This window comes from Acinetobacter sp. HZNU-JH01 (genome assembly GCF_037996845.1).
In the GTDB taxonomy this organism is placed as follows: Bacteria; Pseudomonadota; Gammaproteobacteria; order Pseudomonadales; family Moraxellaceae; genus Acinetobacter; species Acinetobacter haemolyticus.
Window position 1 is genome coordinate 2,133,845 of record NZ_JBBMZX010000001.1, and the last position, 57,671, is coordinate 2,191,515.

Below are 57,671 nucleotides of genomic sequence, written 5' to 3' on the forward strand. Positions count from 1 at the left end.
AACTTCGACTAACCATCCACCCAAAGTCGGCCCCATCAAAGGACCTATGAGACCAGCCAGACTCATTAAACTCATCGCTGAAAGAAATTGGCTACGTGGAATAATTTTAAGTAAAGCCAAGCGTCCAACGGGCATCAATAATGCGCCGCCCATCCCTTGAATAACACGACAAATCAAGAGTTGATCTAAGGTCTGAGACAGGCCACAACCGAGTGATGCCAGACTAAAAATCACCATAGCAGCAAGATAAGTATTACGGATACCAAAGCGGTCTGCCAACCAACCACTTAATGGGATAAAAGCAGCAACTGATAGGACGTAGGCAACAATTACCCCATGCATTTGTAATGGATTTTCATTGAGCTGAATTGCCATCACAGGAATCGCCGTGTTGACAATCGTGGTATCCAAGGCCTGCATAAAAAAGCCGATAGAAACCAATAGCACCAGTAAACGAAATTCAGGCTGTACGGCTTGATGAGTGGTTGTTGTCATGAGTGGTGACGTGTGAAATATCTGCTTTAGTTTAATGGAATTGTATTTGAAATAAAGCCCAAAATTGTCAAAGACTCGTCATCGAACTGACATGAAAATGTCATCGTATTTGCACCTCGAATGACTAGATTAGCTCTACAAAATAAAATCTATGGAATTTGATCATGAAATTTAAGATTTCAGTGTTATTCACTGCAATGCTGTCAGTGGGGTTGGTGGCGTGTAATGATGATGACAAAACAGAAAAATCATCAAATCCTGATCCTAAACCTGAAGTAGTAGAGCCTACACCAGAGCGAATTCAGTTGAGCTTTTTAAGCCGATATGAATCAGGTGTTTTTGGAAAGAGTGCAGCTGAAATTCCTGCCTATGACCCTGCGACAAAACGTGTTTTTGTGGTCAATGCTGAGCTGGGGGCATTAGATGTACTTGATCTTGCTGATCCAGCTAAGCCAACTTATTTACAATCACTAACTGTTGATGACATTGCGGAAGGTGCAAAGGTGAATAGTGTCAGCATCCAAAATGGCATTATTGCTTTGGCTGTTGAAGCTGCGAATAAAACAGATCTTGGTTTTGTTGCCTTTTATCAAGCGAGTGATCTTAAACGTCTAAGCCATGTGCAAGTGGGTGCTTTACCCGATATGTTGACGTTCACACCAGATGGGAAAACGGTATTGGTGGCCAATGAAGGTGAACCCTCTGATGATTATAAAACCGATCCAGAAGGCTCTGTCAGTGTGATCAATGTGACTGATATCAGCAAGCCAAAAGTCAAAACTGCTGATTTTAAAGCGTTTAATAGTCAAAAAGATGCGTTACTTGCCAAAGGAGTTCGTATTTTTGGACCGAATGCGACAGTCGCTCAAGATCTAGAGCCAGAATATATTGCAGTTTCGGATGATGGTAAAACCGCTTGGGTTGCACTACAAGAAAATAATGCGATCGCGGTTTTAGATATTGCGACGGCAACGGTGACTTCGATTGAAGCAATGGGATTCAAAGATCACGGGCTTAGCGACAGTGGTTTTAAGTCGATGCTGGATCCAAATAAAAACTCAAGTAATGCTTTGGATGTGAGTGATTTTGACGGTAAAAAAACAGTTCAAGATATTATGATCAAGGCATGGAATGGACTTAAAGGGATTTATCATCCTGATGCCATTGCTGCTTATACTGCCGCGGATAAAAAAACCTATTTAATTTCTGCAAATGAAGGTGATGCGCGTGCATGGGGTGAAAATACAGCCGAATATTTTGGGCTAACTAAGCTGAAAGACTTTGAAAAGAATAAATTGCAGCGCTGTGACAATGACAATAGCAAAGGATTCGTTGAAGAGTGGCGCGTAAAACATCTCGTGCACAAGGATGGTTTTGATCGCCGTTGTGCCGATGATCTTCCTGCACAATTACGTGATTTAGCTGCTGGTGCGCACCTGAATCCGACCACTTTTGCCTACTGTGGTGCGAGCAAAGGTGATGCTGGTAACTGCCGAGATGACAAGCAATTGGGCCGTTTAAAAATTACCTGGACACAAGGTTACCAAACTGAAAATGGTAAACCTGTGTATTACTCAAAAGCTGGCGATAAAATTGGTATCAATGGTAATCCACTTACCGATTATTTGATGTACGACGACTTGTACCTGTTGGGTGGACGCTCATTCTCAATTTGGGATACACAAAATCAAGTTAAAATCGCTTATGACTCGGGTGATTTCATTGAACAATATTTGAATAGTGATCAATGTAAACTTGGTAAAGCACGGAATATTCCATGCCAAGATTGGTTCAATAGCAATCATGAAAAAGGTAACACATTAGGCGGACGTAGCAGCAATAAAGGACCTGAACCTGAAGGCTTGACGATTGGCAAAATTGGCAACAAACAATTCTTGTTCTTAGGACTTGAGCGTATGGGTGGGGTCATGGTATTTGATGTCAGTAATCCTAAACAGCCAATTTTCCAAGATTATTTAAATACACGAGAAGTATGGGATCAGGCTGATCCGTCGACGGCATTGTCTGCACATGGTGATCTTGGACCAGAAGGTCTAATCTTTATCTCTGCCAAAGACTCGCCAAATGGCAAGCCCCTATTGGTTGTAGGTAATGAGGTGAGTGGTACCACTAGCATTTATCAAGTAAATCTACATTAAATTTAGACATAAAAATGCGGATCTAGATTGATCCGCATTTTTTATAGGTGATGTTTAAACTTCAATGTGTGATGGTGCATTGAGGTTCTTGATGACATTAGAGATTTGTTCTGGGTTTTCACAAATAATAATTTTGGCGCGATGCTGTGGTGGTAGGAAGCCTTCTTCAACAGCATGATCGAGCTGGGCGATTAAAGCATCATAAAAACGATTTACATTGTAGATAATCATTGGTTTCTGATGTTGATTCAATTGTCCCCACGTGGCAATTTCTAAAATTTCCTCGAAGGTACCCAATCCGCCCGGTAAAGCGATAAAAGCGCTGGCACGTTCAGCCATTAAAGCTTTACGTTCATGCATGCTTTGAACAATGTGCAATTCGGTCAGTTGGTTATGTGCAATTTCATAATCCAACATAAATTCAGGAATAACACCAACGACTTCACCACCATGCTCTAGGACGGTATCTGCAACTTGGCCCATAAGTCCGATACTTGCTCCGCCATAGACGATACCAAAGGATTGATTGGCAATATGTTGAGCCAATTCAATGGCAGTGTCACGATAAATAGGCTTGTTACCTGTGCGGGAGCCACAGTACAACGCGATGAGAGGTTGGGTTGTCTTTATAGGAGTAGATATAATCGTTTTCTTTTCAGTCATTATTAAAACACTATTCATTTGGTTTATTTTTACCTTATCATTTTCATTGTGCTTGTCTAGTTTAAATCACAGATATGACAGTTTTATGCACATTTCGCATACAAAGTATGGAAGCGTATGGCGTAATGAATTGCAAAAAACATCCCTATAAAAAATGATGAATTTTATTTTGTTCTTGCCTATACTGAAAATCCGTTAAGTAAAAAATGTACTTCTATGAGTAGTGGTTGTTGTCACTCCGCTTTGATATTTTATATTTCTAAAAAAAATGTTTTGGCTGCCAATGCCGATCTTTTCAATCAGCAAATCCATGCCGATCTTTATGATTCTGTAGGGGAGTCACATCTATGATTTTTGAATGGATGTCTGATCCCGCAGCGTGGGTCGGTTTGGCGACTTTGGTGGTGCTTGAAATTGTACTGGGTATTGACAACCTTGTTTTTATTGCAATTTTAGCTGAGAAGCTGCCCCCTGAACAACGTAATGCCGCACGTAGAATTGGCTTGATTCTCGCATTATTGATGCGCTTAGTCTTGCTGGCCTCCATTGCTTGGGTGGTCACCTTAACAGCGCCATTATTCCATGTTTTTGATCATGCCTTTTCAGGACGAGACTTGATCTTATTGTTTGGTGGGGCGTTCCTTTTATTTAAAGGGACTATGGAATTACATGAGCGTATTGAAGGTAAGCAGGCTTTAAGACAGGAAAATCCTGTACATGCTGTGTTCTGGGTCGTAGTGGTTCAGATCGTCGTACTTGATGCGGTTTTCTCGTTGGATAGCGTGATTACAGCTGTTGGTATGGTGAAAGATCTCTCGGTGATGATGATCGCAGTCACGATTGCGATTGGTATTATGCTGATTGCTTCTCGACCATTAATGGATTTTGTAAATAAACATCCAACCGTTGTGATTCTGTGTCTTGGCTTTTTGATGATGATTGGTTTCTCATTGATTGTCGAAGGCTTTGGATTCCATATTCCAAAAGGTTACTTATATGCCGCAATTGGCTTCTCGGTTTTGGTCGAGGCGGTCAATCAAACCATGCGACGCAATCAAGAGAAATTGGTAACGACCACGGATTTGCGTTATCGCACTGCTTCTGCGGTGTTGCGAATGCTCGGCAATAAAGGCATTAACAGCGATAATCAACACAAAGAAACAGAAGATGTATTGGCAACACAGGCCTATGCCAAAGAAGTGTTTGATGAAGATACAGGCGTTTATCACAGTGTCTTAGTACAAGGTGTATTAGGTTTGTCTGAGCGCCCAGTGAAATCGGTGATGACGCCACGACCAGAATTGGAGTGGTTGGATCTCGATGCAGATCCAGCTGAATTAAAAGAACGTTTAATGGCAATGACCCATTCACGTTTAATTATTGCTCGCGGTGAATTGGACAATATTGAAGGTGTTGTTCTTACTCACAAAGTGTTAAATGAATATATTGAAACAGGAGCAATTGATTTCGATAAACATTTACGTGAACCTGTGATTGTGCATGAAAATGCACAAGTTCTCATGGTCATGGAGCAACTGCGTCAAGCACCATTGCAAATGGCGATCGTACTCAACGAATACGGTTCGATAGAGGGGATTGCAACACCAATTGATATTCTTGAAGCGATTGCTGGTGAGTTCCCAGATGAAGATGAATTAGAGGCAGCGGCTGAAAGTCTAGAAGATGGCTCACTTTTATTGGAAGGCTCAACGGATATTCGACACGTTTCACTTTTGTTGGCGAAAGATTTGGTTGATGAGAGTGAAGAATACTCAACATTATCCGGGTATATTTTATTCCATCTAGGGCGCTTACCTGAAAATGGTGAAGCGGTGGAAGCCGATGGATATTTATTTGAAGTGGTTACAATGGATGGGCACAAAATTGAAAAAGTGCGTATTGTTGCTAAAGAAAAGCCTGAGCGAGGTTGAGCAAACATTTAAGTATGGCTTAGACGTATAACGTTAGAAAGCAAGGCTTTGTTCTATTGTATTGATAAGTGACGAAAGCTTTTTAATAAGATGAATCGCTTAGCTGTAATTAGAATAGTAAATAAGTTAAATAGCCCTAGGGTTTGGCCATCGTGACATGATGATGGTTTTTACTCGGGCTATTTTTATTTGAGAAAGAAACATGACACTGTTAAAGAACTGTCCATGTGGACGCGGCTTATATGTAGAATGCTGTCAACCGCTTCATTTAAAACAGCAAGTTGCTGAAAGTGCTGAGCAATTGATGCGCTCGCGCTATAGCGCCTTTGCCCTACAGCAAATTGACTATATTTTGGAAACAACGGCTCTGGGACAACAAGCATTGTTAGATCGAGAGGCGATTGCTGACTGGAGTCAGTCTAATCAATGGTTAAAATTAGAGGTGCTTCGACATCAACCCAAGCTCGATAAAACACATGCCTTGGTTGAGTTTAAAGCGCATTACTGTGATAAAAATCAGGATGGAAAACAGCCACATATTCATCATGAAGTTTCGCATTTTGTCTTGTATCAACAGCGTTGGTATTTTCTTGATCCTACTTTAGATATGCAAATCACCATGAAGCAAGCATGTATTTGTGGATCAGGGAAAAAATTTAAGCAATGTTGTGCACAATTCATCTAAGTTTGTCTTAAAATAGCGCACACTTTTCCGCCTTGTTTAAGGATTCAGGCAAATGTTACTCACCGTGATTTATATTATTGCCATTACTGCAGAAGCAATGACAGGTGCACTGTCAGCAGGCCGCCGTAGTATGGATTGGTTCGGTGTGACATTGATTGCTTGTGTGACTGCTTTGGGCGGTGGTTCTGTACGTGATGTTTTATTGGGGCACTATCCTTTAACTTGGGTGAAGCATCCAGAATATTTGGTTTTGACGTGTTGTGCTGCCTTTGTCACGATCCTTATTGCCAAATGGATGAAGCATTTACGAAATATCTTCTTGGTACTTGATGCACTTGGTTTAATCGGATTTACGATTATTGGCTGTCAGATTGCTTTAGAAATGGGACATGGCTTTGTCGTCTCGGCAGTTGCTGGCGTATTAACGGGGGTCTCAGGTGGGATCTTGCGCGATATTTTGTGTAATGATGTACCTTTGGTATTCCGCCGTGAGTTATATGCCAGTATTTCTTTTGTTGCGGTGATTTGCTATTGGGTGTGTTTACAGTTAGGGCTTGGTCTCGAGCTGACTGTGATTGCAACTTTAGTTTTTGGTTTCTCACTACGTTTGATCGCGATTTATTTTGGTCTGGAAATGCCAAAATTTATTTATAAAGATGATGATGCGGAGTCGGCTTCGTCAACTGATGAGCATTGATCAGACACCATTTGACGTTTAAACAACAACAAGGGCTTGTCACAACGCTTTCATCCACATAGCATACAAAATATTGACGATAACAAATAATTTTGGATGAATCGCTGAAATGACCAGCCTTGCACATCATGCAACCGAAAACCGTTCCGTAGCTGAATTCACAGAACAAGCTTACCTTAACTATGCCATGTACGTGATTATGGATCGTGCATTGCCGCATATCAGTGATGGTCTAAAACCTGTACAGCGTCGTATCGTTTATGCGATGAGTGAGCTCGGTTTAAAATCGACAGGTAAACCGAAGAAATCGGCACGTACCGTTGGTGATGTACTCGGTAAATATCACCCACACGGTGACTCTGCTTGTTATGAAGCAATGGTGTTGATGGCACAGCCATTCAGCTATCGCTATCCATTGGTTGAAGGTCAGGGTAACTGGGGTTCACCTGATGATCCAAAATCATTTGCAGCAATGCGTTATACCGAAGCTAAACTCTCAGCGTATAGTGAACTATTACTGAGTGAGCTTGGGCAGGGTACCAGTGAATGGCAAGATAACTTTGATGGTTCAATGAAAGAACCAATCACGCTGCCTGCTCGTATTCCGAATATTTTACTTAACGGCACAACGGGTATTGCGGTCGGGATGGCAACCGATATTCCACCCCATAATCTACGTGAAGTGGTGAAAGGAACGATTGCGCTGATTCGTAATCCTGAAACTACAGATGAGAAATTGGCTGAATATATTCCCGCACCAGATCTGCCAACCAAAGCAGAAATTATTACCCCACCTGAAGAATTGTTAAAAATTCAAACCACAGGTCGTGGTAGTTACCGTATGCGTTCGATTTATACGGTAGAGAAAAATGAGATTGTGATTACTGAACTGCCTTATCAAGTTTCAGGGTCAAAAGTGATTACTCAGATCGCAGATCAAATGATTGCGAAAAAGTTACCTTTGGTCGCAGATATTCGTGATGAGTCAGATCATAAAAATCCAACGCGCTTGGTGATCGTACTCCGTTCTAATCGGGTTGATGCAGAAACGGTGATGAGCCATTTATTTGCAACCACTGATCTAGAGTCAAGCTATCGCGTTAATCTGAATATGATTGGGGCGGATGGCCGTCCACAAGTCAAATCGATTCGTCGTATCTTATTAGAATGGATTGAGATTCGTAAGCAAACGGTGACACGCCGTTTGCAATATCATTTAAATAAAATTGAAAAACGTTTGCATATCTTGGCCGGTCTTTTAATTGCCTATCTTGATATTGATACGGTGATTCGAATTATTCGTGAAGAAGATCAACCGAAACCTGTGTTGATGCAGCATTTTGGGATTGATGAAATTCAGGCCGAAGCGATTTTAGAACTCAAACTACGCCATTTGGCTAAACTTGAGGAAATGGAAATTCGCCGTGAACAAGAAGAGTTAGAAGCAAAAGCGGCAGTAATTCGTGAGCAATTGGCAAATCCTGAATCATTGAAAAATTTAATTATTACTGAACTGAAAGAAGACGCGAAAAAGTTTGGTGATGATCGACGTTCGCCGATCGTTGCCCGTGCTGAAGCGGTACAAATTCGAGAACAAGATTTGATGCCAGCTGAAACGGTCACGGTTGTATTGTCAGAAGCAGGTTGGGTCCGCGCTGCGAAAGGTGCGGATGTCGATGCTGCCAATTTAAACTATCGTGCAGGTGATCAATATCTCAGTCATGCTGTGGGTAAAACCAATCAGCGAGTCTACTTTTTAGATCAAAAGGGTCGAAGCTATGCTTTGCCGATTAGTAGCTTACCTTCGGCGCGAGGTTTAGGAGAACCGTTGAGTTCAAAACTTTCGCCTGCAAGTGGTGTGTCGTTTATTCAAGTCTTGGTCGAAGATGATGCGAATGAATTACTGGTGGCGAGTTCGAATGGCTATGGTTTCAAAACTCAAGCAACACAGTTAGATACCAATGCCAAAGCAGGTAAAGCTTTCCTAACTGTGATGGAGAAGGCAAAGGCATTACCATTGTTGCCAATTCAGCAAGCAACGCATGTTGCAATCTTGAGTTCATCGGGTCGTTTACTGATTATTGATTTAGCAGAACTTCCAGTTCTGAATAAAGGTAAAGGTAACAAGTTGATACAACTTGATGAAAAAGAGCAAATTTTATCCATGACAACGCTGGCATTAGATGAAATAATCCAAGTCGCTGCAGGACAACAGCACTTAAAACTGAAGGGAGATGATCTCCAAAAATATCTAGGAAAAAGAGCAACAAAGGGCCAACTTTTACCACGGGGATATCAAAAAGCAAATAGACTCTTCATTCAGAGATAGGGCTAGTATTCTGTGATATAAATACGTTATATATGACGATGTATTCATATTGTTTGGATAGATGAACAGGGCAATTCAAAAAGTTAAAAAAAATGTTTTGCCATGGAAAGTAACGTTGTTACATTTTTAAGGATTACCACTCGGAGATAATGGCATTATGGAAAAGATTTGGTTTGCAGAATACCAAAAGACAGGAATTCCAGAAACAGTTGAACTGCCTGCTGAAAACACCTCACTTGTTGATATTTTTGAACGCAATTTCCAAAAATTTGGGTCACGTGATGCCTTTATCTTTATGGATAAAGTTTTAACGTTTAATGAGTTAGAGGTTGCCAGCCGAAAATTTGCAGCTTATTTACAAAGCTTGGGATTGGCAAAAGGAACGCGTGTTGCGGTGATGATGCCGAACGTTTTCCAATATCCAGTGGTTGCATTGGGGGTATTTCGTGCGGGTTTGGTTCTTGTGAACGTCAACCCACTCTATACAGCACGTGAGTTAGAGCATCAATTGAATGACTCTGGTTCAGAAGTATTAGTGATTATTGAAAACTTTGCCAGTGTGTACCAGAGTATTATTGGTAAAACACCAGTGAAGCATGTGGTGGTTGCGACTGTTGGTGACATGCTCGGTACGTTAAAAGGTACGATTGTTAACTTTGTTTTACGTAAAGTACGTAAGCAAATTCCTGCATGGAACATTCCAGGTCATACCAAGTTTAATACTGCGCTGAACAAAGAAAGCCCAAGTAACTATAAGCGCCCAAGCTTAACTTTGAGTGATACGGCTGTACTCCAATACACAGGTGGTACAACAGGTGTTTCTAAAGGTGCTGAGCTTACACATCGCAACTTAGTGGGCAACCTTTTACAGTGCGAAGCAATTTTCTCAAGCAAATTTGGTGCATCTGATAGTGAAAAAGGTGATCGTATTGTTTGTGCATTACCGCTTTATCACATCTTTGCATTCATGGTTTGTGCAATGTACGGTATGTACAAAGGTCAAGCAAACATTTTGATCCCGAACCCACGTGATTTACCTGCGGTTATTAATGAGCTACGTAAATATCGCCCTTCTTTCTTCCCAGCGGTAAACACTTTGTTTAATGCATTGGTAAATAACGAAGAATTTAAGCAACTTGACCATAGTAACCTTAAGATGGCGATGGGTGGTGGTATGGCAGTATTGCCATCAACTGCTGAAGCTTGGAAAAAAGTGACAGGTACAATCATTATCGAAGGTTATGGTTTATCTGAAACTTCTCCTGTTGCAACTGCAAATCCACCAGCAACAACTGAATTCAGCGGCACAATTGGTATTCCATTGCCATTGACTGATGTTGCGATCTTAGATGATGACGGAAATGAGCTTCCTCAGGGTGAACAAGGTGAGATCTCAATTCGTGGTCCTCAGGTCATGAAAGGTTACTGGAATCGTCCTGATGAAACTGCAAAAGTGATGACTGCTGACGGTTTCTTCCGCACAGGTGATATCGGTATCATGGATACACGTGGTTACTTCAAAATCGTGGATCGTAAAAAAGACATGATCTTGGTTTCTGGCTTTAACGTATATCCAAGTGAAATTGAAGAAGTCATTGCGCAACACGAAAAAGTATTGGAAGTTGCTGCGATTGGCGTTCCTGATGAAAAATCAGGTGAAGTTCCAAAATTATTTGTTGTGAAAAAAGATGATTCTTTAACAACAGAAGAAATTCTTGCTTTTGCGAAAAAGAACTTAACAGGCTATAAATGCCCACGTTATGTTGAATTTATTGACGAGTTACCAAAGTCAAATGTAGGTAAAATTTTGCGTAAAGATTTACGTAAACCTGCTTAATACTTTAATGGTCAACACCATCTAAAAAAATGCCGCAATTCAGATTGCGGCATTTTTTTTTAGATCTTCTAGTTTGATTTTTTCATAAGCCAGCGATCAATATAAGGGCGACCAATGCCGACGATACCCACAAAAATAAACATCGTAATTAACTGAAAGCGCAATCTAGTTATATCAAAGCCATTGAAACTAAAGTAGTTATCCGCAAAAACATAGAGCACAATAATAGTTAACCAGTGCCAAAGCGTGAGGCGTTTAATTCCAACGGCATAAAAAGCGATGGTTAAAATCAAAAATGTACCTAATGTTGATTGCCAGTTAAGATTTGCACAGATCACACTCAATAAAAATGCAACGATAGGCAACACAATTTTTAGAATACGATCAACTTTGAGTTGGTGTTGACGTTGTTGTGCGAGAACATCCAACATTTCTTTTTGATCTTGGTTTTGCATAAACGGATCCTAAAAATAAAACAACGAGACTTTATTCAGCTTAGACTGCAGTCCATACAGAACCGCAAAAATGCTTATCGAACAAGTACAAATGAAAGTTTAAGTTATGATAGCATGATGAGACGAACTTCAAAGATGGATGTCAACGCATGCAAGGTATTAACGGTATTATATTGATTATTATCATCGCATGTTTATTACCTTATGTTTTTACCTTGATTGCAAAATCAACGGGTGGTTTCCAAGCCAAAGACAATCAGAATCCTCGTGAATTTTTAGCAAAAACCACAGGTCTTTCCGCTCGGGCAAATGCAGTTCAGCAAAATAGCTTTGAAAGCTTACCTTTGTTTATTGCTGCCATTTTGATGGCGGAATATATGGTGATTCCTGAACGCTTTATTTTGGCGTTGGGGTGGGCTTATATTGTTTTCCGAGTCATTTATGGAATTTGTTATCTCGCAAATTGGGCAACTTTACGTTCAATCATTTGGCTCTTTTCTATACTTTGCCCAATTTTATTATTTGTGATTACCATAAAAATCACTTAAATCAAATGGAATGTAAAAATTCATTCGCTCTAATACCAATATACAGCATCATTTTGCTGGTATTCACGTTATAATCTGACCGATTTTTTATATTCAATTCAAATACACGAGTGTTGATATGAGTTATAGCAATATTCCTGCGGGTAAAGACGCACCAAATGATATTTATGTCATTATTGAAATTCCTGCGAATGCAGCACCAATCAAATATGAAATCGATAAAGATTCAGATGCATTATTTGTAGACCGTTTCATGGGTACAGCAATGTTCTACCCAGCAAACTACGGTTATGTACCAAATACATTGTCTGAAGATGGTGATCCATTAGACGTACTTGTTGTAACTCCACACCCTGTTGCTGCGGGTTCTGTGATTCGTTGCCGTCCAGTCGGTAAATTGAACATGGAAGATGACGGTGGTATCGATGCGAAATTGATCGCTGTTCCACATGAAAAATTATCTCCATTGTATAAAGACGTTCAAGAATACACTGATCTACCACAACTATTGATCAGCCAAGTTGAGCATTTCTTTGCTCACTACAAAGATTTAGAGCCTGGTAAATGGGTTAAAATCAGTGGTTGGGAAAATGCTGATGTTGCAAAAGCTGAAGTGTTGAAAGCAATCGAAGCTGCTAAAAAATAATTTTAAAAGATAAAGTCTGATTTTATCACCCTAAAATCAGGCTCATAAAAAAACCGCCATTCAATTGAATGGCGGTTTTTTTATGAGTTGATCTAAATTGAATTAGAATAGTTTCACAGGAATATCAAGGAACAAACGCCATTCATTGGTTGAGCCAATGACATTGCTGACATATTGACCAGAAACATTATTATAGGTATCACTTGAACGTAAGTAAGAATAGCGAACACGTAGGCTTGCATCTTTCAATGCACCTGTTTGAACTGTATATTTGACTTGGTTAAACAACTCATGTTCTTCGGCTTGGTCAATGATTTTTGAGCGATCTGTTATTTTAGCGATATCAATATCCCAGCCATAAACAAATGCAGTTGTCCAGTTTAGACCAGGTAAACCGTGATTTTTAAAGTTATAGTTATATTGTAGCCCGACAGATTTTTCATCATTACCATTAAAGTCACCTAAATAGGAATTAGGCACATAGATACTTTGTAAACCATCAGCATTATAGCCATAGTCATACCCAGTATTACCTGTGTTATCTTGATAAGAAAGCATGATGTTATGTACATCTTTGCCATAGCCCACTGAAACAGCCCAAATCGAGTTTTTACGGTTTGCTAGATCATCTGTGGTATGTGAATCAGTGAGCGCATCTTTATCCCATTTTGTATGATAACCCATGGCATCAAGTGTTAAGGTACTCTTGTCTTTTAAGCTTTGGGTAAAGTTTACATTGGCATAATGACGTTCTAGCTTATCTTGAACATCTAAGCCATAATACGATGAATTGAGTTGATCATTAAATTTATATTTAGCACCCCAAACTACTGCACGATCAAGCCCTTGACCTGTCACATCTTTATCGGTACTAATTTGGTTTGACATTTGGTTTTTTGTGAACTTACCTGCAACCACATTTAGATTTGGAATTTCATTACTTTCAACGAAAACACCTGTGTAATACTCAGGTACTAAACGGGCTTGATTACTTGCCATGACAGGAAGTGTTGATACCTGTGTACCATAAGTCACGGTTGTGTTGGAAATACGTGCTTTCACATTGGCACCACCACGAGCCCAATGATCATAAGCAAATCCACGATCATCTACAGGAATCATTTGATTACCCGTATTATTATTCGCACCAAGCTTAAAAGATGTATCACCTACTACGCCAACACCAAAGCCAATAATACCCTTTGTAAAACCTGATTGAAGATCAAAAATGGCAGTTTGCGCTGTTGAGCTTGTATCATTTGTTAAACCGTCTTTTTTATCACGATTTAAAAAGCCTGTGCGGAACAATACTGAACCATTTGCATCCTCAACAAATCCTTTTGCTTCGCTTTGTTCGCTTGCATATGTTGAAGTGATTAACGCAGCATTAATTAATACCGCTAAAGTAAGTTTCTGTGCCTTTGGCATAGTTAGCCTCATAAAATAAATTAATTTGGGAAGAAACCGAAATTTTGACCAATTGTATAAGTTATACATAAAAAATATAGATTTTTATTAAAATATTTTAACTAATTTTAAATAGAATACTTATAAAATATTATGATTTATTTCTTGTTTAAAAAGTAGCCTAAATAAAATTAAGTATATGAATATATTGTATAAAAAACTATATATTGGTCATAATATTGTGTGGTATTTTTTGATTTTATTCAGCATATAATGTGTGATTAAGGTATGTATTTTCTCTTTAAATTTAATGATTTATTTATTTTTTGGTTAAAAAGTTATCGATTTGATTTGCAAAAAATTACATCCCGACGAATGGTATCTTTTCATTAATAAGAGGGCACTATCCCTGCAAATCCAACTAATACCTAGATATGCACTTTTATTGCGCATTTTTGATATGTGGAATATATAACTTGGATTTCAAGCATTTTAGTGGTGTGTATTTTTTAATGGTGCATCTTTATTGTGCAACAAATGACCTGAAATTGTTTATTGCTTCTAAATTGATCATAAAAAATTGGAAAATCATGTGTTTTAGGGCGGTTGTGGCACATTGTTGTACTTGTAACAGCACTTTTATGGGACAGACACTATATTTTATAAGAAAAATTTGAAGTTGGCACAGCATTTGCTAATTACATTCTGATGCAATTTAAAACATAAATCAGTCGAATATCCATCATGGGGGAGATCAATATGATGAAATTTGCATGTAAGGCACTTGTACTTAGTATGGTTGCTGGACTATCAACAGTAAGTTTCGCTTCAGAAGATAACGCACTTGCTAAAAGTGGTTTAAGCTTCTCTGGAAGTGCTGCGTTAACAACCGATTATCGTTTTCGTGGTATCACCCAAACGGAAAATGATCCAGCGATTCAAGGTGGTTTTCAATTAGATCATGAATCAGGTCTCTATGCTGGTGTGTGGGCTTCCAATGTCCATTTTGGTTCAGATGATCCAACACATTTAGAGCTTGATCCCTATATTGGCTATGCAACAGAGTTACCATTAGCTGGTAAACCAACTTTAGATGTGGGTTTATGGTATTACGGCTATCCAAGTTCGTCTGACTTAAATTGGTTAGAAATCTACGCGAAACTTGGCTTTGATAATGCAATTGTGACTGGCGATAACCTATTAGCGGCAGTGAACTATAGCAATGATGTGGCAGGTTCAGACGAAGATGGTTGGTATCTAAATCTTGCTTATAGTGTTCCTTTTGCTGATACTGGTTTTGGCGGTGTAGCAAGTGTAGGTTATACCAAAGTAGATATTGATGATGCTTTTAATGGAAAAGACAACTATGTTGACTGGAAAGTTGGTGTAAGTTATGACTTTAAATCAGTTGAAGGTTTTAGCGCAGAATTAGCAGCGATTGGTACTAATATTGATACTGATGAGTTAGCAAAGTTCGAGAAGCGTGGTGTAAAAACTGGTGCAGTCTTTACATTAACTAAGAGCTTCTAAGCTTTTTGAGTTTTAAAAGCAGAGCAACGGCTCTGCTTTTTTATGTCAGAATTTTTGTTGAAAAAATATACTTTATGTGTTTTCAGATTTTGCTCAACTAAATGATCAGCCAAGTAGAGCTTTAAATCAGATTTGTTATTGAAAAATAAGAATATTTTAGATTTAAGGCATGCATGTATGTTCCATTATTTTGCTATTTAAGTGTGAAACGCCCCATTAAGTTCTAAACTGCTTCAGTTTGGAGATCTCCTTCAAATCAAAATAAGATTTTTTAGATTAAAAAACTTTAAATTCGGTATTTTTTTATTTAAGTTGTTGTTTTTAATTTAATTAATTTGTTTGGCATAGCACTTGCAAATTACACCATGATGCACTTTTAAACTTAAATCATTTGAATGTCTAAATCATGGGGGAAATCAATATGATGAAATTTGCATGCTCAGCTGTTGTTTCAGGGGTTGTTGCAACAGCATCAACTTTTACATTTGCGGAAGAATCGAAGCTTCCATTTCCTGGCTCGATTTCAGGAAATATTAGTGTTGTATCAAGTTATAACTTACGTGGGATGACCAATTCACCTGAAAGTGATACACCTGCGATTCAAGGTGGGTTGGATTATACGCACGACAGTGGATTTTATTTGGGTTATTGGTTTTCGACTTTGACAGCGGCTTATGCTGATTTTAATACTTCTCCAACCTATGTACCTCAAGAAAAGAAATCTTTCGAAAATGATTTTTATGCAGGCTATAAAGGCAAAATTACTGAAGATCTCGGTTATCAAATTGGAGCAACTGTTTATTACTATTATCCAGGTTGGGAGTCTACAGGTTACGAAACAATTGTAGGATTGAACTATAAAGATTTTAGTATTACTGCTCAAACCCTATTAAATAATGTGACCTTTGGTAATAAAGGTGATACGTATTTCTTAGCGAGTTATACACCACGGTTGCCAGGTGGGTTTACTGGTAAAGCGCAGGTTGCAGCGTATTACTATGGAGATGATGATGAATATTTAACCTATCAAGCGAAGGCAGGCGACGTCACCAAAACGGATTTTGCTTTCCGTCATGCGACATTAGGTCTGTCTCATCCCTTAGGTGCAACGGGTGCAACTTGGAGTCTGGATTATATTTTTGGTGGTTATACTCGGGATGAAGTCAAACATAAGAACAAAGTTGTTTTAGGTCTGGGTTACGCTTTTTAATGATAAGAAGAATTGAAGCGACCTGAGGGTCGCTTTTTTAGGTGTATTTAATTTGAATTGCCTCGATAAGATAAGGCTTCTGTTAAGTGACTGCTTGAGATAATTTCACTTTCTGCTAGATCTGCAATGGTTCGAGCAACGCGCAGTACCCGATGGTAGGCACGTGCAGAAAGATTCAAACGTTGTTGTGCCATTTCAATAATTTTGGCAGAGCTTTCATCTAAACGAGCGTATTGTTCTAATCGTTTTGGTGAAAGTGCTTGGTTTAAGCATTGCTGTCTATCGATTTGTTGGTGATAGGCTTTGATGACGCGTTTGCGAACGGTTGCAGAGTCCTCACTTGCTGTTTGATCTTGTAATTCTTGTGCTTGTAATGGAGGGACATCAATATGAAGATCAATACGATCTAATAATGGACCTGAAATGCGATTTTGATAGCGTTGAATGCTTTCTGGAGAACACTGACAGCGACTATCCTGATTGAACGCATAGCCACAAGGACATGGATTCATAGCTGCAATAAACTGGAAATTTGCTGGAAAAGTCATTTGTCGTGCAGCACGAGAAATCACAATTTCCTTAGATTCAAGAGGTTGGCGTAGAACCTCAAGCACTTTACGGTCAAACTCAGGGAGCTCATCTAAAAATAATACACCTAAGTGAGCTAGAGTAATTTCTCCAGGTTTAGGTTGTGAGCCGCCTCCGACCAATGCAATTGCAGATGCAGTGTGGTGTGGAGCACGAAAAGGGCGTTGCCCAAAATGGTGCGGGGCATTTGCCACAGAGTAAATACTCGCAACTTCTAAATTTTCTTGAGCATTGAGGGGTGGCAAAATAGAAGCTAAACGCGAGGCGAGCAAGGTTTTACCCGTACCTGGTGGACCTTTGAACAGTAATGAATGACCACCTGCGGCCGCAATTTCGAGTGCACGGCGAGGGCGAAGTTGCCCCTTCACATCTGCAAGATCAAATTGATATTGTGAGCTGTTGATATTTTCTCGTTGTGGTGCAGCACTGAGCTTGGTGTTGCCCAAAAAATGTGCACAAACTTCTTGAAGATGTTGAGCCGCATATACTTCGAAGTTTGGGAGTTGACTCGCTTCATCTAAGTTTGCAGTCGGGAGTAACATACGATGCTTGGCTTGCTGACAGGCCATTGCTATGGTCAATGCACCAGAAATTGGGCGTAAATGACCATCAAGTGCTAATTCACCAATAAATTCAAACCCATCCGTACATTGTTCTGGTAATTGCCCTGATGCAATCAAAATACCCAGTGCAATGGGCAAATCTAGGCGAGACCCATCTTTGGGTAAATCTGCTGGCGCCAAATTAATAGTTAAACGTTTGGTTGGAAACAAGAATCCACTATTGATAATTGCTGAACGAACACGATCTTTACTTTCTCGGACAGCAGCTTCGGGTAAACCAACGATGGTCAAAGAGGGTAGCCCTGAACTGATATGAACTTCGACCTCGATTTGAGGCGCATGTAGCCCCAATAATCCCCTCGTATAAATTTTTGCAAAAGACATTTTATTGTTGTTCCATTGTGGTGCTTTATTTTTAATCATTTTGAGGTGCTTTTTGCACCGAGTTGGTGCTTATTTTTTGTTCTGCACCATTTCCTCTAAAGTTTTCATTTGTTGCTGTAATTCGGTTAGGCGCTGATTTGCTAAATTCAAAGCTGTTCTTTGGCGATCAAGCTCTTGCTTGGAAACCAGATCTAATTTTTCGATACTTTCATTTAACAATGCTCGCAAGTTTTTTTCCAAGTCTTTTTTAGGTTGATCAACTTGCTGCAAAATCGCTTGTAAAAGAGTTTCAATCATAAAGTGCTCAATAAGTTATGTATATTTGCTGCTCAGTGTACCACTGCTTGTTGGAATCCTCTAGCACTGCTGAGCAGCTTGGGATGTGACTGAGAAATCTAGTTAAATCTTGGCAAATGATACTTATTTTCTATTGATGATCTACTTCTATTCGCTTAAATAGGTTATAAAGAAGCCATATGTCCAATATTTAAAAACCCCCAACCTTTGAATATTGGCATGAAAATTGAACATAAAACCTTACTGGTGAAAATAAGCCGAAGGAAAACACACATGAAGCTTGTAACTGCAATTGTTAAACCATTCAAGTTAGATGATGTGCGTGAAGCACTCTCTGATATTGGTGTTCAAGGGATTACCGTAACTGAAGTCAAAGGTTTCGGGCGTCAAAAAGGTCATACTGAATTGTACCGTGGTGCTGAGTATGTGGTTGATTTCTTACCGAAAGTAAAAATCGAAATCGCGATTAGCGATGAGATGGTTGATGCGGTTATTGAGTCAATCACTCGTGTCGCAAGCACTGGAAAAATTGGTGACGGGAAAATCTTTGTCACGAATTTAGAACAAGTTATCCGTATCCGTACGGGTGAGACTGGACCAGATGCTGTCTAAATTGGCACAAACTTTGCTGAGTTAGAAATTAAGAGAAATAGCTCACAAAATGAGGTTGGGGGACACGAATGAAAAAAATGCTTATGGCGCTCAGTCTATCTGGCGCACTCTTAGGTGGTTCGACTGTCGTTTGGGCAGAACCAAATCCTGAACAGAATGCTGTTACCACCGAAGCAGTTGTCTTATCTACGACAACTGACGTTGCGGATGCACCTGAGGCTGTTGAAACAGAAGTTGTTGCAGTTACAGAAGAGGCAGTGGAAGCTGTAGATAAAGCTGACACAATGTTGATCTTTGTATCGACAGCTTTAGTCTTGTTTATGACTTTGCCTGGTTTAGCACTGTTCTATGCAGGTATGGTACGTCGTAAAAACGTTCTATCTACCATGATGTATAGCTTTGGTGCAGCAGCGATCGTCAGCGTAGTCTGGGTCATTATTGGTTACTCTATCGCTTATGGCGAAGGTAATGCCTTTATGGGTGACTTCAGTAAAGTCATGCTCACGGGTATTACGGCAGAAACAGGTGGCGCACTCCCTGAAATTATCGATGTCATTTTCCAAATGACTTTCGCGATTATTACTGTTGCCATTATCAGTGGTTCTGTTGCAGAACGTATGAAGTTCTCAGCATTTATGGTCTTTGCCGCACTTTGGGTGGTACTGGTTTACGCTCCAATCTGTCACTGGGTTTGGGGTGGTGGTTGGTTAACTGGTAAAGCACTTGATTTTGCTGGTGGTACAGTTGTCCATATTAACTCTGGTGTTGCTGGTTTAGTTGCGGCATATATGATTGGTAAGCGCGTTGGCTTAGGTCGAGAGTCTATGGCACCGCATAACTTAACCTTAACTTTGGTTGGTGCAAGCATCCTTTGGGTAGGTTGGTTTGGTTTCAATGGTGGATCTGCGTATGCAGCAGATGGTACCGCAGGTATGGCATTGGTTGTTACTCAAGTAGCAGCAGCAGCAGCGGCACTATCTTGGTTGGCGGTTGAGAAAATTGTACGCGGTAAAGGTTCTGCTTTAGGTGCAGCGTCTGGTGCAGTTGCTGGTTTAGTGGTTATTACTCCTGCTGCTGGTTTCGTAACAGTCAGTGGTGCTTTAATTATGGGCTTGATCGGTGGTGCTGCATGTTTCTGGTCAGTGACTGTTCTTAAACGTATGCTTAAAGCGGACGATTCTTTAGATGCATTCGGTCTACATGGTATCGGTGGTATTATTGGTGCGATCTTGACGGGTGTTTTTGCAAGCTCGTTCATTATGGGCGATGATGCGCCAACCAATATGTTGGCACAATTATGGATTCAGGTTGAAGGCGTGCTTGCAACTATCGCTTATAGTGCTGTGATGACCTTCATTATCCTGAAAGTGATTGATCTTGCGATTGGTATTCGTGCTAGCGCTGATGATGAGCGTACAGGTCTTGACCTTAGCCAACATGGCGAACGTATTGAATAATCAGAATAATTGATCTAAAAAAACAGCTCCAGTCAGGAGCTGTTTTTTTATGCATTGTGGCAGGTTGAATGTCCTCTAGTTCAGCAATTGCAGAAACTTTGCTACACTTAAGCAAAGTGAGGAAATAACGCACCATTATGCATTGTCCATTTTGTAACGCCGCTGATAGTAAAGTCATTGACTCCCGTTTGGCTGCCGAAGGGTGCCAAATTCGGCGTCGTCGTGAATGTGTGGTTTGTGGTGAGCGTTTTACAACATTTGAAAGTTATGATGTTGTGATGCCACGTGTGTTAAAGTCAGATGGTAAAAGTGAGCCGTTTGATGAAGCAAAATTACGCCGTTCATTAATGCATGCACTACAAAAACGTCCTGTGACCCAAGAACAGATTGAAACGGTTCTCAGTGATATTCAATCGCAAATCCGTCGTCTCGGTGAACGTGATGTGAAATCGAGAATGATTGGTGAAATTGTAATGCAAGCATTGTTTGCATTGGATCATGTTGCTTATGTTCGGTTTGCCTCTGTTTATCAAGATTTCCAAGATGTTGAAGCTTTTCGCCATCAGATTGAGCAGATGCAACAACGTGAAAATGAAGTCTAAGTTAGAGAGATTATGTCTGAGTTAACCCCAAATCATTTATCTCAAGCGCAGTATTGGATGCAACGGGCAATTGATTTGGCTCGACTTGGGCAATATTCAACTAAACCCAATCCCAATGTAGGTTGTGTCATTGTCAAAGATGGGAAAATCTTAGGTGAAGGCTTTCATCCAAAAGCAGGTCAGCCTCATGCAGAGGTTTTTGCATTGTGCCAAGCGGGTGAAGATGCAAAAGATGCAACGGCTTATGTGACCTTAGAACCTTGCGCACATTATGGTCGCACACCACCTTGCGCTGAGGCTTTAGTAAAGGCACAAGTGAAGAAGGTTGTGATTGCTTGTTCGGATCCGAATCCATTGGTTGCAGGCAAAGGTGTAAAGATCTTGCTAGATGCAGGGATAGAGGTTGAAACGGGTGTTTGCACCGAGATTGCAAAAGGTTTAAATCTAGGATTTTTAAAAGCAATGTCTATAGGTTTACCTTATGTCCGTTTAAAAATTGCATCAAGTCTAGATGGGCGTACTGCGATGGCTTCTGGGGAGTCAAAATGGATTACAGGAACCTTGGCTCGACAAGATGTGCAACACTGGCGGGCGATCTCTGGTGCGGTGATTACAGGCATTCAAACGGTTTTAGCCGATGATTGTGAGCTGAATGTCCGAGTACTAGAGGGTGTTGATCTTTCTACAGTGGTGCAGCCAAAGCGAATTATTTTAGATCGTCAGGGGCAATTGCCGCTTACAGCCAAGATTTTGAAAAATCCTGAAACCGTGATGGTGATGACACCATTTCGCCAAGAACTTGCTGATTTAGGCGTGATACAATTGTCACCGCAACCTTTAAATCAATTATTACAGACCCTTTCTCAACAATACCAAATATATGATGTATTGGTTGAGGCGGGTGCAACTTTATCGACTGCCTTTTTACAACAGGGTTTGGTTGATGAAATGATTAGTTATGTTGCTCCAACTTTACTGGGTCAATCTGCTCGGGCGATGTTCAATGCTGAATTTAGCCAAATGGCCGAACAACGACGATTTGAGTTGGTCGATGTAACCCAACTTGGGCAAGATATTCGCCTGAGATTGCTCCCTATCCAAGAGATGATATGAATCCAGAACCATCGGTTTATCACAAACGCCGTCATGCTGCCCGTACGACTGATGAATATCTTTTTCATCAGCTTGTTCCATATCTTGGGAATAAACGTCGTCTTTTGCATCTTATTTTAGAAGCGCTTGAGATTACTGGGACGTTGAATAGCAAGAAAAAGAATCCACCGATTTTTGCTGATTTTTTTGCAGGGAGTGGGGTGGTTTCTCGTTTAGCCCGTCAAAATGGCTACCGTGTGATTGCCAATGACTGGGAACCGTATAGCCATGCGCTGAATCATGCGATTTTAGCTTGTGTTGATGCGCCAGCATTTAAAGAATTGGGTGGCTATCAAAAAGCGATTGATTATTTAAACCGTTTGCCTGAAGTCAAAGGTTGGGTTACCCATAATTTGTGTCCACGTAATGACGATGTCTATGATCCTGCTCGTGATCGTTTGTTCTTTAAGCGTCGTAATGGGATGCGAATTGATGCGATTCGTCAGCAGATTGCAACTTGGCAAGCACAAGGTGCGATTAATGATGTTGAAATGAGTGCTTTACTCGCACCGTTACTTTACTCAGCAAGTTTTGTGAGCAACACCAGTGGGGTGTTTAAAAGCTTCCACCAAGGTTGGGGTGGACGTACTCAAACTGCTTTGGAACGAATCGAATCATTACTTTGGTTAACACCAAGCCGTTTCTGTGAGATTGGAGATGCAAAACGTCCTGCCGCAGAAGTGTGGTGTGTTGATTCACAACATTTGGCTAATCAAATGAGTGGCTTTGAAGTTGATGTTGCTTATCTCGATCCGCCTTATAATCAACATGCTTATAGCAGTAACTATCATGTCCTGAATGCGCTGACTTTATGGGATCAGGTTGATTTGCCTTCACCTGATACTAAAGGTTTCAAGAGCGGGATTGATCGTGCGTGGCGCAAAGAACGTCCAAGTCCTTATAATTCTTCCAAGCATGCCAAAGATGCCTATGAGAAGTTATTGGAAACGATTAATGCGCGCTATATCTTGACCAGTTATTCGACTGATGGGAATATTGAGCCAAAAGATTTACTGACCGCAAATTTAAAACGTGGCAAGGTCACGTTGTTAACGCAAGATGTTCCTCGTTATCGCGTTAGTAAGCAGCGTCAGTCAGAGCGCGCACGCGTACTTGAATTTATTGTGATTACAGATACTCACGCAAAGTCTGGTCCGCCATTGCGGCAGTTACTTGGTCAGTTGTATCACTTTGCCGAATTGGGCGGTGTTGATACCACAGGAAATAGTACCCAACTTGCACTTTGGTAAGATAACAAAAACACCACTTTGCCATACAAAGTGGTGTTTTTTTATTTCATTCTCTTATTTAATCGGTTAATACAATAAATAGAATCGTTTTGTTAAATAACTCACTGTTTTTATGATAAATATCTTGTAATTTTTATTGTATTTCTAGATGGTGAAGCTTAATCTTTTTGAATTTATTTACTATGGTGTTTTATATTAATTTATAGATAAAACAAATAATTATGCATACTCTTTATGTGGTGGTTATTCGTTCTTTAAGTTTGATTTGGGTAGGGAGTAGTTTTATCAATCGTTCAAAAAACTATCAAAGATGATTGACCGATTTTAAAAATAAATATAGTTTTCCGAGCTGAATTTAGGGTCTTGCCTATGAGTAGCGATGACCAAGAGAGGTTGTTATGAGTCGCTCGGAACCCACATTATTGGGGCAATGTGTAGCTGAATTTTTTGCTACCGCAATTTTTTTATCATTTGGTATCGGTGTGGTGGCTGCACTTAAACTTGCTGGAGCAGATTTAGGTCTGTGGGAAATCAGTATTGTTTGGGGCTTAGCAGTTGCCTTAGCAGTTTATTTATCGGCAGGTATTTCAGGTGCACATCTTAATCCAGCGGTGACCATCGCTTTGGCTTTATTTGCAGGCTTTGATAAACGCAAAGTTCCTTTTTATATCATTGCTCAAGTGGCGGGCGCTGCAACCGGTGCGTTGATGGTATATGGACTGTATAGCAGTTTGTTTGTAGATTTCGAACAGACGCATCATATGGTACGAGGTAGTATTGAAAGCCTTGAGTTAGCTGGAATTTTTTCGACATATCCGCATCATTTATTGTCGCTTGGTCAGGCGTTTATGGTGGAAATGTTTATCACCATGCTATTACTTTGGTTAATCATGGCGATTGGTGATGACAGCAATGGTTTACCGCGTGGGCCATTAGCACCAATTTTAGTTGGTCTATTGGTTGCCGTAATTGGAGCATCTTTTGGACCGCTGACAGGCTTTGCCATGAATCCTGCACGTGATTTTGGTCCGAAAATCGTTGCCTATTTTTCAGGATGGGGACCCGTTGCGTTTACGGGTGGACGAGATATTCCATATTTCATTGTTCCTATTCTTGCGCCAATTGTTGGGGCTTGCTTAGGAGTATTGGGCTATAAACTGTTTTTTAGCCATTTCTTGTTGAGCAATAAAGTTGAAGAAACGCATCCTGTCGAAAAACAAGTATCAGAAATGCAATAGTTGATCACTTCATCTATATCTATAGCAACATGGGCGGTCAGAGGATCGCCCTTTTTATTCATCTGAATTTGAACTAAGCGTGCCTTGTTATCTGGGTTTCTTTGCTTTAAGGTATTTGCTTTACTGCGATGCGTACTGCAATAAAGGTAGGTTAAAAGTCCCATGTTTACAGGCATTATTGAAAGTTTAGGTAAGGTAGAAAGCTTACAAAGTGTAGGTGGTGATGTTCGTCTGCGTATTCAGACTGATTTAGACATGTCTGATGTGCATTTGGGCGATTCAATTGCCACCAATGGGATTTGTCTCACTGTGATTGAGTGGGGAGATCACTGGTATGCAGCCGATGTTTCACGTGAGAGCTTGAACCGTACCACACTAGGCCAATGGAAAGTTGGTCAAGCTGTCAATGTGGAAAAAGCCATGTTGCCAACGACACGTTTTGGTGGGCATATTGTGAGTGGTCACGTTGACGGTTTAGGTGAGATTACGCTGGTTCGTGAAGATGCGCGTTCCCTCTATTTTGAAGTTACAGCACCTGTTGAACTTGCAAAATATTTAGCAGAAAAGGGATCTGTGACGGTAGATGGAATTAGCCTGACCATTAATCACCTACGTGGCAATATTTTAAGTTTAAACTTGATTCCGCATACTGCAGAACGGACTAACATTGGAACATGGCAAGTGGGCACTAAAGTGAATTTGGAAGTTGATGTACTTGCGCGTTACATTGAGCGTTTGTTGCTAGGCGATAAGGCGGCCGAGCAAAAAGCTGAATCGAATATTAGTATGGCTTTTTTAGCTGAAAATGGATTTTTAAAATAAAAATCTAGCTCATTAAAAAGCCCAGTTTCGCTGGGCTTTTTAATATTTACTGGTCGTTAGAAAATTCACTATTTTTCAAGATGTATTCGATTTCGTCTTGCGCCACTGCATGTAGTTTAGCTCTGAATACAGTCACGGCTTGTTCAATTAAACTTTCGGCTTCTAATTCGAGTCGAACACGAACACTTTCTAATTCTGAAAGAATTTGCTGGTCATCAATTGTGAGGCGTTGTCCTTGAGCATAATCAATACTTGGTTGTTCAGGATTGCTTTGATAACGTTCGGTTTGTGCATTGATTTCCTGATCAATGTGCTCACGTAATGCCAAGAGATTTTCAGTTTGTTGTTGAAATTGTCGTACTTCATCGGCTTGAAGTTGGGCGGCGTAGGCTGCTTCAGCAGCACGTTTCTCAGCTAAGGCTTTTTCTAAGGTAAGTTGTTTGCGAATACGAGCTTGTTCAATCAACTCTGCTTTAAGATCAGCATAGGCTTGATCAATGCGTTGCTGTGAACGCAGTTCAGCTTGTTCTTCTTGCTGACGCCAAGTTTGAATGGCGGTTTGTGGTAATAGCAGATCACAAATGCGTGCTAAATCATCCTGATAGGTTTGACGTACAGCCTCAGGGGTATTTAACCAGCGTTTTTTAAAATCTTGACCTACATTTAATGCCACACCACACTCCTCAAATGATACGCTTGCTTGTCGATTTATAATTTAAAAGTTCGAGGCTCGATACCTAAACGACGATACGTTTTAAATTTTTCTCGTCCAAGTTGCTTCGCAGTTTCATTATTCTCGATAATTTCGATAATGTGGCGAAAATCTTGAATTTGTTCAAGTGCATGATTGTTAAAATTAAACACGATCCAATCATTGGATGGCGGTAATTGTTCTGAAATACAGACGGGACTATGACTTTCGTCGATGCCATGTGGAATAAAGCTGTTGGGATCAAAACTCCATAATTTGTCATCAAGCTCATTTTGAATCTCTGAATCAGTACAATACCACCAAATTTGTGGATGCTGATTCAGAATCTTTCGGCATAAACGGCAAGCACTTTCGACTTGCCGTTCGGTACTCTTTTCAAAGAGATAAAAGCTGACTTGTGTCATGTGTTAGTTTTTCGCTTCAACACGATTTGCTAAAAACTGCATCAGTAAAGGGACTGGACGTCCTGTCGCACCTTTGGCTGCACCTGATAACCATGCAGTACCAGCCACGTCCAAATGTGCCCAGCGATAGTCACGGGTAAAACGCTCAAGGAAACATGCGGCTGTGATTGCACCACCATGAGGGCCACCAATGTTGGCAATATCGGCAAATGGAGAGTCTAGTAATTCTTGATAGTCTTCCATGACTGGCATACGCCATACACGATCGTGTGACTGTTCACCAGCTTGTTGTAATGCTTGGGCAAGCTCATCATCTGGTGTAAATAAGCCACTCACGACCTTACCTAATGCAACAACACATGCACCTGTGAGTGTCGCAATATCAATCACCAACGCAGGATTAAAACGTTTTACATAAGTTAAGGTGTCACATAGAACTAAACGACCTTCTGCATCGGTATTGAGGATTTCAACCGTTTGACCACTCATCGTCGTGACAATGTCTCCGGGACGAGTGGCGCCACCTGAAGGCATATTCTCTGCTGCTGCAATTGCCCCCACCACATGAATTGGCAACTGCGCTTCACAAAGTGCTTGCATGGTGCCAAGTACGGATGCTGCACCGCACATATCGAATTTCATTTCGTCCATGCCTAAGCCAGGTTTCAGTGAAATACCGCCAGTGTCAAACGTTACACCTTTACCAACAAGAACGACAGGTGCTTGTTCAATTTTGGCATTATATTCTAGCGTGATGATACGCCCTGGACGGTCTGAACCTTTGCTAACGGCAAGAAATGCATGCATGCCCAAGTCAGCCATCTGTTGTTCATCCAGTACCGTTACTTTTAAATGGTCTGGATATTGTGCTGCAAGAGAAAGTGCTTGATCTGCTAGATATTCAGGAAAACAAATATTCCCAGGACGATTGCCTAAGTCTCGAGCATAGCTTTGGCCAGATTGAACTGCATGAATCAGATTGAGTTGGGCATCATCTAAAGTTGTCTGGCTCGCAATCAGGTGGATAGTTTCGAGTACAAACGCATTCTTTTTTGATTTGAACTCGTCATAGCCATAAGCAGCCTGAGTCAAACTTAAAGCAAATAGTGAATGAAGCTCTGCTGGTAGTGCAGATAAATCAACACTAATTTGTTTAAATTTATTTTGTGATGATTTGATAATCGTTTGTGCAAGTTTTGCTAATTTGGTTGCTTTGAGCTCAGTGGCATTTCCAAGTCCGAGTAGTTGGGTGTTACTGTGCTCCGCAACTTTTGCAATTAAAGCTAAGCTTTCATTAAAACTTGCTTTAAAGTGAGTTGCGGTTAAGACTTCTTCTAATTGACTGATTTGGTAGGAGTTTAGATTGGTTTGTAGTTGTTCTGAATCCACCAAAATCCATAAAGATTCACTTGCTGTTTGTGTTGGAAAGGCATGATCAAGAGTAAATTTCATTGTTTGTTTAGAACCTAATCGGTAAAAAATAAAGATAATCTCATTAAACACTTTCAGATATGAGGTTGCAATCCGCAACATGCGATAGGTTTTATATTTTTAACATTCGGGTAAACTAGCGATACCCCTCGATTGGTTTTTTTGGAAGCATTACTTTGATTATTCGACGTTACCTCGTCAAACAAGTGGTGTCCACCTCTTTGGTTGTGACGGCCTTGCTCACTTTGATTATTATGGGTGGGCAGCTCATCAAAATTTTTGGGCGCGCTGCACAAGGTCGTCTCGATGGTGGCGTGCTACTCAGTATTATTGCTTATCGTCTACCTGAGTTTTTAACGCTGATTTTACCTTTGGGCTTTTTCATTGGTTTAATGTTGGTGTTTGGTCGTTTGTATGTCGATCATGAAATGGCGGTATTAAATGGCAGTGGGGTGAGCCGTAATCAGTTAACACGTTTGTTATTACCGATGACTGCTGTATTTTTGATTGTACAGGCGGTACTCATGTGCTGGGGGGCTTCAGCGGGCATAAGAGGTTATCAGAGCTTGATGCAAACTCAAGCTGTACGAGCTGGCTTTGATTTGGTGCGACCCAAAGAGTTTATTTCTTCTGGTTCCTATACTATTTATGCTGGCTCTCTTTCAGAAGACCGAAAAAACTTAAAAGATATCTTTTACTATTATAAATCAGATCGTGAAGACAAGCCTGATCAAATGATTCTGGCGAAAGAGGCTACACGAGTTGAAATTGAAAATGATACTGCGAGTGTTGTCGACTTAGTGCAAGGTCGCCGTTACGAGATTTATCCCAATCAGCCAAGATATACGCAAGCCGAGTTTCAGTCTTATCGTTTACGTTTAGAAAATGACAAAGATGTCAACTTTGAAAGTGAAGATGTTGAAGCTTTATCGATGTCGAAGTTGTGGCAAAAGCGTGATGATTTCGTGGTAAGAGGAGAGTTAGGATGGCGTATCTTTGGTCCTTTCGTGATGGTTGTGGCGTTATTCCTTGCGGTCGCGCTCTCTGAAGTGAGTCCACGTCAAGGGCGATATTATCGTCTGATTCCCGCTATCTTTATTTTTGCCAGTTTAATCGTACTAATGATTGCGATTAAAACGCGTATTAGTAAAGAAGAGCTAGATATTTGGGCTTATCCTGCAGTGTTGTTGATTTATGGTATTGCGGCTGCCCTGTTTACGCGTAAACAAAAATTAGCACCTAAAATTAAGAAAAGTATGCAACGAGTGGGGTTGTGATGTTAGCACGTCGAATAGTCGCCAAACATGTAACAAAAACCACGGTACTGGCAATGCTCGGTACGACGTTGGTGCTGTCTTTTTTACAAGTCCTATTTACCTATCTGGGTGAGTTGGGCTCATTAAAGCCAAACTATAATGCGTGGCAAGCATTTCTGTATGTGTTATGGGGTGCACCGCGTTATTTATATGAAATTTTACCTGTCGCTGCTTTGATTGGCTCTGTTTTGGGGTTGGGTGCACTGGCTTCTAATAGCGAACTGATCGTCATGCGTTCGGTCGGGATCAGTCTCTGGCGAATCGTGGGGTGGGTGATGCGGTCAGCTTTATTACTGATTGTTTTATCCTTTACATTGAGTGAATGGGTGATCCCTTATACCAATGAAAAGGCCCAAAGTATTAAAAAACAACGAAGCGTCGCTGCACTAGGTGAAGTTAAAGGTTATTGGTCGAGAGAAGGGCAGCGTTTTACCTATATTGATTATGCTAACTCGCAAGGTCAGTTGCGTAATATCCAATCCATTGATTTTGACGAAAACTACCGTTTACAGTCTTTTGTTACAGCTGAACAAGGGAATTTTGTTAAAGATGGACAGTGGACACTTGAACAGTCTCATCAGATTGATTTATTGCCTCAAGGGAATGCGATTAAAACAGATCATGCCAACCAAGCACTGGCATTGGCATTGCAACCAAAATATGTCCATATGGTAACGATAGATCCTGAAGATTTATCTCCTACTCAGTTGATCAGTTTTATGCGTTATATGGAGGAATATAGCCAAGTGCCTAAAACCTATGAATTGGCATTTTGGCAGAAAGTGGCCTCACCATTTGCCTTGATTGCTTTGGTGTTGATCGCATGTTCGTTTATTTTTGGTCCCTTACGTCAACAATCTATGGGATTTAGATTGGTGATTGCGCTCTTTACGGGACTCGGTTTTTTCTATCTACAAGATTTTATGGGATACGCGAGTTTGGTTTATGCACCGTCACCTGCATGGTTTGTACTACTGCCAGTGGTGCTGATGTTTATGATCGGAAGCTATTTATTGTACCGAGCAAGATAGCGAGTTGATCGATATGCTTGCTCTATCGCGAACATTGGTGAAAGCCATCGTTAAGATCATAGAGAATTGATGTAAATTTCGGTAAACTATGCCGATCAAATGATAGACAAACAGAGAGTCCATTATGACGGATGCAAATGCTGGCAAAATTCCTCACGTTCTTGTAATTATGGATGGTGTAGGACATCGTGAAGCAGTTGAAGATAATGCGTATTTAGCTGCGCAAACCCCAAATTTGACTGCGATGAAAGCCAAGCATCCGAATAGTTTAATTTCTGGCTCTGGAGAAGATGTTGGTCTTCCTGATGGGCAAATGGGTAACTCTGAAGTAGGGCATATGAATCTTGGTGCGGGTCGCGTGCTATATCAAGATTTTACTCGTATTACAAAAGATATCCGTACAGGGGATTTCTTTGAGCATGAAGTATTGGTCGATGCGGTTGAGAAAGCCAAGGCCGCCAATGGTGCAGTTCATGTGATGGGCCTACTTTCAGAGGGTGGTGTACATTCACATGAAGATCATATCGTTGCGATGTGTGAGCTTGCACTAAAACGTGGGGCAACAGTGTATTTACATGCATTCCTTGATGGGCGTGATACACCGCCACGTAGTGCTCAACCCTCATTAGAAAAATTAGATGCTTTATTTGCTCAATACCCAAATCAAGGACGTATTGTATCAATGATTGGTCGCTATTTTGCTATGGATCGTGACAATCGTTGGAATCGTGTCGAAGAAGCTTACCGTTTGATGACCGAAGGTGAGGCTGTTCGTGTGGCAAACTCAGCAGTTGAAGGGCTAGAACAGGCCTATGCTGCTGAAGAAAATGACGAGTTTGTCAAAGCAACACGTATCGGCGAGATTGTTAAAGTACAAGATGGGGATAGCCTTGTATTTATGAATTTTCGTGCCGATCGTGCACGAGAAATTACCCGTGCCTTTGTGGAAAAAGATTTTGCGGGTTTTGAACGTAAGGTTGTTCCACAACTCTCAAAATTCGTCATGTTGACACGTTATCAAGCCAGTATTGATGCACCAATTGCGTATATGCCAGAAGAATTAAAAAATTCGATTGGTGAGTATTTATCGAGCTTAGGTAAGACCCAATTGCGTATTGCTGAAACTGAAAAATATGCACATGTGACTTTCTTCTTTAGCGGTGGACGTGAAGATGAGTATGTGGGTGAGAAGCGGATTTTGATTCCGTCTCCGAATGTTGCGACCTACGATTTAAAACCTGAAATGAGTGCGATTGAAGTGACGGATGAATTGGTCAATGCAATTAACTCAGGCGAATTTGATCTATTGGTGGTGAATTATGCCAATGGAGATATGGTTGGGCATACAGGTGTGTTTGATGCCGCGGTAAAAGCAGTAGAAACAGTCGATACCTGCCTCGGACGTGTTTATGATGCGGTGATGGCAAACAAAGGGCATATGTTAATTACGGCGGATCATGGTAATGTAGAGCAAATGCAAGACTATGACAGCGGTCAAGTACATACTCAGCATACAACTGAACTTGTTCCATTTATTTATGTTGGCCCTACTCAAGCAACCATTGCTGAAGGTGGTGTATTGGCAGATGTTGCACCAACATTATTACATTTGATGAATATCCCTGTACCGCAAGAGATGCAAGGAAAAAATCTAATTACTTTACAATAAGGTGAAAGAATGACCCCACGCAACAACATTTATCGCGCTGTATTTGCCAGTTTGTTGTTGTGTTGGGGGCATACGCTTGTTGCTGCACCATTATCGGGATGGGGGGAGAATCCACCATCCCGAAGTGCTGAAGTACCAATAGAATCAATTCAACAGTTTGTGCAGATCTATGGCATTGTCCGAGACAATTATGTTGAAAAAAAATCAGATGATGCATTATTTCAGCAATCGATCAAAGGTCTAGTCAGTGGCTTAGATCCCTATTCACGCTATCTGTCAGCTGAAGAATATCGTCAATTGATCCAATATACGGAAGGCGACTTAGCTTCAGTTGATTTCAATCTAGGTTTTGATCAGCATAGCAAATTATGGAAAGTTCAAGATCTCAAAACAGGGTCGGATTCAAATAAGTTAGGTCTGAAAAATGGACAGGCGATTTTTAAAATTGATAATCAAGAATTAAAAAGTTTAAATCAAGATCAAGTACAAGGTTTGCTGTATGGTTCGATTGGTAGCACAGTACAGATATTACCAGAGAACACCACAAGTACTGTGATTTTGGTGAGAAATAAAAAAGTAGAAACAGATATCGAGCCAGTATTGCTATCTAATCAAGTGTTAGTACTTAAAGTTAAAGTTTTTCAACAAGATACAGCTAATGAGATTAAGCGACTAATTGAAGAATTTGGTTCACCAAGATTGAAAGCAGTGGTCTTGGACTTAAGAAATAATCCAGGTGGTCTCCTTTCTGCTGCGGTTGAATCTGCGGACTTATTTTTAAATCAGGGCTTGATTGTTACCACAAAGAGTCGTTCTGAAGGTGATCAACAATTTCAAGCTTTGCCATCGAAGGAGTTTCAAAATCTGAAACTAGGTGTGTTGATTAATCGGCGTTCAGCTTCGGCAGCGGAAGTTTTTGCAGCCGCCTTAAAAGAGCATAAACGTGCATGGGTTGTTGGGGAAACCAGTTATGGCAAGGGCGTGGTGCAAAAGCTATTTCCGCTACCCAATGGCGCTGCTTTGCAAATGACGGTTTCACATTATTACACCCCCAATGGTTTAATGATTGAGGGGCAAGGAATTCAACCAAATCAGAGCTATGCTTTGCAGCCAGAAATGAAAGAGGAATATTACTTAGATCATATTTCAGATTTAGTGCTAAAAAGCAGACTTTAGATCAAAAAACCTCGATCCATAGTGAACTGCACCCCGAAAGTTGGACACTTTTAGTCTAATTTGAAGGGTGCTTTTCTATGGCTAAATATTCTCAAGAATTTAAACTTGAGGTTGTCCAATACTACTTATCCGGTTTTGGAAAGGCTGCTACAGGTCAAAAATTTAGTGTTGACCATATGGATGTTCAGAAATGGGTTACAGCTTTTGAACAATATGGTATTTCAGGTTTAAGTGTAAAAACCACTAAATCCCACTATTCTCAAGAATTTAAATTTCAAGTTGTACAAAGCCTTTTAAATGAAGGACTTTCAACTAAAGAGGCTTCACAACGGTTTCATATCAGAGAAAAAGCAACCATTCTGCAATGGTTAAATCTATATCATGAATATGGTATAGATGGCTTAAAAGCCAAACCTAAAGGGCGAGCCAAACAGATGCCAAAGCCGCAAAGAACCAGAACTCAATATTCTCAAGCAGATCGCGATAAAACACAGGAACAGTTGCTTGAAGAACTTGCATATCTACGAGCTGAGGTTGCACTTTTAAAAAAGCGGAGAGCCTTAAGACTGGAACAAGAAGCAAAAGAAGCAGCCGAACAGCAGCGTTTGCAGAACTTATATCAGGATTAAGGCAAGATCATGAGCTGAAGCATTTATTGCATGCAGCTCAAATGGCTCGAAGCACCTATTTTTATCATGAACAGCAACGCAAACTTGAAGATAAATATAGTGATCTTAAACAACAAATAAAGACGATTTATCATCAACATAAGGGACGATATGGTTATCGTAGGATTACGCTTGCCTTAAGGAATATGGGACGAATCATCAACCATAAATGTGTTCAACGGCTGATGCAGTCTATGCAGCTTAAATCACGTATCAGGGTGATGAAATATCGCTCTTACAAAGGGCAAGTGAGTAAGATTGTAGACAATGTATTACAACGTCAATTTAAAGCGGATCAACCAAATCTGAAGTGGGCTACGGATGTGACAGAATTTAAGGACTGAGTCCTGTACAGTACAGAACCCAGTCCTTAAAAGCGACTTAATCAAACCGTCCAACTTATTGGGGTCAGATCATAGATCGAGGTTTTTTAGTTAGGTGTCATCTTCTTCAGTATCTAATCCGAATTTTTTCAAACGATAACGCAAAGAACGGAAGGTCATCCCGAGTTTCTTCGCGGCGAGCGTTCGATTCCAATGGGTTAGATTTAATGCATTAAGTAGCACTTCTTTTTCAATATTTTCTAAATAACGCTCTAAACCTTCAGGTGGAAGTTTTTTCGAACTTGTGCTTGGGCTGGTGTATTGTGGCTGCTCAACTTCTTCTTGGCTATAAGATGGCGCTGATGGCATTGAAATTGGACTGCGTAATGGCGCTGTTTGTAAGTGCGCTAGATCAATCGCTTCATCATCGCTGAGCGTGATTGCACGTTCAATAATATTGCGTAGTTCGCGCACATTACCAGGAAAATATTGTTGTAATAAAAATTGCTCTGCACGAGACGATAACGTCTTGGCAGGCAGTTCCCATTCTTGGCAAATTCTTTGGATAAAATGATTCGCTAATAACAGGATGTCCTGTCCACGTTCACGTAATGGTGGGAGTACAATATCCATAACGTGGATACGGAAAAATAAATCCTGTCGGAATCGTCCTTGCTGAACCAGTAACTCAAGATCTTGGTGACTGGCACTAATCACACGGAAATCGACATCAATTTCTTGGTCTGAGCCTACAGGGCGGATTTTCTTTTCTTGCACTGCACGCAATAATTTTACTTGCATGTTGAGTGGCAGTTCAGCGATTTCATCGAGAAATAAACTACCGCCATGTGCTGATAAAATTAAACCTTGTTTATCTTGGGTCGCCCCAGTGAAACTGCCTTTTTTGTGCCCGAAAAGCTCGCTTTCCATCAGTTCTGTTGGAATTGCACCGCAGTTTATGGCAATAAAAGGCCCTTCACTACGATTACTTAAGCGGTGAACCAAGTTGGCAACAACTTCTTTTCCAGTTCCCGACTCCCCAGTGATAAAGACAGGCGCTTGTGATCGCGCGATTTTCTTTAATGCAATGCGCAGTTGTTGAATTGGCGCAGAACGTCCAATCAGGAGTTTATTTTCTAAGGCTGTTTCAGCCGCTTCTTGCTCAGGTCGTGGTCGATTCAATGCTTTTTGAATCAATTGATCCAAATGCACTTGGTTGACTGGTTTGCTAACGAAGTCAAATGCCCCAGCTTTTAATGCTGCAATCGCAATGTCCATATTGCCATAGGCCGTCAGCACAGCGATCGGAGTATTTGGGTAATTTTGGGTGACATGTTGGACGAGATCTAAACCGTTGCCGTCTGGAAGATTTAAATCAGTTAAACATGCATCATATTGAAATTCAGTAAAGAATTTTTTTGCTTGCTCTACACGATAAGCCAAATGTGTCTTAATTCCCATACGCGCAAGTGTCATTTGCATGAGAAGACACAAGTCCTCTTCGTCGTCTACGAGCAAGACGAGTGGTTGTTTAGTTGCCATTTCCCCGAAAAACCTAATCTAATCAATTAATTATTGAGCATTCAATCCTGAAGCATGCTCCTTGTTGTCGCTCTACATAAGTGAGCTTTGCATGATTCGCCTCACAGAAACTATGAGACAAATACAATCCTAAACCAGTTCCTTTGATTTCGGTACTAAAAAATGGTTTAAACAGTTGAGAAAGGTCTCTTTTTGCTACCCCTAAACCAAAATCGATAACATCAATTCGAACTTTAGTCTCTTCAGCGTGTACTTTAATTTCGATATAAGGTATATCCGATGCGTTGTGTCTTAATGCATTTCTCACCAAATTGATCAGCACTTGGCGCAACTGTTTGTCATCAAATAAGATTTGAATATTCTCTGAAAGCTCTAATTGGATCATGTGTTTGACATCGACTAGATCCTCTTCAAATAAACTTTCAAAGAACTCCACAAGATGAATATTTTGTGGTTCAGTCGGTTTATTGCGTGCCATTGCCAAAGTATCTTCTACAATCCGATCGATACGTTTTGCTTGTTTACGAATCATACGAGTGAGCATTTGTTGTTGATGCGCATCGCTTTCATTAAATAGCTCATTGGCTTGCACAATCGCGGCTAAAGGATTGCGAATTTCATGTGCAATACTGGCAGAAAGTTGTCCGAGCGCTGCGAGTTTAAGTTGTTGTACACGCTGAGTTAATTTCTGAGCATCTTTGAGAATTAATAAAACTAATGCTTGTTCAGGTACGACCAAATGTTTGACACGTACATGGACGGTATACAAACTTTGTTGTGACTCAAAAGTGAACTCTTCACCATCTTCTAGGTCACTGAATTTGATCAGTTCAAATAGATCGGGTTGCCATTTGATTAAGGGCGTTTTTTCATGGGAAACAGGTAAATGAATGCCTAATAATGTATTGGCAGCAGGATTGGTTAAAACAATATGATTACTTTCATCTAAAACCAGATATCCATCCTCAATTTGCTCCAAGATATAACGGTTAATGTTTTGGAGTTGATGAATTTCAATGGATTGATGAAAAGTAAGGGCTTCTAAAATTTTAAAACGCTGTACTGCAATGCGCCCTATGGCATATACCACCAAGAATAAAAATACCAACAGCAGGCTATTACTGAGATGGTTTAAATTGTTGTAGTCAAATAAATTTCCCAGAAAACGCTGATACACAATCATGATAACAGCGAGCAGCGTTACCACTAGAGAAAGCTGAGCATTCAATAAAATTGCCGAGGCAAAAATAATAATGACATAAAGCAAACTGAGCTGTAAGTTTGGCCCGCCTGTTGCAAAGGTAATGGTGCTTAAACAGATGACATCGACGAGAAAGATCGCAATCAGCTGTTTATTCACGTGGGCCGGAAATAATTTAAGAAATAAAAGCTGACTGACATTTAATGCAATATAGACAATCAGCGTATATGAATACAATGTTGGGTAAAGATAATTGGTGGTCAGTTGCTCAGCAGTTAACAAGAAAATGAGCAATAGACATACGGAAATAATGAGGCGATATCCGCTATACCACATCCCAAGCTGGTAAATGGTTTGTGACACCGAAGATGCAACTTTTCCCAACATAGGCAATTCACAACGGTTTTAAGGTTTGATCAGTCCATAACGAATCGCAAGATGGGTCAGTTTGACATCACTGTCAATTGCCAATTTCTCAAAAATACGATAACGGTAGGTATTTACGGTTTTTACACTAACAAAAAGTTTATCAGCAATCTCTTGAGCACTTATACAGTTTACAACCATCATTGCCACTTGCATCTCACGTTCAGACAATGCATCAAAAGGAGATTGTTGTGTATCAGATAAATATGAGCTGGCAAGCTGCTCAGCTATATCAGCACTGAAATATTTACCACCGAGCATGACTTTATTAATGGCTCGAACCATTTCAGCAATCGGTGCGCCTTTGGTGATATAGCCTTTTGCACCTGCTTTTAAAAGTAATGATGGGTAGGGTTCTTCAGCCAAACCGCTCACCGCAATTACTTTGGTATCAGGTGCGGTTTGTAACAAACGTCTTGTGGTTTCAACACCACCAATACCCGGCATGTTGACATCGAGCAGAACAACTTGAGGATGTTTCTGACGGACTAAAGCAATTGCTTCTTCGCCAGACTCAGCTTGTCCTACAACCTCAACATCGGGGTGGTCTTCTAACATACGACAAATACCAGTGCGTACGAGTTCATGATCATCAACAACGAGAACAGTGATCAAGAAGACCTCCTTTTTATCAAAAAATTGGTTTTTTGTTACATAAAGCAAAATTAGCTTGCAATGAAATGACAAAATTAGCAATGCTATTCTTCATTTTTAGAGAATAGTTGTACACAATTGTGTCTATAAAAGCTTTACCCAATATGCTCAAATGTAAGGCATAATGATAGTAAGCGCAAATGTGCAGCACCTTGAGTTGAGTATTGTGTCGTGAAAAATGCTAAAAAATCTGTCATGCATGTATTAGGCATGTCAATCTTGTTGGCGTGGAGTTCAACAAGTTTTGCTGAGTTAGTGGTCAATAATAATTCAGCAATTTCGGGTAATAATGGTTCAGCCTCAATGAGCTGGTCGGCGAATGACGCTAGTCAATTGATGAATGATGATGAGCCATTAGATTTGAGCCCAGTAGGTTCGACTTCGGTGACCACAACGTTACGTAGTGGTGGTTCAGCGACGATTACCTCTTCGACCTCACCTCAACAAAGCGTGCAGATCCGTGACACGGTGGACTATAGTAGTCAACCTTCAGTCAATGCACGTGCGGCATTGGTGATGGATGCTCAAACAGGTGAAGTATTATTTAGTAAAAATACCAACACAGCGCTACCTATTGCTTCGATTACTAAAGTGATGACTGCTGTTGTCACTGCAGATGCTCGTTTAAATATGTCTGAAGAAGTGACTTTGCAACAGATCGATTTTGCAGGGGCGGGTGGCAAGAACTCTAGTTCTACACTACGTGCTGGCGATAGTATGAATCGCGCTGAACTTTTGTTATTTGCTTTGATGAAATCTGAAAATCCAGCAGCAGCTGCATTGGCTCGTACATACCCAGGTGGGCGTACGGCTTTCTATGCAGCAATGAACAGTAAAGCTAAACAACTAGGTATGACTGCGACACATTTTATTGAGTCTACGGGTTTGCATCCAGGCAATGTTTCTTCGGCACGTGACTTGGGCATTTTAGTCAGTGCAGCTTCACAGTATGGTTTGATTCGTCAATTCTCAACCACACCGACCTATGATTTCAATTTAGGTTATCGTGTATTGAAATCAAATAACACCAATGCTTTGGTTCGCAACGGTGGATGGAATATTAACCTTTCTAAAACAGGTTATATCAATGAAGCTGGACGTTGTGTCGTGATGCATACTACAGTCAATTCGCGCCCTGCAGTTGTGGTGCTATTGGGTGCACCAAGTACTCAAGCACGTAATAGCGATGCAACTAACTTATTGACCTGGTTAAATACTCTACCAAAACGCGTTTAAGCTTTTTCAACGCATAAAAAAACCAGTTGCAGGCAACTGGTTTTTTTATCAACTCTATTTTACATATTTGAAAGGATAGAGTCTTTAACTTGATCCATTGTTGCATCGATTGACAACATAACGGCATCAGCACACTGCTTGATTGCTGTGTCAGGATCTTTTAGACCATTACCTGTCACTGTGCATACGATCACAGAACCTTCAGCAATTTTACCTGCTTTGATATCGCGAATCGCACCACCGATAGAAGCTGCTGACGCTGGCTCAACAAATACACCTTCATACATAGAAAGCAAGCGCTGAGCTTCTAAGATCTCGCTGTCTTGAAGTTCATCAAACCAGCCTTTAGAGTCACGTACGACGGCTTTTGCATGGTTCCAGCTTTGTGGGTTACCAATACGGATTGCTGTTGCAACTGTTTCAGGGCTTTCAACTGGCGCACCACGAAGGAATGGTGCAGCACCTGATGCTTGATAACCGACCATCGTTGGTAAGCCTTCTGGTTTTGGACCAGTAAATTGATCTGTTGCAGCATCATAGATCACTTGTTCAAACTGATCAGCCGGTTGGTTTGCGACGGCTTCTGTATAACCCATCCAGTGTGCAGTGATATTACCTGCGTTACCTACTGGCAAGCAGTGGTAATCAGGTGCGCGACCTAAAGCTTCAACGATTTCATAAGCAATGGTTTTTTGACCTTGTAAGCGGTATGGATTGATTGAATTCACAATCGTTACAGGTGCTTGATCTGCTACTTCTTTTACAAGACGCATACCATCATCGAAATTACCACGAATTTGCATAGTAATCGCGCCGTACATCATGGCCTGTGCCATTTTCCCCATTGCAATCTTGCCTTCAGGGATTAAAACAAAAGCCTTGATTCCTGCACGTGCTGCATAGGCTGCAGCTGCGGCTGAAGTATTTCCGGTAGAAGCACAGATAATTGCTTTTGAACCTTCTTCGACTGCTTTGGTCACCGCCATCGTCATACCACGATCTTTAAATGAACCCGTTGGGTTAAGCCCTTCGTACTTCACATAAATTTCTACGTTTTTGCCAATCAGACGTGGAATATTCTCTAATTTAATTAGAGGCGTGTTTCCTTCACCTAGAGAAATAGCACGTGTAGTTGCAGACACAGGTAAACGGTCACGATAACGATCAACAAGACCAGTATAACGATTGGCATTCGACATGATGGTGTTCCAATATGAGGTAGAGCGGGGTGAGGGAAGGCATTTTCCCTCAACCTGATTAACTATCGAGCGATTCTAAACGAATTCTCACAATTTCGCCATGAATTGCAGGCAAAGCTTGAATTTGTGCAAGTGCTTCATCCATTTTTGATTCAACAATTGGATCGGTTAAAATCACAATTGGGATGAGATCTTTAAGACGAGACTGTTGCATGATGGCATCAATACTAATCCCTGCACGACTTAGAATCGTTGTGACATCCGCTAGAACGCCTGTTTGATCTTCAGCATTTAAACGAATGTAATACCCAGTCGTCATTTCTTGGCGACTGAGGATTGGCATGTCGGTGAGTGCTTCAAATGCAAGCTGAGGAATTGTTCCAGCGCCATCTTCTGTGTAAGAAATATCACGTACAATATCAATGACATCTGCAACTACAGCAGAAGCTGTAGGCCCTGCGCCCGCACCCGCGCCATAATACAAGGTTGGACCGACGGCATTGGCTTGAACCAAAACAGCATTTTTAACGCCATTGACGTTAGCAATCAGTTCTTCTGCAGGAATTAGAGTTGGGTGTACACGTAACTCAATACCTTTTTCAGCACGACGTGCAATTCCCAAGTGTTTGATGCGGAAACCAAGCTCTTCAGCATACTTGACATCTTGTGCCGTAATTTTGCTGATGCCTTCGGTATAGACCTTATCAAACTGAAGTGGGATACCAAATGCACAAGACGCTAAGATAGTAAGCTTATGTGCTGCATCGATGCCCTCGACATCAAAGGTTGGATCTGCTTCTGCATAACCAAGTTGTTGGGCTTCAGCAAGGACATCCGCAAAGGCACGACCTTTCTCACGCATTTCTGTGAGAATAAAGTTACCTGTGCCGTTAATAATTCCTGCCAGCCATTCGATATGGTTCGCTGCGAGACCTTCACGAATCACTTTAATAATTGGGATACCACCAGCTACAGCGGCTTCATAAGCGATTTGTACGGCGTTATCTTCAGCAGCTTTAAAAAGTTCATTACCATGTTCTGCAAGTAATGCTTTATTCGCTGTTACCACCTGTTTACCATGTTTGATGGCTTCCATGATGATTTCATAAGCAGGGTGAATTCCACCCATCACTTCAACAACGACATCCACATCAGGTTGGCGTACGATTGCCATTAGGTCATCGCTTTGCTGAATTCCTTCAAGTTGTAGATCTGGACGTGGACGGCGAGTGCCTACGTGTGTAATTTGAATTTCTCGACCGGTACGGCGTTTAATTTCAGCAGCATTTTCTTGTAGTAGTTTAAGGGCTCCACCACCTACAGTACCAAGACCGAGTATCGCCAGACGAACTGGTTTCACGTCACACTCCATTTTATTCAATCATTTTAATGAAGCTTGATCATAGCTAAAAAAATGCGCAGACACTAGGGCTAAGATCATCTTTAATCTGTCGCCCGAGTCGTTCAAATTTTGAATGCAAAAAGCATCGATTATTTGTTTAAACGTTGAACGATTTCATCAGCCGTCATATAACCACCTAAGTATTCACCTTCAACGTTATAAATTGCTGGTGTACCATTCACGCCCATATTAAGACCCAGTTGATATTGGTCACGGACAGGGTTCTTACATTCAGCTGAGGCGACAGGTTGATCTTGAATTGCTTGTTCAAACGCTGCTTTGCGATCGTCACTACACCAAATTGCTTGCATGGTCGGCATAAATTGTTCACCACGAGGCCACGCGATATAACGGACTTCAATGCCTTTGGCTGTAATCTCTGGAATGTGTTCATGCAAGCGGTGGCAATAAGGGCAACTTGAATCGGTAAAGACGTAAATTACATGTTTGGCTTTGCCACTTTTAGCAGGATATACAATCAAGTCTTCAGTTTTGAGAGTTGCTAAATGTTTTTTATTCTCTATAGCTTGTAATGCATCACCGACATTATGCAGTTGTTTGTCACCTAGGCGAATGACATCGCCTTGGATAATGTATTGACCATCACTTGTTGCATAGACTGAACCCATACCATCGAGATTGACCCAGAATAGGTTAGGGACATCTGTTTTTTGTACGGCGATGATTTTGGCATTAATTTTTGCTGTTTTAAAATGTTTTTCTAAAGTCGAGATTAACCGTTGTTGTGCATTACGTTCATTTAATGTTGACGCTTCACCCGTTGCTGGTGTACTTGCTGTCAGCGTATCTTGTTTTGGCGCAGCATTTTCCTTTGAGCAAGCACCTAGTATTAAAGTCGATGCTAATGTACAAGCCAGTACTAATCTAGACTGAGTAAACACCATAAATAACCTTTTTTTCATACTGTATTTATAAACTTGCTCAAGCATACCAAAAAAACACAATAACTTCGTTAAATCTTGCATCAGCTCTGTGAACATCTTGCGATTTGTTTTTGCTGCTTTGTAGTATGCATTAACCTCTCGGATGATATTGGCTATGTAAGGCTTGCATTCGATGTTGGGCAACATGCGTATAAATTTGTGTGGTTGATAGGTCACTATGCCCAAGTAGCATTTGAACGACACGTAGATCAGCCCCATGATTAAGTAAATGTGTTGCAAATGCATGTCGTAAGGTATGTGGTGAGAGCTCAGCTTGAATATTGGCTTGTAGTGCGTAGCGTTTAATTGCATACCAAAAATTTTGGCGGCTCATAATTCCGCCATGCTGAGTTAAAAACAAATAATCCGTATTGCTTTTATACAATTGTGGTCGAGACTCAGCTAAATATTTTTCGATCCAATCACAAGCATATTGTCCCAATGGAACAAGACGTTCTTTATTACCTTTGCCTGTAATACGTAAAAAACCTTGTTTCAAGTTGATCAACTCTAAACGTAGATTGAGTAACTCTGATACTCGTAGTCCACACGCATAAAGAACTTCCAACATAGCACGATCACGTAAGCCTAACACAGTATTAATATCGGGCGCATTGATTAGAGCTTCCACATCTTGTTCCGATAAATCTTTGGGTAATGCACGACCAATTTTAGGCGAGTGATGTGAGGCAACAGGGTTATCTTCTCTTAATTTTTGTTCGCGTAAGAATTTATAAAATTGGCGTAGGGCAGAGAGGCAACGTGCGATTGAACGAGGGCTTTTCCCTGCTTTGGTTAATCCAATTAGGACATCTCCGATATCCTCACTGGACCACTTTGGCAAAGATGTAGTTTGATGTAACTCGCTGCATTGAATCAAATCAGATAAATAAGCATTACGTGTATGAGGGCTTACAGTTTGTGCAACTAAATAATCACGAAAACCCTGCAAAAAACTTAAATTTTCTGGGATAGAAACGGCAGTAGGAATACGTGGTTTTTTATTTAACATAATTGAATAAATTGAGGTTCTCTGTTGGCACTGTAAAAGAAAAAAAACATATTGTCGATCTGTGAATTGGGTAAATGCCATTGAGATTGCTTTTGGTAATTATTCTCATTTGTCTGTATACTTGGTGAAAACGGTTTATGGTGAAATGTGGTGCGTTTATCAGCATTAAAAGTCAAGCAAACAGCGATGATTACCAAAGTTAATCGCTTAGTCGATGATACGGAACAGACAGACCTTGTAGCTGTTCGTTTAGAGAGTCTAGGCTTTGTGCCAGGTACACAAGTACAGGTGATTACCAAAGGTATTTTTGGTGGTGACCCGATCCTGATCCAGATCGGTTTTACGCGATTTGCATTGCGTAAAGCTGAAGCCGATAAAATAGAAATTCAACTTGAAGGAGCACCTGCATGAGTGATGCGTTACGTGTTGCCCTTGTGGGAAATCCGAACTGTGGTAAAACTTCATTATTCAACCATTTAACAGGAACACGCCAAAAAGTTGCCAACTACGCGGGAGTGACAGTTGAGCGTAAGGTTGGGCATTTTCAACTTCCTTCTGGGAAGAATGTTCGAGTGCTAGATTTGCCGGGCACTTATAGCTTAAAAGCAACTAGCCCAGATGAAGAAATTACCCGTGATGTTTGCCAAGGTAAAATTGCAGAAGAAGGTCATCAAGATGCTTTCTTATGTGTTGTAGATGCGACCAACTTAAAATTGCATCTGGGTTTGGTCTTAGAAGTGATCGAGCTTGGACGTCCTGTTTTAGTGGTATTGAATATGATGGATGAAGCGCGACGTCGTGGCATTCAAATCAATACACAAAAACTATCGGAACGTTTGGGTGTTCCTGTGGTGGAAACTGTTGCTGTTCGCCGTGCAGGTGTCGAAAATCTATTGCATGCCCTTGATCAAGGTAACTACAGCATTTCAAAAACTGAATTGAGCGGTTTGACGGGCGATCATCATCAAAAGATCGAAGTGATTTCTAACGATGTGGTTAAGTTTGTTGATCAGGAAGATCAGCGCACCAATTTCCTCGACAAAATTTTCCTACATCCAGTGCTTGGTTTGTTGAGCTTAGCAGTCATGATGTTTGTGGTTTTCCAAGCAGTTTTTGCTTGGGCCGCACCATTCATGGATGGGATTGAAGAATTTTTTGCTTGGGCGGGAGAGATTTTAGGCGATCATATTAGTCAACCTTTACTCAATAGTTTAGTGGTTGATGGGGTTATTGCTGGAGCAGGGAGTGTTCTAGTTTTCTTGCCACAAATTCTGATTCTGTTTTTCTTTATTTTAGTATTGGAAGAATCGGGTTATTTACCACGCGCAGCCTTCTTGTTAGATAAACTGATGTTTAAAGCAGGGCTGAGTGGGCGTGCATTTATTCCTTTGCTTTCAAGTTTTGCTTGTGCAGTGCCAGGCATTATGGCGACACGTAGTATTAGTGATCCACGAGATCGTTTTACCACGATTATGGTTGCGCCATTGATGACTTGTTCAGCGCGTTTACCTGTGTATGCACTATTGATTGCTGCCTTTATCCCAAGTCAAACCGTGTGGGGGATTTTTAACCTGCAAGGTTTGGTGTTATTTGGTTTATATATGGCAGGGATCATTAGTGCTTTATGTGTTGCCTTTGTGACAAAATTTTTGCAAAAAGATAAGTCGCAACATGCATTATTGTTAGAGCTACCAAGTTATCGAATTCCTAACTTCAAAAGTGTGGCGATCGGCCTATTAGATCGCGCTAAAATTTTCTTAAAGCGTGTGGGTGGAATTATTTTCGCTCTTTCGATTTTATTGTGGTTCTTATGTACTTTCCCTCAAGCACCTGAGGACGCAACGCGTGCCGCAATTGATTATAGCTTTGCGGGAATGATTGGGCATTTGTTACAACCAATTTTTGCTCCACTTGGCTTTAATTGGCAAATCGTCGTTGCATTGATTCCTGCAATGGCGGCACGCGAAGTTGTGGTGGCTGCGTTGGGAACGGTATATGCATTGTCTGGTGTGGATGATGATGCGATTGCTGATGGTTTGGCGAATTTAATTAGTGCCGATGGTTCAGGTTGGTCACTTGCAACGGGATTATCATTATTGGTTTGGTTTATCTATGCCCCACATTGCTTAGCTACTCTTGCGACAGTGCGTCGTGAAACGGGTTCTTGGAAACATGTGGGTGTAATGACCGCTTATCTGTTTGGGTTGGCTTATTTGATGTCTTTCTTTACCTATCAAATTGCATCTCGCATTTGGGGTTGATTGGAGTGCCTTATGTTTGAATACCTGATTGTCGCTGTATTGGTACTGTGGAGCACTGTCGTTGTATTTAAGAAAGTGTTTCCTCAAACAGCAAATTCAGCGTTTAATGCTTTATCAAGCTTGTGCCAACGTTTGGGTTGGCAGCGTTTAGCAACATGGTTAAAGCCTAAAATGGCTGTAGGCTGTGGCGGAGGTTGCGGTTGTTCAACTGATGAAGCAGACAGTAAAAAGGCAGCGCCAATACAAACTGTCAAATGGCGTTAAAAAATAAGAATTGCCCATCTTAAGATATGGGCAATTTTTTTTGCAACTTTAATGTGTTGAGCTTTTACGCACTGACACAAAAAAGAGTGAATAAAACTAAAACTGAAAAAGCATTTAAAACAGTAAAGTGCTAACATTTTTGCCATTCTGTGATCCGTAACAAATGGGGCAAAAATGTTAATACAACGTGGTGGATTAAAAGTTGTGGCTGGCTTGGGTATTTCAGGCGTATCAGCAGTAAACTTTCTGCATGAACAAGGCTACCAAGTTGCAGTCACGGACTCCAGAGAAACACCGCCAGGATGTGATCAAATTCCTGAAAATATTAAAAAAAGCTTTGGAAAGCTAGATCTGGATCTATTGCTACAAGCCGAAGAAATTATTTTAAGTCCAGGACTGGCACCCCAACTACCAGAGATCCAACAAGCTCTTGAAAAGGGTATTCCCGTTATCAGTGATATCCAATTATTACGTCGTGCAACAGATGTTCCAATTGTTGCAATTACTGGATCTAATGCCAAAAGTACAGTTACAACTTTATTTGGCTTGATGGCAAAGGATGCAGGAAAAAAAGTGGCTGTAGGTGGTAATTTAGGTCGCCCAGCACTAGATTTACTCAAAGATCAGCCTGAACTCATTGTGTTGGAGTTATCCAGCTTTCAGTTAGAAACGACCTCTCATTTGAATGCGGAAGTGGCCGTGTTGCTGAATATGAGTGAGGATCATCTAGATCGTCATGGCGATATGCTCGGCTACCATAAAGCAAAACATCGTATCTTCCAAGGTGTGAAAAAGGTGGTATATAACCGTGATGACAGTTTAAGTCGTCCACTCGTTCCTGATGTCACACCGATGCAGAGTTTTGGTTTAAATGCACCTGACATGAATCAATATGGTGTACTTCGTGAAGCTGATGGGAGCATGTGGCTAGCCCGTGGTCGTGAACGTTTAATCAAAACCTCAGATTTGTATATTCAAGGAATGCACAATGTTGCAAATGCCTTGGCATGTTTAGCGCTAGGTGAGGCGATTGGTTTACCAACGCAATCGATGTTGGAAACATTACAACAATTTAAAGGATTAGAGCATCGCTGTGAATATGTACAGACGGTTGATCAGGTGCGTTACTACAATGATTCTAAAGGCACCAATGTTGGCGCAACACTCGCGGCAATAGAGGGGCTGGGTGCTGCAATCGAAGCAAAACATGGCAAATTGGCACTGATTTTAGGTGGTCAGGGTAAAGGGCAGGATTTTAAGCCTTTGCGTAATGCGATACAGAAATACGTTAAAACTGTTATTTTGATCGGTGAGGATGCTGCCATGATTGAGCAAGCCCTACACAATACAACCCAGATTCAGCATGCGAGTAGCTTGAAGCAGGCGGTCGATATTGCCCATCAGGCAACACAAGCTGAAGATGTGGTTTTGCTTTCACCTGCATGTGCAAGTTTTGATATGTTTAAAAGTTATAATGACCGTGGTCATCAATTCGTGGCATGTGTGCATGCCTTGAATGGTAATAAAAATTAGGAATAGAATTATGGCGGATTTAGCCCAAAACACGGCGCAAAAAATTTCGCAATTATTGAGTCGTTTACCAAAACTTCCAGCAGAAATGACGGCGCGAAATATTCTTATTTTTTGCGTGATTTGTTTATTGTGCTTTGGTTCAGTGATGGTGGCATCTGCTTCGATGCCTTATGCAGAGTATATTCATGAAAATCCATTTTACTTTCTAATCCGTCACGGCATTTCTATTTGTGTGGCTGGTATCGTGGCTTTTCTAACGTATCGAATATCGCTCAATCTATGGTTTAAGAATGCCTTTTTATTGTGGTTGATCACGATTTTATTATTGCTAGCGGTTTTGGTGATTGGTACAGAGGTCAATGGTGCGCATCGCTGGATCAAAGTCGGCGGTTTTACTATACAACCAACGGAGATTGCCAAAATTGTTATGGCAATTTTTACGGCAGATTATGTGGTTCGCCGTGCTAAAGAAGTACGTACACATTGGAAAGGACTGCTACGTCTAAGTGGTGTGATGGCGTTAACGGTAGGATTCATCGTTGCGGAACCTGATTTGGGGGCAACGGTGGTGATTGTCTTGATGATGGTGGGTGTCTTCTTTTTGGCAGGCGCACCAGCGACCCAGTTTTTAATCATGTTGGGTGCGATTCTCGCTGGCATCAGTGCGTTGATTATCTTCGAACCGTTCCGTTTTCAGCGATTGATTTCATTTACTAACCCTTGGGCTGATCCTTTGGGTGTTGGATATCAGTTGTCTAATGCTTTGATGGCTTTTGGGCGTGGGGAATGGTTTGGAACGGGTTTAGGACATAGTGTACAAAAACTGTCTTATTTACCTGAAGCACATACGGATTTTATGTTGGCGGTATTGGGTGAGGAGTTTGGTTTTGTTGGTGTAACCTCAGTGATGATTTTGTCATTCACCATGCTTGCATGCTGTATCAAAATTGGACACCGTGCATTACAGCATAACTACCTACGTGCGGGTTATTTGGCTTATGGAATTAGCATTATTTTCTTACTGCAAATTTTGGTTAATGCAGGTATGAATATGGGCCTTATGCCAACCAAAGGTTTGACATTGCCGTTCATTAGTTATGGTGGGACATCTTTAATGATGTGTGCAGCGATGATTAGTTTGATTCTAAAAATTGATGCCTCGACTCAAGAGCATAATCCTGTCAAAGAAGAGTCGAACTTCTAGTTGTTCTGAGCTAGGATCGAAACTAGAAAGCCCTTAATTCGAATAAGGGCTTTTTTTATTATTTATTTGTCCCGTCCTGAAATAAGTTTACCCCTTAAGAGGCTTATTTTATGGAATATGATAAAGAACAACGAGTTAAACGAACACAACGAGATTATAGTTTTGCCTTTAAAATGCTGATTGTCCATGAGGTAGAAAAAGGGCAAATCACTTATAAACAAGCTCAAGCAAAATATGGTATTCAAGGAAGATCAACTGTGCTTACATGGTTACGTAAGTACGGACAACAAGATTGGACTTCTAAAGCTATGCCTTCCACTTCAAAACGCCAACTCACCCCTCAACAACGCATTCGCCAGTTGGAAAAACAATTAGCCGCAGAAAAGCTAAAAACTGAATTTATCCAAGATGTGATTTATCACATAGACAAAGAATGTGGGAGTGATCTTGGAAAAAAGTATACCGAGCACGTTTCAAAGATTGGCAAGCCCAAAGAAGACTAAATGTCTCACGTTATTGTGAGTGGATAGGAATCACCCGACAGGCTTACTATCAATCAGAAAAACGTGCTCAAATCAAAGCTCAGGAAACCCAGCAAATACTTGAATTGGTTATGGAGTATCGTTATTTGATGCCAAGTATCGGTACGCGTAAACTCTATTGGCTGATCAAACCAAAATTGCTAGAACAAGGACTGAAGTTTGGTCGAGATCAGTTATTTAAGGTATTAAAAGAGAATGATTTATTGATACGCCCTAAACGTCGCTATACCAAAACTACAGATAGCAAACACTGGATGAAGAAACATCCTAATTTATTAAAGGATTATTCTCCAATACGGGCAAATGAAGTCTTTGTTAGTGATATTACCTATGTTGAAAGTGCAGAGGGTGTGCATTATCTATCACTTGTGACAGATGCCTATACCCGACAAATTAAAGGTTATAAGTTATCAAGTGATATGCGGGCAGAGAATGTTGTACAAGCCTTACATATGGCAATGAAGTCTATAAAAGATAGAGCAACAACCCTGATTCATCATTCAGATAGAGGTTCTCAATATTGCTCTGAATTATATCAATCGGCACTACAGCATTACGGTATAAGTCCCTCGATGACAGATGGAGGAGACTGTTACCAAAATGCTTTAGCAGAGCGAATCAATGGCATACTCAAACAGGAGTTCTTAACTACACGATGTAAAACGATGAAGGAGTTAGACCATTTAATTTCGGAATCTATAGTGATTTATAACTGCTACAGACCGCATTTAAGTTTAAATATGATTACTCCTAATCAGATGTATGAGAAAGCGAAAACCGAGCTAATTGCTTAACTCGGTTTGAAATGAAATACTGTCAATCTATTTCAGGACGGGACAATTGATATACACCAGAAAGATAAATACCGTGTGGGATGAGATTCACATCCCATTGTTGTATTGCTTGCTGAAGCATAATATTTGGTTGGTCGAGATCGACATGGGGCTGACCGAGTGCCAAAATGGCATGTTGTAATAATTCAGGCGCTTTTGAAAGTTCAAGCGGTTGAGCCATATTCTGCTTTGATAGTTTTTGGCCTTGATCATTCATTGCTAATGGCAGATGCATATACTGCAAAACTGGATAATTCAGCACCGAAGCTAACCAGATTTGTCGTGCTGTGTTATCTAGTAAATCTGCGCCTCGAACAACATGGGTAATCCCTTGTAAAAAATCATCAACGACAACAGCGAGTTGATAGCTAATAATGCCATCACGGCGTTTTAATATGAAATCGCCTAAATCATGTTGAAGGTTGGAGCATTGTTGACCTTGTAGGCGGTCTTCAAAACAGATGCGTTGATCAGAGACTTTTAGGCGAATAGCTTGTTGGGCAAAATCTAAGTTAAGCTCTCGACATGTACCTGCATAAATATGGTTCGAGCCGAGAATTTTCCGTGTGCACTGACATGCATAAATCGCGTGAGTTGTTTTGAGTTGTTCCAAAACCTGTTCATAGTACGCTAAACGATCTTTTTGAAATATTATCTCGGCGTCAGGTTGGAACTGGAAGGCATCGATACAAGCAAGAATATGCGCTTCGCTATTTGGATAGATGCGAGGAATGTCAGTATCTTCAATACGAACCAACCATGTCCCCTGATTGGCTTTAGCATCACAGTAACTCGCGACTGCGGTGAGCAAAGATCCAAAATGTAAAGGACCAGTAGGGGATGGGGCAAATCGACCTGAGTAGCGAATCAGCGAAACATCGTTTCGCTGATTCGCAAGAGCCGAGCTGTGCTCGGCTAGAGCATTCTCAACAGTCACAATTATCCGTTGTTTTGCTTTTCTTTGATTTCAGCCAAAGTTTTGCAGTCAATACATTGGGTCGCAGTTGGACGCGCTTCTAAGCGGCGTAAACCAATTTCGATACCACAAGTTTCACAGAATCCATAATCACCCGCTTGAATTGCTTCAAGTGATTGTTCGATCTTGCGAATCAGTTTACGTTCACGATCACGTGTACGTAATTCGATGGCAAACTCTTCTTCTTGTGTTGCTCGGTCATTGACATCAGGTAATGCTGTTGATTCATCTTGCATGGTATTCAAGGTACGATCAACTTCAGACATTAACTCAGCTTTCCACGCATCTAAAATTTGGCGGAAATGTTCAAGTTGCCCATCAGACATGTATTCTTCATTTTTCTTTGGCTGATAAGGTGCGATACCAAATAAACTTGCAGTGGTTCCACCTTCCGCAGCCTTGGCTTTGGTTTTACGCACACGTTTTACAGGCGCTTTTTGCTCATCAATCACTTCGGTTTGTTCATCCAAGACTTGATTTTGGTTGTCATTCGCCATAAAGGGCATTCCTCATCTTACACGTACTATCTATACGCAAAAAATATGGTGCTATGCAAGTGTTTTTATAGAAACCTGCGATGGTTTTTTCCATCAGGGGTCGTCATCATATAGAGTTTTTTCGCAAGATGGTAGTCATTCATGTCTAGATTTGGTGAGAAATCATCGATGTGATTTGTAATCAAAAGTTTAACAAACCACCGTTAATCATAACCCAATACCTCAGAGCTGCTCATGCGTTCAGAGGTTTTTAAGCGGTATACTTGTGTTTCCAACTCACCATTGGCTTTAAGGCAAATATAACGATAACCTGGATGTTCTTCATCCAATGCAAATTTTTCACTTCTTGGTTTAAATTGAATGCATGTTGATGGCGTTGATAAAAATTCAATCCCTTGCCACTGATGAATCGCATCTTGATGAACATGTCCACAAACGATGGCTTTGATATTGGAAAAGGGTTTAACGGTTTCCAATAAATCAGAGGCATTTTTTAGTTTATGTTGATCGATCCATGCAGATTGCATAGCAAATGGATGATGATGACAAGCAAGAATCACATAACGATCATGTAGTTTTAATAATAATGTGTGAAGTTGCTTTAGTTGTGATTCGGTTATTTTTCCATCAATACGCTGGGGTTGTGCGCTATTTAATAAAATAATGACCCATTTCCCAAGTTCAATCACGGTAAGTTGTGTTTGATCCACTTCGTGAAAAGGAAAATGTGCGACGTCATCATGATTGCCTGGTGTGTGGAAAAAAGGAATTTCCAAACTTTGCATATGCTGGATATAGCGATTGTATGTTACAGGTGTTGGTGTTTGTGCCAAATCACCTGTATGCACGATCAGATCGATTTGAGGATGTTGTTGACGCATCAAGTCAATTACTGCATGAAAGCTTTGTTCGGGTTGCATACCAACGAACTCTAAATGCGGATACTCCAATAAATGTGTATCAGTAATCTGTATCATCACAAAATCTTGTTGTGATGAGGTTGAGACTTGGTAGGTCACCGTATTTAGCCCCTCAGACTTGTTATCGTTGTTGTATATGTTGAGCAAGCCATTGTAATGCCATGATTACAGGTGCATTTCTCAACCGCCCGTTATTTAATAGTATGTTTAATTGGGAGTAATCAAATAAATGAAGTTGAATGTTCTCACCTTCATCCGCTACCCCAAAAACACCCCCATCCTTAGGTAATTCAACTTCTGCTACATATAAATGAAAAAGTTCAGAGCAAGCTCCTGCAGACGGGTAGAAGCTAAATAAATGTTTTAATGTTGTGATGTCACATCCAGATTCTTCTAATGCTTCTCGACGAATACAGCACTCCGGAGATTCATCGCCATCAAGAACGCCTGCTATGACTTCAAGTTGCCATGCAGATACCGTATCGTTGATCGCACCAATTCGAAATTGCTCGATCAGAGCGAAGCGTTGTTGTGCGTCATTGTATAGTAAAACGCCAGCAGCTTCAGGTCGATGAATTAATTCTCGTTGAATGACAGGTGAATACTCTAATCGATGAAATAATCGATGTTTGAGGCTCACTTTCTCTACTTGAATGAATCCTCGATATAAAAACGTTCGAGATTCTATCGTAACGTCGGAGGCTGAATAGCTGGCGTGGTCAAGAATATTCATCTTCAATCAGGATGAGATTGTACATATCTCATCCTAACCGAGAATGTTTCGCAGGCAAATCTTTTTTTAGTTGATTTACACTTTGTGGTACAATTTTTGACCATGTTCCTGATAAGCGGTTTTCATCGCATTGAGACCTGCTTCAACTTCTGTGTCGGCATCATTTGATTGTTTGGCATTGCGTTGATTTTGCGCATAATCTCGCACATTTTGCGTGATTTTCATCGAGCAGAACTTAGGGCCACACATTGAGCAGAAGTGTGCTGATTTATGTGCCTCTTTTGGTAGTGTTTCATCATGCATACTGCGTGCGGTATCAGGATCTAGGCTAAGATTGAACTGATCATCCCAACGGAATTCAAAACGTGCTTTAGAGAGGGCATTATCACGGACTTGCGCACCTGGATGACCTTTGGCTAAGTCTGCTGCATGTGCTGCAATTTTATAAGTAATAATTCCATCTTTAACATCTTTTTTATTCGGTAAGCCCAAGTGCTCTTTCGGTGTCACATAGCACAACATCGCTGTGCCATACCAGCCAATCATTGCTGCACCAATTGCAGAGGTGATGTGGTCATAACCTGGGGCAATATCTGTGGTCAGCGGTCCAAGTGTATAAAATGGTGCTTCTTTGCAGACTTCAAGTTGTAGATCCATATTTTCTTTGACCATGTGCATTGGCACATGCCCTGGCCCTTCGATCATCACTTGTACGTCATGTTCCCAAGCGCGGTGGGTGAGCTCTCCTAAGGTTTTCAGTTCACTAAATTGTGCTTCGTCATTGGCATCTTGAACACATCCAGGTCGTAGTCCATCACCTAAGCTGAATGAGACATCATAAGCTTTCATGATTTCGCAAATTTCATCGAAATGCGTGTATAAGAAGTTTTCTTCATGGTGAGCCAAACACCATTGCGCCATAATTGAGCCGCCACGAGAGACGATTCCTGTTAAGCGATTGGCCGTCATTGGAACATAACGAAGTAATACACCTGCATGGATAGTGAAATAATCGACGCCTTGCTCGGCTTGTTCAATCAAAGTGTCCTTAAAGATTTCCCACGTCAAATCTTCGGCAACGCCATCGACCTTTTCTAAGGCTTGATAAATTGGAACAGTACCAATTGGAACAGGGGAGTTGCGGATAATCCACTCACGCGTTTCATGGATATTTTTGCCTGTTGATAAGTCCATAATGGTGTCGGCACCCCAACGAGTTGCCCATGTCATTTTTGCAACTTCTTCATCAATCGATGAACCGAGTGCAGAGTTCCCAATATTGGCATTAATTTTTACTAAAAAATTGCGACCAATAATCATGGGTTCACATTCGGGATGGTTAATGTTGGCCGGAATAATGGCGCGTCCTGCTGCAACTTCTTGGCGTACAAATTCAGGGGTAATTTCTCTTAAATTTTGTGCCCCAAAGTTTTGGCCTGGATGTTGACGCATATCAACATCTTCACGTTGGCGTTGGTTTTCACGAATTGCAATATATTCCATTTCAGGCGTAATAATGCCTTGTTTGGCATAATGCATTTGCGTGACATTTTTACCTGCTTGTGCACGACGTGGATTTTGGATGTGAGCGAAACGAATTTCAGCAGTACGAATATCTTTTAAACGTGCTTGACCAAACTCAGAGCTCAGACCCGTTAAAACATCAGTATCGTTACGTTCTTCAATCCATTTTTGGCGAATCGAAGGTAAACCTTTGTTTAAATCAATTTGTACATTTGGATCAGTATAGACCCCAGATGTGTCATATACCATGATTGGGGGATTGTATTCACCGCCTAAGCCAGTGGGTGTTTCTGTTAAGCTGATTTCACGAAATGGAACTTGAATGTCTGGGCGAGAACCTTGGACATAAACTTTTTTGGATGCAGGTAAAATACGAGTTAAATCTTTAGCATCTTGCTCATGTTGAGCAGAGATATCAGCTGGAGAAAGATTCGTTAATTGGTTCATGGCATGATCCTTATGTTATGGCATTAACGAATCAAGCACGACCAAAAACAATGGCGGATTTATCCTTCAAAACGTGGATAAAACGGAGCTAGGTTTTTGCTGGGCTTGATTCCTACGCAGGTGTTAACCTGATCAGGTTCAACGGTACTCATATTTAAATCATGTGATTATTATGATCTCAGCAGTTGATTAACTGCGCTCCGTCAAGCTATGTATTAGATTATCAGATTTAAAAAAAAATGCAGGATTAATTCCACTTATGTCTAAAACAAATTGCATCTGTATAACAATCGCGTGAAGTATTCCAATCTCGAGGTTTAATATTTAGTGCCAAACGTAATTGTTCATGTGCAATTTGTTGTGGATGCTTTTTATGGCCATATTCATCAAATAATTCAATGGGTTGAAGTTTGAATTTTTCTTGACGTTGTTCTGTGGGGGTCTTTATAAAGCTGAGGAACTTTTGGGCTTTTTTGTTTAGCTGAGTATTGTGGTTTTTTGCGAGAAATTTAATTTGCTGAAGTGCATCTTCATCAATCCACGAATCTGTGGTGTAATTTTCGGATACAGGTGTATTATCCAGGCCAAAGAAAATAAAATTACTATAATCTTCAAATAGTTTTTTGGCATCAGGGGTGAAATATCCTTTAGGATATTTTTGGACATATCGTTCCCAAAATAACGCTCTTTCAACTAATTCCTGCCAAGAGATTGTTAATGATGCATCTCCAAAAGTGGGATCACGATTGTCTTTTGCCATGCGTTGAATAAAATCTTGTTGATCTTTGGGTAAAGTAGAAGCAAAAATATCAATTACATATTGTGGTTTACGGTGAAATTCAAATACACCTTCACTTAATGCCTGTAGATGGATATACGCTTGTTGTTGATGGTTAAATAAATATTGATCACGTGGGGCAAGTCCTCTAAATAATGTAATATCCCCTTGAACAGGTTCGTTTCTATCTAACTGTTCCCATACATTTTCATTATCTAATAAGCTGATTGTATATTTCTCAAAATGAGGGTAATAACGTGTGTAATACTCTTTAGTTTGTTGATGCCCTTCTAAAAAACGTTGATACATTTCTGTTGAGCTTTCTAACCACTTTAATTGTTGAGCATTTTCTACAGTGGCAATACATTGTTTGAGTTGAACGTTAATTTGGTTTAACGCCTCAATAGCGCTGTGATGGTCAATTTTCTGCATGATTTGATCTATTTTTTGACACTCTTCTTGAGAAGTTATTTTTTTTGCAGCTTGTTGGGAAGTCAGTTCATCTTCATTTTGGTGTGGTATTGGTTTTTGGCAGCCTAATAATAAAAGACTGCTCATAATAAAAAAAATAAAAATATGCATAAAAAGTTCTTGGATATAAGTTGTTATCACGGCATGATTATAAGGTTATAGAGATAGAAGATGAAATCTAATAGATAGATAGATAGACTGTCATAAAAACTTCATCATTGTTATGTTTTAATCATGCATCATTTTCCATGTGTCTAATGGAGGCATTCTGTGAGTCCAAGTAATCCTGTGTTAAGTCATCATATTTCTTCACAATTTAATGAAGACTTACAAGATGTACATACCAAATTTATGAGCATGGGGGGCTTGGTAGAGCAACAGGTAGCCAATGCCATCCATTCTTTATTAGATACAGATGCCAATCTCGCGATTGACGTTCAGTTTAAAGACAATACTGTCAATCAGCTTGAGCGTGATATTGATGAAGGTCTAACCTTGATTTTGGCACGTCGTCACCCAGCTGCGATTGATTTGCGTATGGTCATCGCAATGAGTAAGGCCAATACTGACTTGGAGCGTATTGGGGATGAGGCTGCAAAAATCGCACGTATTGCTCAAAACCTATGTGAAGAGGGTGAGTCTCCACGTGGTTATATGGAAACACGTCATATTGGAAACCAAGTACGTGTCATGATCCATGATGCCTTGGATGCTTTTGCACGTTTGGATGTAGATCAAGCTTTGAAAGTTGTGATGGCAGATGTTGATATTGATCGTGAATATCA

At 40.6% G+C, this 57,671-nt stretch carries 51 protein-coding genes, 1 pseudogene and 1 riboswitch (2 of these 53 running past the window's edge); of the genes and pseudogenes, 30 read left to right on the forward strand and 22 right to left on the reverse strand.

Translation table 11 applies throughout. The annotated features are described in order from the left end of the window. Window positions 1-495, reverse strand: the beginning of a protein-coding gene (mdtD, locus tag AAC851_RS10205) for a multidrug transporter subunit MdtD (protein WP_005087867.1). The gene continues 894 nt to the left of window position 1, outside the view; 495 of the gene's 1,389 nt are visible here — the first part of the coding sequence; the start codon lies at window positions 493-495; its stop codon lies beyond the left edge, outside the window. 164 nt (window positions 496-659) lie between these two features. On the opposite strand from mdtD, the gene AAC851_RS10210 reads away from it, so the two are divergent. Then, window positions 660-2,654: a choice-of-anchor I family protein gene (locus AAC851_RS10210; protein ID WP_134252987.1), complete on the forward strand. Its 1,995-nt coding sequence runs from the start codon at window positions 660-662 to the stop codon at window positions 2,652-2,654. A 54-nt stretch (window positions 2,655-2,708) separates the two neighbouring features. On the opposite strand, the gene AAC851_RS10215 is transcribed toward AAC851_RS10210, so the two are convergent. After that, window positions 2,709-3,335, reverse strand: coding sequence for an LOG family protein (locus tag AAC851_RS10215; RefSeq protein WP_004637529.1), 627 nt, complete (start codon window positions 3,333-3,335; stop codon window positions 2,709-2,711). Between the two features lie 329 nt (window positions 3,336-3,664). On the opposite strand from AAC851_RS10215, the gene AAC851_RS10220 reads away from it, so the two are divergent. The 5 genes from AAC851_RS10220 to AAC851_RS10240 all read left to right on the forward strand — a co-directional run bounded on the left by AAC851_RS10220 (window position 3,665) and on the right by AAC851_RS10240 (window position 10,796). Beyond that, window positions 3,665-5,248, forward strand: coding sequence for a TerC family protein (locus AAC851_RS10220; RefSeq protein ID WP_004637531.1), 1,584 nt, complete (start codon window positions 3,665-3,667; stop codon window positions 5,246-5,248). Window positions 5,249-5,450: 202 nt separating this feature from the next. Further along, window positions 5,451-5,933: a YchJ family protein gene (locus AAC851_RS10225; protein WP_004637533.1), complete on the forward strand. Its 483-nt coding sequence runs from the start codon at window positions 5,451-5,453 to the stop codon at window positions 5,931-5,933. A 52-nt stretch (window positions 5,934-5,985) separates the two neighbouring features. Then, a complete protein-coding gene (locus AAC851_RS10230) occupies window positions 5,986-6,630 on the forward strand; it encodes a trimeric intracellular cation channel family protein (RefSeq protein WP_262444752.1) in 645 nt (214 codons plus the stop codon). A gap of 109 nt (window positions 6,631-6,739) precedes the next feature. Continuing rightward, the gene (gene parC / locus AAC851_RS10235; protein ID WP_340600840.1) at window positions 6,740-8,959 is read left to right on the forward strand and encodes a DNA topoisomerase IV subunit A; all 2,220 of its coding nucleotides are present in this window, start codon (window positions 6,740-6,742) and stop codon (window positions 8,957-8,959) included. 157 nt (window positions 8,960-9,116) lie between these two features. Further along, window positions 9,117-10,796, forward strand: coding sequence for an AMP-binding protein (locus AAC851_RS10240; protein ID WP_100834140.1), 1,680 nt, complete (start codon window positions 9,117-9,119; stop codon window positions 10,794-10,796). A gap of 68 nt (window positions 10,797-10,864) precedes the next feature. On the opposite strand, the gene AAC851_RS10245 is transcribed toward AAC851_RS10240, so the two are convergent. Beyond that, window positions 10,865-11,251 carry a hypothetical protein gene (locus AAC851_RS10245; RefSeq protein ID WP_005087879.1) on the reverse strand — a complete coding sequence of 129 codons (387 nt, stop codon included), beginning with the start codon at window positions 11,249-11,251 and terminating at the stop codon, window positions 10,865-10,867. A 149-nt stretch (window positions 11,252-11,400) separates the two neighbouring features. Here AAC851_RS10245 and AAC851_RS10250 point away from each other — a divergent pair, with 149 nt between their 5' ends. After that, complete coding sequence (locus AAC851_RS10250; RefSeq protein ID WP_004637541.1) at window positions 11,401-11,799, forward strand: MAPEG family protein; 399 nt, start codon at window positions 11,401-11,403, stop codon at window positions 11,797-11,799. A gap of 118 nt (window positions 11,800-11,917) precedes the next feature. After that, window positions 11,918-12,445: an inorganic diphosphatase gene (gene ppa / locus AAC851_RS10255; protein WP_125502940.1), complete on the forward strand. Its 528-nt coding sequence runs from the start codon at window positions 11,918-11,920 to the stop codon at window positions 12,443-12,445. A gap of 102 nt (window positions 12,446-12,547) precedes the next feature. Here ppa and AAC851_RS10260 read toward each other — a convergent pair whose 3' ends face one another. Further along, window positions 12,548-13,873: an OprD family outer membrane porin gene (locus AAC851_RS10260; RefSeq protein ID WP_340600841.1), complete on the reverse strand. Its 1,326-nt coding sequence runs from the start codon at window positions 13,871-13,873 to the stop codon at window positions 12,548-12,550. Window positions 13,874-14,611: 738 nt separating this feature from the next. Here AAC851_RS10260 and AAC851_RS10265 point away from each other — a divergent pair. Together AAC851_RS10265 and AAC851_RS10270 are read left to right on the forward strand one after the other, a co-directional pair. Continuing rightward, the gene (locus AAC851_RS10265; RefSeq protein WP_325772589.1) at window positions 14,612-15,382 is read left to right on the forward strand and encodes a TorF family putative porin; all 771 of its coding nucleotides are present in this window, start codon (window positions 14,612-14,614) and stop codon (window positions 15,380-15,382) included. A gap of 421 nt (window positions 15,383-15,803) precedes the next feature. Beyond that, complete coding sequence (locus tag AAC851_RS10270; RefSeq protein WP_340600842.1) at window positions 15,804-16,592, forward strand: TorF family putative porin; 789 nt, start codon at window positions 15,804-15,806, stop codon at window positions 16,590-16,592. 47 nt (window positions 16,593-16,639) lie between these two features. Here AAC851_RS10270 and AAC851_RS10275 read toward each other — a convergent pair whose 3' ends face one another. Together AAC851_RS10275 and AAC851_RS10280 are read right to left on the reverse strand one after the other, a co-directional pair. Continuing rightward, a complete protein-coding gene (locus AAC851_RS10275; RefSeq protein ID WP_340600843.1) occupies window positions 16,640-18,127 on the reverse strand; it encodes a YifB family Mg chelatase-like AAA ATPase in 1,488 nt (495 codons plus the stop codon). Between the two features lie 69 nt (window positions 18,128-18,196). Next, window positions 18,197-18,424, reverse strand: a complete 228-nt coding sequence (locus AAC851_RS10280; protein ID WP_004637578.1) for an accessory factor UbiK family protein — start codon at window positions 18,422-18,424, stop codon at window positions 18,197-18,199. A 273-nt stretch (window positions 18,425-18,697) separates the two neighbouring features. On the opposite strand from AAC851_RS10280, the gene glnK reads away from it, so the two are divergent. The 7 genes from glnK to AAC851_RS10315 all read left to right on the forward strand — a co-directional run bounded on the left by glnK (window position 18,698) and on the right by AAC851_RS10315 (window position 25,557). Next, complete coding sequence (gene glnK, locus AAC851_RS10285; RefSeq protein ID WP_000780326.1) at window positions 18,698-19,036, forward strand: P-II family nitrogen regulator; 339 nt, start codon at window positions 18,698-18,700, stop codon at window positions 19,034-19,036. 68 nt (window positions 19,037-19,104) lie between these two features. Further along, window positions 19,105-20,493 carry an ammonium transporter gene (locus AAC851_RS10290; RefSeq protein WP_109439500.1) on the forward strand — a complete coding sequence of 463 codons (1,389 nt, stop codon included), beginning with the start codon at window positions 19,105-19,107 and terminating at the stop codon, window positions 20,491-20,493. 137 nt (window positions 20,494-20,630) lie between these two features. Then, complete coding sequence (gene nrdR / locus AAC851_RS10295) at window positions 20,631-21,095, forward strand: transcriptional regulator NrdR (protein WP_004637581.1); 465 nt, start codon at window positions 20,631-20,633, stop codon at window positions 21,093-21,095. A 12-nt stretch (window positions 21,096-21,107) separates the two neighbouring features. After that, window positions 21,108-22,208 (forward strand): bifunctional diaminohydroxyphosphoribosylaminopyrimidine deaminase/5-amino-6-(5-phosphoribosylamino)uracil reductase RibD, encoded by a 1,101-nt coding sequence (gene ribD, locus AAC851_RS10300; RefSeq protein WP_100834134.1) that lies wholly within the window; start codon window positions 21,108-21,110, stop codon window positions 22,206-22,208. Next, window positions 22,205-23,497 (forward strand): DNA adenine methylase, encoded by a 1,293-nt coding sequence (locus AAC851_RS10305; RefSeq protein ID WP_075316344.1) that lies wholly within the window; start codon window positions 22,205-22,207, stop codon window positions 23,495-23,497. The genes ribD and AAC851_RS10305 overlap by 4 nt, the downstream gene beginning before the upstream one ends. Before the next feature lie 398 nt (window positions 23,498-23,895). Continuing rightward, entirely contained in the window at window positions 23,896-24,735 is an 840-nt protein-coding gene (locus tag AAC851_RS10310) for an MIP/aquaporin family protein (RefSeq protein WP_100834133.1), read from the forward strand. A gap of 162 nt (window positions 24,736-24,897) precedes the next feature. Then, window positions 24,898-25,557, forward strand: coding sequence for a riboflavin synthase (locus tag AAC851_RS10315; protein WP_005083982.1), 660 nt, complete (start codon window positions 24,898-24,900; stop codon window positions 25,555-25,557). 46 nt (window positions 25,558-25,603) lie between these two features. Here the strand turns inward: AAC851_RS10315 and blhA are convergent, their stop codons facing one another. The 3 genes from blhA to AAC851_RS10330 are packed head-to-tail and all read right to left on the reverse strand — an operon-like array spanning window position 25,604 to window position 28,125. Next, window positions 25,604-26,230 carry a cell division protein BlhA gene (blhA, locus tag AAC851_RS10320; protein WP_340600844.1) on the reverse strand — a complete coding sequence of 209 codons (627 nt, stop codon included), beginning with the start codon at window positions 26,228-26,230 and terminating at the stop codon, window positions 25,604-25,606. 35 nt (window positions 26,231-26,265) lie between these two features. Then, window positions 26,266-26,673 (reverse strand): DNA polymerase III subunit chi, encoded by a 408-nt coding sequence (locus tag AAC851_RS10325; RefSeq protein ID WP_005087898.1) that lies wholly within the window; start codon window positions 26,671-26,673, stop codon window positions 26,266-26,268. 3 nt (window positions 26,674-26,676) lie between these two features. After that, complete coding sequence (locus AAC851_RS10330) at window positions 26,677-28,125, reverse strand: leucyl aminopeptidase (RefSeq protein WP_340600845.1); 1,449 nt, start codon at window positions 28,123-28,125, stop codon at window positions 26,677-26,679. A 155-nt stretch (window positions 28,126-28,280) separates the two neighbouring features. On the opposite strand from AAC851_RS10330, the gene lptF reads away from it, so the two are divergent. The 5 genes and pseudogenes from lptF to AAC851_RS10355 form a co-directional block, all read left to right on the forward strand. After that, window positions 28,281-29,381, forward strand: a complete 1,101-nt coding sequence (gene lptF / locus AAC851_RS10335; protein WP_004637590.1) for an LPS export ABC transporter permease LptF — start codon at window positions 28,281-28,283, stop codon at window positions 29,379-29,381. Then, window positions 29,381-30,451 (forward strand): LPS export ABC transporter permease LptG, encoded by a 1,071-nt coding sequence (gene lptG, locus AAC851_RS10340; protein WP_004637591.1) that lies wholly within the window; start codon window positions 29,381-29,383, stop codon window positions 30,449-30,451. The genes lptF and lptG overlap by 1 nt, the downstream gene beginning before the upstream one ends. A 124-nt stretch (window positions 30,452-30,575) precedes the next feature. Next, window positions 30,576-32,120, forward strand: a complete 1,545-nt coding sequence (gpmI, locus tag AAC851_RS10345) for a 2,3-bisphosphoglycerate-independent phosphoglycerate mutase (protein ID WP_100834131.1) — start codon at window positions 30,576-30,578, stop codon at window positions 32,118-32,120. A gap of 9 nt (window positions 32,121-32,129) precedes the next feature. Next, window positions 32,130-33,296, forward strand: coding sequence for a S41 family peptidase (locus AAC851_RS10350; RefSeq protein ID WP_075316338.1), 1,167 nt, complete (start codon window positions 32,130-32,132; stop codon window positions 33,294-33,296). A gap of 77 nt (window positions 33,297-33,373) precedes the next feature. Then, window positions 33,374-34,299: pseudogene (locus AAC851_RS10355) on the forward strand (IS3 family transposase); the annotation flags it as partial. Window positions 34,300-34,398: 99 nt separating this feature from the next. Here the strand turns inward: AAC851_RS10355 and AAC851_RS10360 are convergent. From AAC851_RS10360 to gacA, 3 genes are read right to left on the reverse strand one after another with little or no spacing between them, the layout of a single operon-like run. Next, the gene (locus tag AAC851_RS10360) at window positions 34,399-35,829 is read right to left on the reverse strand and encodes a sigma-54-dependent transcriptional regulator (protein WP_113997842.1); all 1,431 of its coding nucleotides are present in this window, start codon (window positions 35,827-35,829) and stop codon (window positions 34,399-34,401) included. Window positions 35,830-35,851: 22 nt separating this feature from the next. Next, window positions 35,852-37,417, reverse strand: coding sequence for a sensor histidine kinase (locus AAC851_RS10365; RefSeq protein WP_075316335.1), 1,566 nt, complete (start codon window positions 37,415-37,417; stop codon window positions 35,852-35,854). An 18-nt stretch (window positions 37,418-37,435) separates the two neighbouring features. Beyond that, window positions 37,436-38,071: a response regulator transcription factor GacA gene (gene gacA / locus AAC851_RS10370; RefSeq protein ID WP_005083960.1), complete on the reverse strand. Its 636-nt coding sequence runs from the start codon at window positions 38,069-38,071 to the stop codon at window positions 37,436-37,438. Window positions 38,072-38,281: 210 nt separating this feature from the next. Here gacA and pbpG point away from each other — a divergent pair, with 210 nt between their 5' ends. Continuing rightward, window positions 38,282-39,346: a D-alanyl-D-alanine endopeptidase PBP7/8 gene (pbpG, locus tag AAC851_RS10375; RefSeq protein ID WP_340600846.1), complete on the forward strand. Its 1,065-nt coding sequence runs from the start codon at window positions 38,282-38,284 to the stop codon at window positions 39,344-39,346. A gap of 59 nt (window positions 39,347-39,405) precedes the next feature. Here the strand turns inward: pbpG and thrC are convergent, their stop codons facing one another. The 4 genes from thrC to xerD form a co-directional block, all read right to left on the reverse strand. After that, on the reverse strand, window positions 39,406-40,545 hold the full coding sequence (gene thrC / locus AAC851_RS10380; protein ID WP_004637599.1) for a threonine synthase: 1,140 nt from the start codon (window positions 40,543-40,545) through the stop codon (window positions 39,406-39,408). A 58-nt stretch (window positions 40,546-40,603) separates the two neighbouring features. Beyond that, on the reverse strand, window positions 40,604-41,905 hold the full coding sequence (locus tag AAC851_RS10385) for a homoserine dehydrogenase (protein WP_005087913.1): 1,302 nt from the start codon (window positions 41,903-41,905) through the stop codon (window positions 40,604-40,606). Window positions 41,906-42,036: 131 nt separating this feature from the next. After that, window positions 42,037-42,852: a DsbC family protein gene (locus AAC851_RS10390; RefSeq protein WP_150027176.1), complete on the reverse strand. Its 816-nt coding sequence runs from the start codon at window positions 42,850-42,852 to the stop codon at window positions 42,037-42,039. 130 nt (window positions 42,853-42,982) lie between these two features. Next, a complete protein-coding gene (xerD, locus tag AAC851_RS10395) occupies window positions 42,983-43,903 on the reverse strand; it encodes a site-specific tyrosine recombinase XerD (RefSeq protein ID WP_340600847.1) in 921 nt (306 codons plus the stop codon). 150 nt (window positions 43,904-44,053) lie between these two features. Here xerD and AAC851_RS10400 point away from each other — a divergent pair, with 150 nt between their 5' ends. The 6 genes from AAC851_RS10400 (at window position 44,054) to AAC851_RS10425 (ending at window position 50,501) form a co-directional block, all read left to right on the forward strand. Further along, complete coding sequence (locus AAC851_RS10400) at window positions 44,054-44,314, forward strand: FeoA family protein (RefSeq protein WP_017394530.1); 261 nt, start codon at window positions 44,054-44,056, stop codon at window positions 44,312-44,314. Continuing rightward, window positions 44,311-46,164 carry a ferrous iron transporter B gene (feoB, locus tag AAC851_RS10405; protein WP_075316333.1) on the forward strand — a complete coding sequence of 618 codons (1,854 nt, stop codon included), beginning with the start codon at window positions 44,311-44,313 and terminating at the stop codon, window positions 46,162-46,164. The genes AAC851_RS10400 and feoB overlap by 4 nt, the downstream gene beginning before the upstream one ends. Before the next feature lie 12 nt (window positions 46,165-46,176). Then, window positions 46,177-46,428, forward strand: coding sequence for a DUF6587 family protein (locus AAC851_RS10410; RefSeq protein ID WP_075316332.1), 252 nt, complete (start codon window positions 46,177-46,179; stop codon window positions 46,426-46,428). Between the two features lie 174 nt (window positions 46,429-46,602). Beyond that, a complete protein-coding gene (gene murD, locus AAC851_RS10415; RefSeq protein ID WP_125503108.1) occupies window positions 46,603-47,961 on the forward strand; it encodes a UDP-N-acetylmuramoyl-L-alanine--D-glutamate ligase in 1,359 nt (452 codons plus the stop codon). Between the two features lie 10 nt (window positions 47,962-47,971). Continuing rightward, window positions 47,972-49,165: a putative lipid II flippase FtsW gene (ftsW, locus tag AAC851_RS10420; protein ID WP_005087921.1), complete on the forward strand. Its 1,194-nt coding sequence runs from the start codon at window positions 47,972-47,974 to the stop codon at window positions 49,163-49,165. 110 nt (window positions 49,166-49,275) lie between these two features. Then, window positions 49,276-50,501 (forward strand): IS3 family transposase gene (locus tag AAC851_RS10425; protein WP_340600848.1). Its coding sequence is split into 2 segments (ribosomal slippage): window positions 49,276-49,615 and window positions 49,615-50,501, totalling 1,227 coding nucleotides; the frame shifts between segments, so codons are not numbered across the junction. Between the two features lie 22 nt (window positions 50,502-50,523). Here the strand turns inward: AAC851_RS10425 and gluQRS are convergent. From gluQRS to AAC851_RS10455, 6 genes are all read right to left on the reverse strand, one after another. Continuing rightward, complete coding sequence (gene gluQRS, locus AAC851_RS10430; RefSeq protein WP_340600849.1) at window positions 50,524-51,477, reverse strand: tRNA glutamyl-Q(34) synthetase GluQRS; 954 nt, start codon at window positions 51,475-51,477, stop codon at window positions 50,524-50,526. Between the two features lie 2 nt (window positions 51,478-51,479). Continuing rightward, the gene (gene dksA, locus AAC851_RS10435; protein WP_005083939.1) at window positions 51,480-52,013 is read right to left on the reverse strand and encodes an RNA polymerase-binding protein DksA; all 534 of its coding nucleotides are present in this window, start codon (window positions 52,011-52,013) and stop codon (window positions 51,480-51,482) included. A 203-nt stretch (window positions 52,014-52,216) separates the two neighbouring features. After that, window positions 52,217-53,032 carry a 3',5'-cyclic-AMP phosphodiesterase gene (gene cpdA / locus AAC851_RS10440; RefSeq protein ID WP_340600850.1) on the reverse strand — a complete coding sequence of 272 codons (816 nt, stop codon included), beginning with the start codon at window positions 53,030-53,032 and terminating at the stop codon, window positions 52,217-52,219. A gap of 22 nt (window positions 53,033-53,054) precedes the next feature. Further along, entirely contained in the window at window positions 53,055-53,666 is a 612-nt protein-coding gene (locus tag AAC851_RS10445; protein ID WP_004637613.1) for an NUDIX domain-containing protein, read from the reverse strand. A gap of 75 nt (window positions 53,667-53,741) precedes the next feature. Beyond that, on the reverse strand, window positions 53,742-55,637 hold the full coding sequence (gene thiC, locus AAC851_RS10450; protein ID WP_340600851.1) for a phosphomethylpyrimidine synthase ThiC: 1,896 nt from the start codon (window positions 55,635-55,637) through the stop codon (window positions 53,742-53,744). Window positions 55,638-55,729: 92 nt separating this feature from the next. After that, window positions 55,730-55,850, reverse strand: a riboswitch (TPP riboswitch). A 34-nt stretch (window positions 55,851-55,884) separates the two neighbouring features. Next, window positions 55,885-56,997, reverse strand: a complete 1,113-nt coding sequence (locus AAC851_RS10455) for a hypothetical protein (protein ID WP_340600852.1) — start codon at window positions 56,995-56,997, stop codon at window positions 55,885-55,887. A 159-nt stretch (window positions 56,998-57,156) separates the two neighbouring features. Between AAC851_RS10455 and phoU the strand changes: the two genes are divergently transcribed. After that, window positions 57,157-57,671 carry the 5' portion of a phosphate signaling complex protein PhoU gene (phoU, locus tag AAC851_RS10460; protein ID WP_004637615.1) on the forward strand. 208 nt of this gene lie beyond the right edge of the window, so only the first 515 of its 723 coding nucleotides appear in the window; its start codon is at window positions 57,157-57,159; the stop codon falls past the right edge of the window.

Coding starts and splice junctions, on each gene's coding strand:
- AAC851_RS10210 (WP_134252987.1), top strand. CDS start 660: ATGAAATTTAAGATTTCAGTGTTATTCACTGCAATGCTGTCAGTGGGG.
- AAC851_RS10215 (WP_004637529.1), bottom strand. CDS start 3,335: ATGAATAGTGTTTTAATAATGACTGAAAAGAAAACGATTATATCTACT.
- AAC851_RS10220 (WP_004637531.1), top strand. CDS start 3,665: ATGATTTTTGAATGGATGTCTGATCCCGCAGCGTGGGTCGGTTTGGCG.
- AAC851_RS10225 (WP_004637533.1), top strand. CDS start 5,451: ATGACACTGTTAAAGAACTGTCCATGTGGACGCGGCTTATATGTAGAA.
- AAC851_RS10230 (WP_262444752.1), top strand. CDS start 5,986: ATGTTACTCACCGTGATTTATATTATTGCCATTACTGCAGAAGCAATG.
- parC (WP_340600840.1), top strand. CDS start 6,740: ATGACCAGCCTTGCACATCATGCAACCGAAAACCGTTCCGTAGCTGAA.
- AAC851_RS10240 (WP_100834140.1), top strand. CDS start 9,117: ATGGAAAAGATTTGGTTTGCAGAATACCAAAAGACAGGAATTCCAGAA.
- AAC851_RS10245 (WP_005087879.1), bottom strand. CDS start 11,251: ATGCAAAACCAAGATCAAAAAGAAATGTTGGATGTTCTCGCACAACAA.
- AAC851_RS10250 (WP_004637541.1), top strand. CDS start 11,401: ATGCAAGGTATTAACGGTATTATATTGATTATTATCATCGCATGTTTA.
- ppa (WP_125502940.1), top strand. CDS start 11,918: ATGAGTTATAGCAATATTCCTGCGGGTAAAGACGCACCAAATGATATT.
- AAC851_RS10260 (WP_340600841.1), bottom strand. CDS start 13,873: ATGCCAAAGGCACAGAAACTTACTTTAGCGGTATTAATTAATGCTGCG.
- AAC851_RS10265 (WP_325772589.1), top strand. CDS start 14,612: ATGATGAAATTTGCATGTAAGGCACTTGTACTTAGTATGGTTGCTGGA.
- AAC851_RS10270 (WP_340600842.1), top strand. CDS start 15,804: ATGATGAAATTTGCATGCTCAGCTGTTGTTTCAGGGGTTGTTGCAACA.
- AAC851_RS10275 (WP_340600843.1), bottom strand. CDS start 18,127: ATGTCTTTTGCAAAAATTTATACGAGGGGATTATTGGGGCTACATGCG.
- AAC851_RS10280 (WP_004637578.1), bottom strand. CDS start 18,424: ATGATTGAAACTCTTTTACAAGCGATTTTGCAGCAAGTTGATCAACCT.
- glnK (WP_000780326.1), top strand. CDS start 18,698: ATGAAGCTTGTAACTGCAATTGTTAAACCATTCAAGTTAGATGATGTG.
- AAC851_RS10290 (WP_109439500.1), top strand. CDS start 19,105: ATGAAAAAAATGCTTATGGCGCTCAGTCTATCTGGCGCACTCTTAGGT.
- nrdR (WP_004637581.1), top strand. CDS start 20,631: ATGCATTGTCCATTTTGTAACGCCGCTGATAGTAAAGTCATTGACTCC.
- ribD (WP_100834134.1), top strand. CDS start 21,108: ATGTCTGAGTTAACCCCAAATCATTTATCTCAAGCGCAGTATTGGATG.
- AAC851_RS10305 (WP_075316344.1), top strand. CDS start 22,205: ATGAATCCAGAACCATCGGTTTATCACAAACGCCGTCATGCTGCCCGT.
- AAC851_RS10310 (WP_100834133.1), top strand. CDS start 23,896: ATGAGTCGCTCGGAACCCACATTATTGGGGCAATGTGTAGCTGAATTT.
- AAC851_RS10315 (WP_005083982.1), top strand. CDS start 24,898: ATGTTTACAGGCATTATTGAAAGTTTAGGTAAGGTAGAAAGCTTACAA.
- AAC851_RS10325 (WP_005087898.1), bottom strand. CDS start 26,673: ATGACACAAGTCAGCTTTTATCTCTTTGAAAAGAGTACCGAACGGCAA.
- AAC851_RS10330 (WP_340600845.1), bottom strand. CDS start 28,125: ATGAAATTTACTCTTGATCATGCCTTTCCAACACAAACAGCAAGTGAA.
- lptG (WP_004637591.1), top strand. CDS start 29,381: ATGTTAGCACGTCGAATAGTCGCCAAACATGTAACAAAAACCACGGTA.
- gpmI (WP_100834131.1), top strand. CDS start 30,576: ATGACGGATGCAAATGCTGGCAAAATTCCTCACGTTCTTGTAATTATG.
- AAC851_RS10350 (WP_075316338.1), top strand. CDS start 32,130: ATGACCCCACGCAACAACATTTATCGCGCTGTATTTGCCAGTTTGTTG.
- AAC851_RS10360 (WP_113997842.1), bottom strand. CDS start 35,829: ATGGCAACTAAACAACCACTCGTCTTGCTCGTAGACGACGAAGAGGAC.
- AAC851_RS10365 (WP_075316335.1), bottom strand. CDS start 37,417: ATGTTGGGAAAAGTTGCATCTTCGGTGTCACAAACCATTTACCAGCTT.
- thrC (WP_004637599.1), bottom strand. CDS start 40,545: ATGTCGAATGCCAATCGTTATACTGGTCTTGTTGATCGTTATCGTGAC.
- AAC851_RS10390 (WP_150027176.1), bottom strand. CDS start 42,852: ATGGTGTTTACTCAGTCTAGATTAGTACTGGCTTGTACATTAGCATCG.
- xerD (WP_340600847.1), bottom strand. CDS start 43,903: ATGTTAAATAAAAAACCACGTATTCCTACTGCCGTTTCTATCCCAGAA.
- feoB (WP_075316333.1), top strand. CDS start 44,311: ATGAGTGATGCGTTACGTGTTGCCCTTGTGGGAAATCCGAACTGTGGT.
- AAC851_RS10410 (WP_075316332.1), top strand. CDS start 46,177: ATGTTTGAATACCTGATTGTCGCTGTATTGGTACTGTGGAGCACTGTC.
- murD (WP_125503108.1), top strand. CDS start 46,603: ATGTTAATACAACGTGGTGGATTAAAAGTTGTGGCTGGCTTGGGTATT.
- ftsW (WP_005087921.1), top strand. CDS start 47,972: ATGGCGGATTTAGCCCAAAACACGGCGCAAAAAATTTCGCAATTATTG.
- dksA (WP_005083939.1), bottom strand. CDS start 52,013: ATGGCGAATGACAACCAAAATCAAGTCTTGGATGAACAAACCGAAGTG.
- AAC851_RS10445 (WP_004637613.1), bottom strand. CDS start 53,666: ATGAATATTCTTGACCACGCCAGCTATTCAGCCTCCGACGTTACGATA.
- thiC (WP_340600851.1), bottom strand. CDS start 55,637: ATGAACCAATTAACGAATCTTTCTCCAGCTGATATCTCTGCTCAACAT.
- AAC851_RS10455 (WP_340600852.1), bottom strand. CDS start 56,997: ATGCATATTTTTATTTTTTTTATTATGAGCAGTCTTTTATTATTAGGC.